Annotated in this window: 58 protein-coding genes and 1 tRNA gene (2 of these 59 cut by a window edge); 16 read left to right on the forward strand and 43 right to left on the reverse strand. The window is 72.5% G+C overall.

Annotation, left to right across the window (positions count from 1 at the left end; all coding sequences use genetic code 11):
- The 4 genes from FB554_RS06370 to FB554_RS06385 form a co-directional block, all read right to left on the reverse strand.
- Positions 1 to 432 carry the 5' portion of a bifunctional 2-methylcitrate synthase/citrate synthase gene (locus FB554_RS06370; protein WP_142005205.1) on the reverse strand. Its footprint begins 753 nt before the window's first position, so the window shows 432 of its 1185 coding nt (coding positions 1-432); the start codon lies at positions 430 to 432; the stop codon falls past the left edge of the window.
- Positions 433 to 442: 10 nt separating this feature from the next.
- Positions 443 to 1342: a methylisocitrate lyase gene (gene prpB, locus FB554_RS06375; protein ID WP_142005206.1), complete on the reverse strand. Its 900-nt coding sequence runs from the start codon at positions 1340 to 1342 to the stop codon at positions 443 to 445.
- Positions 1342 to 2892, reverse strand: coding sequence for an MmgE/PrpD family protein (locus FB554_RS06380; protein WP_142005207.1), 1551 nt, complete (start codon positions 2890 to 2892; stop codon positions 1342 to 1344). The genes prpB and FB554_RS06380 overlap by 1 nt, the downstream gene beginning before the upstream one ends.
- 70 nt (positions 2893 to 2962) lie before the next feature.
- The gene (locus tag FB554_RS06385) at positions 2963 to 3637 is read right to left on the reverse strand and encodes a GntR family transcriptional regulator (RefSeq protein ID WP_142005208.1); all 675 of its coding nucleotides are present in this window, start codon (positions 3635 to 3637) and stop codon (positions 2963 to 2965) included.
- A 205-nt stretch (positions 3638 to 3842) separates the two neighbouring features.
- Between FB554_RS06385 and FB554_RS06390 the strand changes: the two genes are divergently transcribed.
- The 3 genes from FB554_RS06390 (at position 3843) to FB554_RS06400 (ending at position 5715) form a co-directional block, all read left to right on the forward strand.
- Positions 3843 to 4634 (forward strand): DinB family protein, encoded by a 792-nt coding sequence (locus FB554_RS06390; protein WP_142005209.1) that lies wholly within the window; start codon positions 3843 to 3845, stop codon positions 4632 to 4634.
- A gap of 107 nt (positions 4635 to 4741) precedes the next feature.
- A complete protein-coding gene (locus FB554_RS06395) occupies positions 4742 to 5449 on the forward strand; it encodes an HNH endonuclease family protein (protein WP_142005210.1) in 708 nt (235 codons plus the stop codon).
- Positions 5449 to 5715, forward strand: a complete 267-nt coding sequence (locus FB554_RS06400) for a hypothetical protein (RefSeq protein ID WP_142005211.1) — start codon at positions 5449 to 5451, stop codon at positions 5713 to 5715. Before FB554_RS06395 ends, FB554_RS06400 begins: the two co-directional genes overlap by 1 nt.
- Before the next feature lie 36 nt (positions 5716 to 5751).
- Here FB554_RS06400 and FB554_RS06405 read toward each other — a convergent pair whose 3' ends face one another.
- Complete coding sequence (locus FB554_RS06405) at positions 5752 to 6099, reverse strand: hypothetical protein (RefSeq protein ID WP_142005212.1); 348 nt, start codon at positions 6097 to 6099, stop codon at positions 5752 to 5754.
- 145 nt (positions 6100 to 6244) lie between these two features.
- Here FB554_RS06405 and soxR point away from each other — a divergent pair, with 145 nt between their 5' ends.
- Together soxR and FB554_RS06415 are read left to right on the forward strand one after the other, a co-directional pair.
- Complete coding sequence (gene soxR, locus FB554_RS06410; protein WP_142005213.1) at positions 6245 to 6703, forward strand: redox-sensitive transcriptional activator SoxR; 459 nt, start codon at positions 6245 to 6247, stop codon at positions 6701 to 6703.
- A gap of 78 nt (positions 6704 to 6781) precedes the next feature.
- Positions 6782 to 8287, forward strand: a complete 1506-nt coding sequence (locus FB554_RS06415; RefSeq protein WP_142005214.1) for an MFS transporter — start codon at positions 6782 to 6784, stop codon at positions 8285 to 8287.
- Between the two features lie 71 nt (positions 8288 to 8358).
- On the opposite strand, the gene FB554_RS06420 is transcribed toward FB554_RS06415, so the two are convergent.
- The 5 genes from FB554_RS06420 to cmk form a co-directional block, all read right to left on the reverse strand.
- Positions 8359 to 8655 (reverse strand): YrhK family protein, encoded by a 297-nt coding sequence (locus FB554_RS06420; protein WP_142005215.1) that lies wholly within the window; start codon positions 8653 to 8655, stop codon positions 8359 to 8361.
- A 204-nt stretch (positions 8656 to 8859) separates the two neighbouring features.
- Positions 8860 to 8936, reverse strand: a tRNA-Pro gene (locus tag FB554_RS06425).
- Positions 8937 to 9055: 119 nt separating this feature from the next.
- Positions 9056 to 10531, reverse strand: coding sequence for a ribosome biogenesis GTPase Der (gene der / locus FB554_RS06430; RefSeq protein WP_236022307.1), 1476 nt, complete (start codon positions 10529 to 10531; stop codon positions 9056 to 9058).
- A gap of 85 nt (positions 10532 to 10616) precedes the next feature.
- A complete protein-coding gene (locus FB554_RS06435) occupies positions 10617 to 11312 on the reverse strand; it encodes a lysophospholipid acyltransferase family protein (RefSeq protein ID WP_236022308.1) in 696 nt (231 codons plus the stop codon).
- On the reverse strand, positions 11296 to 12030 hold the full coding sequence (gene cmk / locus FB554_RS06440; RefSeq protein ID WP_142005217.1) for a (d)CMP kinase: 735 nt from the start codon (positions 12028 to 12030) through the stop codon (positions 11296 to 11298). Before cmk ends, FB554_RS06435 begins: the two co-directional genes overlap by 17 nt.
- Positions 12031 to 12112: 82 nt before the next feature.
- On the opposite strand from cmk, the gene FB554_RS06445 reads away from it, so the two are divergent.
- Entirely contained in the window at positions 12113 to 12688 is a 576-nt protein-coding gene (locus tag FB554_RS06445; protein ID WP_142005218.1) for a toprim domain-containing protein, read from the forward strand.
- 23 nt (positions 12689 to 12711) lie between these two features.
- On the opposite strand, the gene FB554_RS06450 is transcribed toward FB554_RS06445, so the two are convergent.
- The 6 genes from FB554_RS06450 to xerD form a co-directional block, all read right to left on the reverse strand.
- Positions 12712 to 13794 carry a prephenate dehydrogenase gene (locus FB554_RS06450; protein WP_142005219.1) on the reverse strand — a complete coding sequence of 361 codons (1083 nt, stop codon included), beginning with the start codon at positions 13792 to 13794 and terminating at the stop codon, positions 12712 to 12714.
- Positions 13791 to 14666, reverse strand: a complete 876-nt coding sequence (locus FB554_RS06455) for a pseudouridine synthase (protein ID WP_142005220.1) — start codon at positions 14664 to 14666, stop codon at positions 13791 to 13793. Before FB554_RS06455 ends, FB554_RS06450 begins: the two co-directional genes overlap by 4 nt.
- Positions 14663 to 15334 (reverse strand): SMC-Scp complex subunit ScpB, encoded by a 672-nt coding sequence (scpB, locus tag FB554_RS06460; protein ID WP_420809464.1) that lies wholly within the window; start codon positions 15332 to 15334, stop codon positions 14663 to 14665. The genes FB554_RS06455 and scpB overlap by 4 nt, the downstream gene beginning before the upstream one ends.
- A complete protein-coding gene (locus tag FB554_RS06465; protein ID WP_142005222.1) occupies positions 15312 to 16298 on the reverse strand; it encodes a segregation and condensation protein A in 987 nt (328 codons plus the stop codon). Before FB554_RS06465 ends, scpB begins: the two co-directional genes overlap by 23 nt.
- Before the next feature lie 5 nt (positions 16299 to 16303).
- Positions 16304 to 17212: a ParA family protein gene (locus FB554_RS06470; RefSeq protein WP_392426072.1), complete on the reverse strand. Its 909-nt coding sequence runs from the start codon at positions 17210 to 17212 to the stop codon at positions 16304 to 16306.
- A 124-nt stretch (positions 17213 to 17336) separates the two neighbouring features.
- A complete protein-coding gene (gene xerD, locus FB554_RS06475) occupies positions 17337 to 18263 on the reverse strand; it encodes a site-specific tyrosine recombinase XerD (RefSeq protein ID WP_142005223.1) in 927 nt (308 codons plus the stop codon).
- Positions 18264 to 18351: 88 nt separating this feature from the next.
- Here xerD and FB554_RS06480 point away from each other — a divergent pair, with 88 nt between their 5' ends.
- Positions 18352 to 18984 (forward strand): hypothetical protein, encoded by a 633-nt coding sequence (locus FB554_RS06480; protein WP_142005224.1) that lies wholly within the window; start codon positions 18352 to 18354, stop codon positions 18982 to 18984.
- On the opposite strand, the gene hisS is transcribed toward FB554_RS06480, so the two are convergent.
- Together hisS and FB554_RS06490 are read right to left on the reverse strand one after the other, a co-directional pair.
- Positions 18953 to 20299: a histidine--tRNA ligase gene (hisS, locus tag FB554_RS06485; protein ID WP_142005225.1), complete on the reverse strand. Its 1347-nt coding sequence runs from the start codon at positions 20297 to 20299 to the stop codon at positions 18953 to 18955. The two genes, FB554_RS06480 and hisS, sit on opposite strands and share 32 nt — an antisense overlap.
- A 19-nt stretch (positions 20300 to 20318) precedes the next feature.
- Positions 20319 to 21014 (reverse strand): MBL fold metallo-hydrolase, encoded by a 696-nt coding sequence (locus FB554_RS06490; RefSeq protein WP_142005226.1) that lies wholly within the window; start codon positions 21012 to 21014, stop codon positions 20319 to 20321.
- A 126-nt stretch (positions 21015 to 21140) separates the two neighbouring features.
- Between FB554_RS06490 and FB554_RS06495 the strand changes: the two genes are divergently transcribed.
- The 4 genes from FB554_RS06495 to FB554_RS06510 are packed head-to-tail and all read left to right on the forward strand — an operon-like array spanning position 21141 to position 25403.
- Positions 21141 to 21875, forward strand: a complete 735-nt coding sequence (locus FB554_RS06495) for a peptidylprolyl isomerase (protein ID WP_170206797.1) — start codon at positions 21141 to 21143, stop codon at positions 21873 to 21875.
- Positions 21876 to 21880: 5 nt separating this feature from the next.
- Positions 21881 to 23476 (forward strand): DUF349 domain-containing protein, encoded by a 1596-nt coding sequence (locus tag FB554_RS06500; protein WP_236022310.1) that lies wholly within the window; start codon positions 21881 to 21883, stop codon positions 23474 to 23476.
- A complete protein-coding gene (locus FB554_RS06505) occupies positions 23473 to 24822 on the forward strand; it encodes a M18 family aminopeptidase (RefSeq protein WP_142005227.1) in 1350 nt (449 codons plus the stop codon). The genes FB554_RS06500 and FB554_RS06505 overlap by 4 nt, the downstream gene beginning before the upstream one ends.
- Positions 24819 to 25403, forward strand: a complete 585-nt coding sequence (locus tag FB554_RS06510; RefSeq protein ID WP_142005228.1) for a peroxidase-related enzyme — start codon at positions 24819 to 24821, stop codon at positions 25401 to 25403. The genes FB554_RS06505 and FB554_RS06510 overlap by 4 nt, the downstream gene beginning before the upstream one ends.
- 49 nt (positions 25404 to 25452) lie before the next feature.
- Here the strand turns inward: FB554_RS06510 and FB554_RS06515 are convergent, their stop codons facing one another.
- From FB554_RS06515 to pdxT, 10 genes are all read right to left on the reverse strand, one after another.
- Complete coding sequence (locus FB554_RS06515) at positions 25453 to 27735, reverse strand: RelA/SpoT family protein (RefSeq protein ID WP_142005229.1); 2283 nt, start codon at positions 27733 to 27735, stop codon at positions 25453 to 25455.
- Positions 27736 to 27782: 47 nt separating this feature from the next.
- Entirely contained in the window at positions 27783 to 28313 is a 531-nt protein-coding gene (locus tag FB554_RS06520) for an adenine phosphoribosyltransferase (protein WP_142005230.1), read from the reverse strand.
- Positions 28310 to 29464, reverse strand: a complete 1155-nt coding sequence (gene secF, locus FB554_RS06525) for a protein translocase subunit SecF (protein WP_142005231.1) — start codon at positions 29462 to 29464, stop codon at positions 28310 to 28312. The genes FB554_RS06520 and secF overlap by 4 nt, the downstream gene beginning before the upstream one ends.
- Positions 29464 to 31479 (reverse strand): protein translocase subunit SecD, encoded by a 2016-nt coding sequence (gene secD, locus FB554_RS06530; RefSeq protein ID WP_142005232.1) that lies wholly within the window; start codon positions 31477 to 31479, stop codon positions 29464 to 29466. The genes secF and secD overlap by 1 nt, the downstream gene beginning before the upstream one ends.
- Positions 31480 to 31481: 2 nt before the next feature.
- A complete protein-coding gene (yajC, locus tag FB554_RS06535; RefSeq protein ID WP_142005233.1) occupies positions 31482 to 31934 on the reverse strand; it encodes a preprotein translocase subunit YajC in 453 nt (150 codons plus the stop codon).
- A 142-nt stretch (positions 31935 to 32076) separates the two neighbouring features.
- Complete coding sequence (gene ruvB / locus FB554_RS06540; RefSeq protein WP_142005234.1) at positions 32077 to 33201, reverse strand: Holliday junction branch migration DNA helicase RuvB; 1125 nt, start codon at positions 33199 to 33201, stop codon at positions 32077 to 32079.
- Entirely contained in the window at positions 33198 to 33797 is a 600-nt protein-coding gene (ruvA, locus tag FB554_RS06545; protein WP_142005235.1) for a Holliday junction branch migration protein RuvA, read from the reverse strand. The genes ruvB and ruvA overlap by 4 nt, the downstream gene beginning before the upstream one ends.
- Complete coding sequence (ruvC, locus tag FB554_RS06550; RefSeq protein WP_142005236.1) at positions 33794 to 34327, reverse strand: crossover junction endodeoxyribonuclease RuvC; 534 nt, start codon at positions 34325 to 34327, stop codon at positions 33794 to 33796. The genes ruvA and ruvC overlap by 4 nt, the downstream gene beginning before the upstream one ends.
- A 129-nt stretch (positions 34328 to 34456) precedes the next feature.
- A complete protein-coding gene (locus tag FB554_RS06555) occupies positions 34457 to 35230 on the reverse strand; it encodes a YebC/PmpR family DNA-binding transcriptional regulator (protein WP_142005237.1) in 774 nt (257 codons plus the stop codon).
- 67 nt (positions 35231 to 35297) lie between these two features.
- Positions 35298 to 35894 carry a pyridoxal 5'-phosphate synthase glutaminase subunit PdxT gene (pdxT, locus tag FB554_RS06560; protein ID WP_236022311.1) on the reverse strand — a complete coding sequence of 199 codons (597 nt, stop codon included), beginning with the start codon at positions 35892 to 35894 and terminating at the stop codon, positions 35298 to 35300.
- Positions 35895 to 36042: 148 nt separating this feature from the next.
- On the opposite strand from pdxT, the gene FB554_RS06565 reads away from it, so the two are divergent.
- The 3 genes from FB554_RS06565 to FB554_RS17310 are packed head-to-tail and all read left to right on the forward strand — an operon-like array spanning position 36043 to position 38793.
- Positions 36043 to 37437 (forward strand): OFA family MFS transporter, encoded by a 1395-nt coding sequence (locus FB554_RS06565; protein ID WP_211344542.1) that lies wholly within the window; start codon positions 36043 to 36045, stop codon positions 37435 to 37437.
- Entirely contained in the window at positions 37434 to 37586 is a 153-nt protein-coding gene (locus FB554_RS17075) for an MFS transporter small subunit (RefSeq protein ID WP_170206724.1), read from the forward strand. The genes FB554_RS06565 and FB554_RS17075 overlap by 4 nt, the downstream gene beginning before the upstream one ends.
- Before the next feature lie 58 nt (positions 37587 to 37644).
- The gene (locus FB554_RS17310; RefSeq protein ID WP_236022312.1) at positions 37645 to 38793 is read left to right on the forward strand and encodes a GNAT family N-acetyltransferase; all 1149 of its coding nucleotides are present in this window, start codon (positions 37645 to 37647) and stop codon (positions 38791 to 38793) included.
- 15 nt (positions 38794 to 38808) lie between these two features.
- On the opposite strand, the gene FB554_RS06575 is transcribed toward FB554_RS17310, so the two are convergent.
- The 3 genes from FB554_RS06575 to FB554_RS06585 all read right to left on the reverse strand — a co-directional run bounded on the left by FB554_RS06575 (position 38809) and on the right by FB554_RS06585 (position 41494).
- Positions 38809 to 38979, reverse strand: coding sequence for a PH domain-containing protein (locus tag FB554_RS06575; RefSeq protein WP_236022313.1), 171 nt, complete (start codon positions 38977 to 38979; stop codon positions 38809 to 38811).
- Between the two features lie 168 nt (positions 38980 to 39147).
- Positions 39148 to 40191 carry a zinc-binding dehydrogenase gene (locus FB554_RS06580; RefSeq protein WP_142005239.1) on the reverse strand — a complete coding sequence of 348 codons (1044 nt, stop codon included), beginning with the start codon at positions 40189 to 40191 and terminating at the stop codon, positions 39148 to 39150.
- Positions 40192 to 40240: 49 nt separating this feature from the next.
- Positions 40241 to 41494 (reverse strand): MFS transporter, encoded by a 1254-nt coding sequence (locus FB554_RS06585; protein ID WP_142005240.1) that lies wholly within the window; start codon positions 41492 to 41494, stop codon positions 40241 to 40243.
- 141 nt (positions 41495 to 41635) lie between these two features.
- On the opposite strand from FB554_RS06585, the gene FB554_RS06590 reads away from it, so the two are divergent.
- The gene (locus tag FB554_RS06590; protein ID WP_142005241.1) at positions 41636 to 42529 is read left to right on the forward strand and encodes a helix-turn-helix domain-containing protein; all 894 of its coding nucleotides are present in this window, start codon (positions 41636 to 41638) and stop codon (positions 42527 to 42529) included.
- 32 nt (positions 42530 to 42561) lie between these two features.
- Here FB554_RS06590 and pdxS read toward each other — a convergent pair whose 3' ends face one another.
- The 6 genes from pdxS to FB554_RS06620 all read right to left on the reverse strand — a co-directional run bounded on the left by pdxS (position 42562) and on the right by FB554_RS06620 (position 47439).
- Entirely contained in the window at positions 42562 to 43509 is a 948-nt protein-coding gene (pdxS, locus tag FB554_RS06595) for a pyridoxal 5'-phosphate synthase lyase subunit PdxS (protein WP_236022314.1), read from the reverse strand.
- 86 nt (positions 43510 to 43595) lie between these two features.
- Positions 43596 to 44171, reverse strand: a complete 576-nt coding sequence (locus tag FB554_RS06600; protein WP_142005242.1) for a LemA family protein — start codon at positions 44169 to 44171, stop codon at positions 43596 to 43598.
- On the reverse strand, positions 44171 to 45328 hold the full coding sequence (locus tag FB554_RS06605) for a glycosyltransferase family 4 protein (protein WP_142005243.1): 1158 nt from the start codon (positions 45326 to 45328) through the stop codon (positions 44171 to 44173). Before FB554_RS06605 ends, FB554_RS06600 begins: the two co-directional genes overlap by 1 nt.
- Positions 45325 to 46245, reverse strand: a complete 921-nt coding sequence (locus FB554_RS06610; protein ID WP_142005244.1) for a phosphatidylinositol mannoside acyltransferase — start codon at positions 46243 to 46245, stop codon at positions 45325 to 45327. Before FB554_RS06610 ends, FB554_RS06605 begins: the two co-directional genes overlap by 4 nt.
- Positions 46242 to 46868: a phosphatidylinositol phosphate synthase gene (gene pgsA / locus FB554_RS06615; protein WP_142005245.1), complete on the reverse strand. Its 627-nt coding sequence runs from the start codon at positions 46866 to 46868 to the stop codon at positions 46242 to 46244. The genes FB554_RS06610 and pgsA overlap by 4 nt, the downstream gene beginning before the upstream one ends.
- 28 nt (positions 46869 to 46896) lie before the next feature.
- Entirely contained in the window at positions 46897 to 47439 is a 543-nt protein-coding gene (locus FB554_RS06620; protein WP_420809465.1) for an HIT family protein, read from the reverse strand.
- Positions 47440 to 47526: 87 nt separating this feature from the next.
- On the opposite strand from FB554_RS06620, the gene FB554_RS06625 reads away from it, so the two are divergent.
- Entirely contained in the window at positions 47527 to 47964 is a 438-nt protein-coding gene (locus tag FB554_RS06625) for a nitroreductase family deazaflavin-dependent oxidoreductase (RefSeq protein ID WP_142005246.1), read from the forward strand.
- On the opposite strand, the gene FB554_RS06630 is transcribed toward FB554_RS06625, so the two are convergent.
- From FB554_RS06630 to FB554_RS06655, 6 genes are all read right to left on the reverse strand, one after another.
- Positions 47898 to 48221 (reverse strand): hypothetical protein, encoded by a 324-nt coding sequence (locus FB554_RS06630; RefSeq protein WP_142005247.1) that lies wholly within the window; start codon positions 48219 to 48221, stop codon positions 47898 to 47900. The genes FB554_RS06625 and FB554_RS06630 overlap by 67 nt on opposite strands.
- Positions 48222 to 48223: 2 nt before the next feature.
- Positions 48224 to 50593, reverse strand: a complete 2370-nt coding sequence (locus FB554_RS17795) for an HNH endonuclease signature motif containing protein (RefSeq protein ID WP_142005248.1) — start codon at positions 50591 to 50593, stop codon at positions 48224 to 48226.
- Between the two features lie 316 nt (positions 50594 to 50909).
- On the reverse strand, positions 50910 to 51377 hold the full coding sequence (locus tag FB554_RS06640) for a GNAT family N-acetyltransferase (RefSeq protein WP_170206798.1): 468 nt from the start codon (positions 51375 to 51377) through the stop codon (positions 50910 to 50912).
- A gap of 53 nt (positions 51378 to 51430) precedes the next feature.
- Positions 51431 to 51883, reverse strand: a complete 453-nt coding sequence (locus FB554_RS06645) for a DoxX family protein (protein ID WP_142005250.1) — start codon at positions 51881 to 51883, stop codon at positions 51431 to 51433.
- Between the two features lie 154 nt (positions 51884 to 52037).
- Positions 52038 to 54035 carry a threonine--tRNA ligase gene (gene thrS, locus FB554_RS06650; RefSeq protein WP_142005251.1) on the reverse strand — a complete coding sequence of 666 codons (1998 nt, stop codon included), beginning with the start codon at positions 54033 to 54035 and terminating at the stop codon, positions 52038 to 52040.
- Positions 54036 to 54151: 116 nt separating this feature from the next.
- On the reverse strand, positions 54152 to 55233 hold the 3' portion of the coding sequence (locus FB554_RS06655) for a DUF2254 domain-containing protein (protein ID WP_142005252.1). The gene runs 205 nt beyond the window's last position; the window shows 1082 of its 1287 coding nt (coding positions 206-1287); its start codon lies beyond the right edge, outside the window; it ends in the stop codon at positions 54152 to 54154.

Here is a 55233-nt window from a genome sequence, read left to right on the forward strand (position 1 = left end):
GCGCTGGCCGTACGCCACGATCGCCGGCAGCGCGGCGAACAGCCGGACGCTGCGCTCGAGGTTCTCCTCGGGGGTCCCGACGGCGTCGAGCACGTTGGTGATGCCGGCGGTCTCGGTCGCGCCGATGGCCGACACGGCCGTGCGGACCTCGTCCATCGGGTGCGCGCTGGTCGGCAGCAGGTCGATGGCCTGCTTGACCTCGGGGGTCAGCGCCCGGTGGGCGCGCTCGGTGGCGCGCAGGTCGGCGAGCTGCTGTTCGGTCGGGAGCTCGCCGTTCCACATCAGGTAGGCGACCGCCTCGAACGGCTGCGTCGCGGCCAGCTCCTGGACGGGGTAGCCGCGGTAGAGCAGCGAGTTGGTCTCGGGGTTGACCTTGCTGATGGCGGTGTAGTCGACGACGACACCGGCAAGGCCCTTCTTGATGTCAGCCACAGCGGTTCTCCTACCGGTCGATGGTGAAGTTGAAGACGGAGGTGTCGAACTGGTTGTACGCCTCGTAGTCGACGAGGTCGTAGAGGTCGGCGCGGTGCTGCATCTCGTCGAGCTTGGAGCGCAGGTGCCCGTCCTCGTTCAGCGTGTCGAGCGCGCGGCCAGCAGCGCCCATCGCGATGCGCAGCAGCGACACCGGCCAGATGACGATGTTGACGCCGACGTCGCGCAGCTGGTCGACGCTGAACAGCTCGGACTTCCCGAACTCGGTCATGTTGGCGAGGATCGGCACGTCGACCGCCTCGCGCACGGCGGCGAACTCCTCCAGGGTGCGCATCGCCTCCGGGAAGATCGCGTCGGCGCCGGCGTCGACGAGGGCCTTGGCCCGGTCGATCGCCGACGGCAGACCCTCGACGGCCCGGATGTCGGTGCGCGCCATGATCAGGAAGTTGTCGTCGCGCCGCGCGGCGGCGGCCGCCCGGATGCGCTTGAGCGCGGTGTCCTCGTCGACGACGGCCTTGCCGTCGAGGTGACCGCAGCGCTTGGGGTTCTCCTGGTCCTCGATGTGCGCACCGGCCAGGCCGGCGTCCTCGAGGGTCTGGATCGTGCGGGCGACGTTCATCGGCTCGCCGAAGCCGGTGTCCGCGTCGATGATCGCGGGCAGGTCGGTCATCCGGGCGATCTGCGCCCCGCGCCCGGCCACCTCGGTGAGGGTGGTCAGGCCGATGTCGGGCAGGCCGAGGTCCGCGCTGAGCACCGCGCCGGAGATGTAGACGCCCTCGAACCCCTTGCGCTCGATGAGCCGGGCCGACAGCGGGTTGAACGCCCCCGGGAAGCGCAGCAGCTCACCGCTCGCGAGCCGCTCCCGGAAGAGGCGACGCTTCTCGGCAGGGCTGGTGCCGGCGTACAGCATCAGAAGAGTCCCTTCGGGGCAGGCGCCGACTCCAGCAGCTGCTTCGGCGCGACGATGGACAGCTGGCGGACCTCCTCGGCCGTCAGCGACGGGAGCCGCTCGGCCAGGTCCAGGAAGCGCTCGATCTCCTCGGGCGCGAGCACGCCCTCGGCGAGCATCCGGAACTTCGCGACGTAGTTCTCGCGCACGAACGGGCGGGCGCCGAACGGGTGCGCGTCGGCGATGGCGATCTCCTCGACCACCTGCGAACCGTCGGCGAGGGTGATCTCGACGCGACCGCCGAACGCCTTCTCGCGCGGGTCCTCGGAGTGGTAGCGACGGGTCCACTCGGGGTCCTCGTCGGTGGTGATCTTCTGCCACAGCGCGACCGTGTCGGGCCGGCCGGCGCGCTCGGGGGCGTAGGAGTCGACGTGGTGCCAGCCGCCGTCCTGCAGCGCCACCGCGAAGATGTACGGGATCGAGTGGTCGAGCGTCTCGCGGCTGGCGGTGGGGTCGTACTTCTGCGGGTCGCCGCTGCCCGAGCCGATGACGTAGTGCGTGTGGTGGGAGGTGTGCAGCACGATGCTGGTCACCTGCTCGGGGTCGCGCAGCTCGGGGCGCTCGTTGCCGAGGCGACGGGCCAGGTCGATCCAGGCCTGCGCCTGGTACTCCGCCGAGTGCTCCTTGGTGAAGGTGTCCAGGATCGAGCGCTTGGGCTCGCCCTTGGCCGGCAGCGCCACCTCGTAGGAGGCGTCGGGGCCGTCCAGCAGCCAGGCGATGACGCCGTCCTCGCCTTCGTAGATCGGGTTCGGTGAGGTCTCCCCGCGCATGGCGCGGTCGACCGACTCGATCGCCATCTTGCCGGCGAGGGCCGGGGCGTGCGCCTTCCAGGAGGAGATCTCGCCCTTGCGCGACTGGCGGGTCGCGGTCGTGGTGTGCAGCGCCTGGCCGACGGCCTGGTAGATCACCTCGGTCGGCAGGCCGAGCAGGGTGCCGATGCCGGCCGCGGCCGACGGGCCCAGGTGGGCGACGTGGTCGATCTTGTGCTTGTGCAGGCTGACCGTGCGCACCAGGTCGACCTGGATCTCGTAACCGGTGGCGATGCCGCGCACCAGGGCCGCGCCGTCCTTGCCGGCGTGCTGCGCGACGGCGACGATCGGCGGGATGTTGTCGGCCGGGTGGGAGTACTCCGCGGCGAGGAACGTGTCGTGGTAGTCCAGCTCGCGCACGGCGACACCGTTGGCCCAGGCGGCCCACTCGGGGCTGGTCGTGGTCTCCAGGTCGACGCCGAAGATCGTCGAGCCCGCTCCCCCGCGCGAGACGGGGTGGTCGAGGGCCTGGGCGCGCGCCGAGCTGGGAGCGCTGCGGGTGAGCGACGCGGCGGCGACGGCGGCGTTGTCGATGACCCGGTTGATGATCATGTCGACGACCTCGTCGTCGACCTCGACCGGGTCGGACGCCACCTCGGCGATGCGCCAGGCGAGCTGCTCCTCGCGCGGCAGCTCCTCCTCGCTGCGGTAGGTGCGAACGGTGTGGCGGGTGGCCGGCTCGTGGCTGGCGGTGCTGCTCATGTGCTCCTCGTTCTCGTGCGTCGTTGTCGGCGGATCAGGTTGTGCGGCTTGCAGATTCGGGCACTCGGCGTCAGGAGACGCGCGCGGGAGGGGTGTCGGCCTCGGGGTCGGTCGCGCGGATGTTGCGCAGCGCGTTGCTCAGGTGCACATGGGTCGCGTGGGCGGCGAGCTCGCCGTCGCCGTCGAGGATCGCGCGCACGATGGCCAGGTGCTCCGAGGCGGCCTGGGTGAGCCGCTCGTCGGAGCGGCGGGACAGGCGGCGGGCGCGGGCGACGTGCGAGCGCAGGCCCTGCAGGTCGGTCACGAGGTAGGGGTTGCCGACGGCGCTGTCGATGGCGTCGTCGAACCGCTCGACCAGGTCGTAGTAGCCATGCCGGTCGGCGTCGTCGGAGGCGAGCACGTCGGTGACCCGGGAGAACTCGGTCTCCAGCTCGCGGAAGGTCTGCTCGTCGCGCCGGGCCGCGGCCAGGCGCGCGGCGTGGGTCTCGAGCGCGGTGCGCAGCTCGTAAAGGAGAACGACGTCGTCGAGCGAGACCTGGGTGACGACGAGGCCACGGCCGGCCTGCTGCGCCACGAGCCCGTCGGCGGTCAGCCGGGCCAGCGCCTCGCGGACGGGGGTGCGGGAGACGCCGAGGCGGGCAGCCTGCTCGACCTCGCCGAGCACGGTGCCGGGGGTGAGGTCCCAGCCGACGATCTCGGCCTTGAGCGTGGCGTAGGCGCGGTCACTGGCGCGCTCGACGGCCATCGACTCACTCCTCGTATGTATACATCGGCCGCCGACTTCGGCGGCTGCCAGGCTCGAGTATGGCACGGGCCGGTGATCTGTGTATACACAAGGCGGCGCTTCCGTCAGCCCGCGGGCAGGCGACGCGCAGCGGGATCTGGCCAACGGGCGTACGGCTGTCGGTGGCGTGCGCCACGCTGTCACCGGGCGAACCGAGGAGGACGTGATGGGCGTGGACGGGTCGGCATCCGACAAGGCCGGCAGCGGCCCCGGCGCGCTGCGCGGGGCGCGGATCGAGGGGCGCGACCTCACCGGCGCGCGGTTCGTCGGCTGCGACCTGTCGGGAGTCCGGATGCGCGGCGTCGAGGCTCGTGGCCTCACCATCGACTCGCCGTGGCTGCTCGAGGGCGACGACCCGCTGCTCGTCAACGGGGTCGACGTGCGCCCGTTCGTCGACGCCGAGCTGGACCGGCGCTTCCCGGGCCGGGAGCTGCGCGAGGCGTCCGACCCCGCGGGGCTGCGCGACGCCTGGGCCGCGCTCGAACGCACCTGGGCCGGCACCCTCGACCGGGTGGCGGCGATGCCTCCGGGGACGAGCGACGAACGGGTCGACGGCGAGTGGTCGTTCGCCGAGACTCTGCGGCACCTGGTGATGGCCACCGACACCTGGCTCGGTCGGGCCGTGCTCGAGCGGGGGTTCGAGGAGGCCTACCACCCGATCGGGGTCGCGCACGCCGAGTTCGCGGAGGACGGCTATGACCCGGCGATAGTCGCGGAGTCCGCACCGACGTACGCCCGGGTGCTGGAGGTGCGCGCCGACCGGGTCGCGATGGTGCGCGACTTCCTGGGGTCGGTCACGCCGGCCCAGCTGGCGGAGCAGCGGAGGAACCCGTGGGGGCCCGACTACCCCGAGACCGTGCTCTCCTGCCTGCACACGATCCTCGGCGAGGAGTGGGAGCACCATCGCTACGCCGTGCGCGACCTCGACGTGATCGAGCGGCGCGCCTCGGCCGGTTAGCCCGGCCACCACGGGTTGACCCAACCTTTGCCTGGCGTTGTCCTACGCAGGCGCGCGGTGGGCTGGGCTGGGTGTGGCCCTCCCCTCCAATCCCCCGGAGCCGCACCATGATTCGTCCACGCCGACGTACGTCCGCATCGATCGCCGTCGTCGCGGTCGCCGCTCTCGCCTGGTCGGCGCAGCCCGCGTCGGCCGCGCAGATCGGCACCGTCTCCGGTAGCACCGCAGCCGCCCAGCTGAAGAAGGGCATGACCTCGTCGATGACGCCGAGCGCGGCCCGCAGCGCCCTCGGCGGCCTGACCGTCAAGGCGGCCGGCTCGATGACCGGATACAGCCGCGACCTGTTCCCGCACTGGCGCGACGCGAGCACGTGGGGATGGCCGGTCGCCCCCAACGACGCGTGCAACGCGCGCAACGCCGCGCTCTACCGCGACGGGCAGAACGTCACGATGTCGAGCACCTGCACCAACCTCGCCGGCACCTGGATCGACCCGTACTCCGCGAACAAGTTCAACGCCGCGAGCGACATCGACATCGACCACATCGTGCCGCTGGCCAATGCCTGGCGCTCCGGCGCGGCGGGCTGGTCGACCACCCGCAAAACGCAGTACGCCAACGACCCGCTGGTGCTGGTGTCGTCGTGGGACTCGCTCAACCAGGCCAAGGGCGACAAGGGGCCAGAGGCGTGGAAGCCGCCGCTGACCGCGTCGCACTGCCTCTACGCGACCCGGTGGACCTTCACCAAGCAGAAGTACGGTCTGTCGGTGACCTCGGCCGAGAAGTCGGCCCTGACCAACATGTTGGGACCCTGCTGATGCGACAGAAGATGACCGCCCCGGTCGGCGGCGTGATGACCGACGAGGTCGGCGCGGTGACCGGCGACCTCGAGGTGTGGCTCGAGGACAAGACCGTGCGCACGACGTACGCCGGCTCGACCGACACCTACACGGTCACCGGATCCCCGCTCACCGAGGAGGCGTCGCTGGAGCAGGTGGTCGGCCACCTGCGACGCGACCCCGGCGCCGACGAGTCGGGCAACGCCCGATCGGTGGACGTGCGCGACCTCGGCGTGCAGATCTGAGTTACGCCGCCGCTTCGCCTGCGGACGGCGAGCGGTTCAGCCGAACCGCTCGCCGGTCTGCGGGTCGTAGAGCCGCAGCCCCAGGGGCGACAACGCGTCGATGATGGCGTTCATCTGCTCCCCCTCCGCGCTGTAGCCGGTGATCTCGACCATCTGCTCGCCGACGTAGACGTCGAACGCCGGGTCCTCGTCGACGACCGGGCCTGGCGGGAAGAGGAAGTTGCCCTCCCGACGCCAGTCGGGCAGCGACCCGAGCGCGGTCTCGACGTCGCCCGAGCTGACTTCGTCCACGCCGTCGAGGCGTCGGCCTTCGTTCATGGTCTCGTACGACTGCTGCGGGTCGAGGGCGTCGCCGCCGCTCCAGAACGCCAGGCTGTAGCTCATGACCCCAGCCTGCCCGCGGCGGCTGCCCCGCGCGAGGTCCGGCAGGTGAGCTGTCGGGTGGGCGCGCACTCCATTCGTTGACCTCAACCGTCGTTGAGGTTCTAGCGTCATTCGCGACGTGGCCGGGGACGAGAGGCGGGGGCAGATGCGGCGACCGGAGTGGCACCAGGCCGAGCTCACCGTCGGTGAGGTCGCCACCCGATCTGGCGTCGCCGTGTCCGCGCTGCACTTCTACGAGCGGCAGGGCCTGATCACCAGCACCCGCACGGCCGGCAACCAGCGCCGGTTCCGGCGGGACGTCCTGCGCCGGGTCGCGCTGATCCAGATCGCCCAGCAGCTCGGGATCCCGCTGGCCGACCTGCGCGACCAGCTGGAGACCCTGCCCCCGGACCGTGCACCGACGCGGCAGGACTGGGAGCGGCTGACCGCCGGCTGGCAGTCCGAGCTGGACGCCCGCATCGAACGGCTGCAGCAGCTGCGCAACCGGTTCACCGACTGCGTCGGCTGCGGCTGCCTGTCCATCGACCGCTGCCTGCTCGCGAACCAGAACGACCGCCTCGGCAAGCACGGCAGCGGGCCGCGCCGGCTGCTCGGTGACACGTGATCGCTTGACCTCAACAGAAGTTGAGGTGCTGGAGTCCTGGTGCGGGGCGCGTGCCCCGCTCGTCGAAAGGACTCCGAGATGACCCCATCGTCCGGCACCACAGCAGCAGACCCCGCCACCGACGTACGCTCTCGCGCCCCCGCCCGACTCACGCTGCCCGTCGTCCTGGTCGGGGTCGGTCTCGTGGCGACCTCGATCTCGGGCACGGCGATCGCGCTGCCGGACATCGGCCGCGACCTGAACGCCTCTGGCTCGGCGCTGAGCTGGGTCGTGGCCGGTTACAACCTGGCGTTCGCCGCGATGACCCTCGTGGCCGGAGCCGCGGCCGACCGTGCGGGCCGACGCCGGGTCTTCACCGCCTCGGCGGCGGTGTTCGCCCTCGCCTTCCTGGCATCGGGCGTCGCGCCGTCGATCCTGGTTCTCGACGTCGCCAGGATCGTCTCGGGCGTCGGTGGCGCAGGGATCATGGCTGCGGGCGGCGCACTGCTGGCCTCCGTCTACGACGGCGCGGCCCGCAACCGCGCGTTCGCCTTCATGGGGACCATGGCCGGGGTCGGGATCGCTCTCGGTCCGACCATGACCGGAGCTCTCGTGACGCTGACCGGGTGGCGTGGGAGCTTCGCGGTGTTCGCCGCGGTGGGCGGGCTCGTTGCCCTCGGTGCCCGGCGGCTGGCGGAGTCCCGGGACCCCAGCAGCAGCACGGACTGGGCGGGAAGCGTCTTGTTCGTGGTGGCGCTGACCGCGTTCATGTTCGGCCTGCTCGAGGCCCCCGCGCTCGGCTGGACCCACCCGGCGACACTCGTCGTGCTCCTCCTCGGAGCGGTCGCCGCGACGGCGTTCGGGGTGGTGCAGCGGCGCAGCGAGGCCCCGGTCCTGGCCCCCGAGCTGCTCGCTGATCGCGGCTTCATGGGCTGGTGCCTCGCCACGCTGACGACGTCGGTGGGGTTCCTCGGCGCACTCGTGTTCCTGCCGACGTATCTCCAGGCCGCCGCAGGCCACTCCCCCGCGACCGCGGGGCTGGTGATGCTGCTGCTCACCGCTCCGGTGCTCGTGGCCCCGATCGCAGCAGCCACGCTGGTGAACCGCGGGGTGCCGGCCCGGTGGCTCATCACGATCGCCCTGGTGTGCGTCGTCGCGGGAAACTTCGGTCTGCTGCTCCTGGCCCCCGAGGCGACCATCGCCCGGGTCGCGGCGCCCTTGCTGCTGATCGGGATCGGCATGGGCGCGTCGTTCGGGATCACCGACGGTCAGGCCATGTCGCTTGTCCCGGCCCGCCTCGTCGGCACCGCGGCAGGCTTCCTCAACACCCTGCGCGGGGCGGCCGAGGCGCTCGTGATCGCCGCCTTCAGCGCTGCGCTGCTCGGCCTTCTCACGCGCGAGCTGGGTGCACCGGAGAGGGCTGCGCAGGTCGCGTCCGGCAGGCTCGCCCCGGTCCAGGACCCCGCCCGGGCGGCGGAGCTGGAGGCGTTCACCAGCTCCTGGCACCTCACCCAGATCGGCGTCGGTGTGGTGTGCCTCGTGCTGTCCGTGGTCGTCGTGATGCTCCTCGCGTCCGCCGGTGGCCGCCAGCGGGCGGAGCGGTAACGCGATGTGTCGGAAGGCTCACCGGGAGCACCGGGGCTGCAGCACTGGGCCGGGCGCCTGGCGCGGCTCGCTCAGAAGTCGCGGGCACTCTCGCCGGGCCTCGTGGCGCCGCTGATGCGGCCCAGGTGCACCCGGCGGGTCAGCCGGATCGCCGGCCGAGCGAGGAAAAGGAAGGAGCCGACCACGAAGCACCACGTCGCGGGGTACATCGTCGACTGCCAGAAGAACATGATGCTGCCGACGACGAACAGCAGTCCCGCGAGGAAGTCGTTGGTGATCGATACGACCTCGTAGATGCCGCGGATGCGCAGCTCTTCGTGGCCGACGGTCAGCGTGACGTCGCGCCCGGGTCCGGTGTGGGTCTGCATCGGTGTGCTCTGCTCCTGTCGTCGTGCGTACGACATCGACAACACCACCCGGCGACCGGCGCCCTCCCGCGGTCGCGGGTGTCCTGCGTCACAGCAGGAGTGCCCGCAGAACGCCGCGACGACCAGCCACGAACCCCGAAATGACGAACACCCGGACCCACGCATCCGTGGGTCCGGGTGTCCGCGATGTCCTGAGACATCACATGGTCGGGCTGACAGGATTTGAACCTGCGACCCCTTGACCCCCAGTCAAGTGCGCTACCAAACTGCGCCACAGCCCGATGCCCCGAGTGACGGTCGGGACCGCCGTTCAGGGCGACCTGAACCTTAGCGCAGCGCCTGCCGTCTCAACGAATCGGGGCCGGTCGCGTGGGGCCGCGCCGCGCCCGACGTACGTCCGTCAGCGCCGACGCTTCTCGCGCACCCGCACGGCGAGCTCGATGGGCGTGCCGTCGAACCCGAACTCCTCGCGGAGCCGCCGCTCCAGGAACCGGCGGTAGCCCGCCTCGATGAAGCCGGAGGCGAAGATCACGAACTTCGGCGGCCGGGTCGAGGCCTGCGTCGCGAACAGGATGCGCGGCTGCTTGCCGCCGCGCACCGGGTGCGGGTGCGCCGCGACGATCTCGCCGAAGAAGGCGTTGAGCCTGCCGGTGGGGATGCGCTCGTCCCAGGAGTCCAGCGCGGTCTCCAGGGCCGGCACGAGCCGGTCGACGTGCCGCCCGGTGCGCGCCGAGACGTTGACCCGCGGCGCCCAGGTGACCCGCTCCAGCTCGCGCTCGATCTCGCGCTCGAGGTAGTAGCGGCGCTCCTCGTCGAGCCTGTCCCACTTGTTGAAGGCGATGACCAGCGCGCGCCCGGCGTCGATGACCTGCTGCACGACCCGGATGTCCTGCTCGGCGATCGGCTCCTCGACGTCGATGAGCACGACGGCGACCTCGGCCTTCTCCAGCGCGGCCTGCGTGCGCAGCGAGGCGTAGAAGTCGGCGCCGCGGGTCTGGTGCACGCGCCGGCGGATGCCCGCGGTGTCGACGAAGCGCCAGGTCTTGCCGCCGAGCTCGATCAGCTCGTCGACCGGGTCACGGGTCGTGCCGGCGACGTCGTCGACGACCACCCGGTCGTCGCCGGCGAGCTTGTTCAGCAGCGACGACTTGCCGACGTTGGGCCGGCCGAGCAGCGCGACCCGGCGTGGGCCGCCGCGGGCGTACGCCCCGCCGACCGCGGACTTCTCGGGCAGCACGTCCAGCAGCGCGTCGAGCGCGTCGCCACTGCCCCGGCCGTGCAGCGCGGAGACGGGGTAGGGCTCGCCGAGCCCCAGCGACCACAGCATCGCGGCGTCGGCCTCGGTGCGCTGGTCGTCGACCTTGTTGGCGACCAGGATCACCGGCTTCTTCGAGCGGCGCAGCAGCTTCACGACGGCCTCGTCGGTGTCGGTCGCGCCGACCCGCGCGTCGACGACGAACAGCACGGCATCGGCCAGCTCGACCGCCACCTCGGCCTGCTCGGCGACCCGCAGGTGGATGCCCTGCGCGTCGACCTCCCAGCCGCCGGTGTCGACGAGTGTGAAGTGGCGGCCGGACCACTCGGCGTCGTAGGCCACCCGGTCACGGGTCACCCCGGGCACGTCCTCAACGACCGCCTCGCGACGACCGAGGACGCGGTTGACCAGGGTCGACTTGCCCACGTTGGGCCGTCCGACGACAGCCACGACAGGGCGTACGTCCGCGCCGGCGCCGTCGTCGAGGTCACCGGCGTCGGCGTCGAGCAGCGAACGGTCCTCCTCGCTCAGCTCGAACTCGTCGAGGCCGACGCGCAGGGCGTGCTCGACCGCGGCCTCGTCGGCGTCGGTCGCGGGTGCGGCGGGGTCGTGCTCGGTCACGTCGTTCCTCGAGTCGTGGCGGGCGTGCGGGAAGCCGCCATTGTCGCGCACCGCGACCGTGCGACGGGAATCGGATTCGCCGGCGTCAGCGCAGCGACGGCGGCGGGGTGTCGCCCGGCAGCGCGAGACCGGTGGCGGCGACGGCGGCACGCACGTGCTCGGCCAGCCCGGTGCGCAGCGTCTCGGTCGCGCGGCGCATCCGCTCGCGGCCGGGGCCGCCCAGGTCGTCGTCGATCCGGAACGGCTCGCCGAAGACCACCTCCATCCGGCTGCGCAGCCGCGGCCACGAGTCGCGCCCGCCCCCGGTGGTGCGGGTGCCGAGGCTCGCCACCGGCAGCACCTGCGCCTTGGCCTGCAGCGCGAGGAACGCCGCACCCTGCTCGGCCTGCTCCACCTGCCCGCTGCCGCGGGTGCCCTCGGGGAAGACGCCCACCGCTCCCCCGCGCGCCAGCACGGCCCGCGCGGCGGCCAGCGCCTCGCGGTCGCCGGTGGCCTGCGAGATGGGGATCTGACCGGTGCCGCGCAGCAGCACCCCGAACGGCGTCTCGAAGTAGGAGCGCTTGACCAGGAAGTGCAGCGGCCGCGGGAAGGTGCAGTAGATCAGCGGCCCGTCGAGGAACCCCGAGTGGTTGGACACCACCACGAGCGGGCCGTCCGCAGGGACGCGGTCGACGCCGGAGCGGCGGACGGCGTACAGCGTGGGGGCGAGCACCCGGCCGAGCCGACGCCCGGCGGCGGCGCGACGCTCGCTCGGCGCCGTCACCTCAGCCCGCGCGGACACCGGCCCGCACCACGTCGAGCACCGCCTGGACCGACTGCTCGAAGTCGAGGTCGGAGGTGTCGACCGTGACGACCCCGTCGGCGGCGACCGAGAACTGCGAGACCGTCGAGTCCTTCGCGTCGCGGGCCACGACCTGCTCGCGGGTGCGCTCCAGCGAGGAGTCGTCGTCGCTGCCGTGCAGCTCCTTCGAGCGACGCGCCAGGCGCGCGGCCTCGGACGCGGTGAGCAGGATCCGCACGTCGGCGTCGGGCGCGACGACGGTGGTGATGTCACGGCCCTCGGCCACGACTCCCCCTGTGGCAGAAGCGATCTCGCCGATCAGCACGCGCTGACGCTGCTTCATGTCGGCGCGCACGGCGAGGTTGGTGGCGACGGCCGAGACCGCTTCGGAGATGCGCGTCTCGCGGATGGCGAGGTCGACCGCGGTGCCGTCGACCGTGATCGCGGGCGCCTGCGGGTCGTGGCTCATGACGAGCGGCAGCTCGCGCGACGCGACGGCCACCGCGTCCTGGTCGGACAGGTCGAGACCGCGCTCCAGGCACCACCAGGTGAGCGCGCGATACATCGCGCCGGTGTCGAGGTAGCCCACCTCGAGGCGGGTCGCGACCGCGCGCGAGACCGACGACTTGCCCGACCCGGACGGCCCGTCGATCGCCACCACGACCTGCTCGTCGGCGGTGCGGGAGGCGGCGGCGGGGTCGTCGATCACGGCCGTCATGCTAGCGATCGGCGCCGGGCCGACCGCACCGCATCGGGCGAACTCCGTTGACCTGGTGCGCCGCTCGCCGCAGGATCGAACGGTGCCGCCTGGCGATCCGTCCCAGAGCGTCGTGGTGCTCGTCGAGGGCGAGAGCGACGCGGTGGTCGTACGCCATCTGCTGGCCGCGCAGGACGCGCTCGACGCCGTCGCGGTCCTGCCGATGGGCGGGATCACCAACGTCGACCGCTGGCTGGCCCGCACCGCCGGGCGCGCCGGCGCCGGTCTCTACGACGCGGCCGAGCGCCGGTTCGTCACCCGGGCGCTGCGCCGGCGCGGGGTGCGGCTCGAACCTGGCGCGAGCCTGGTCGAGCACGGCTTCTTCGAGTGCGACGCCGACCTGGAGGACGAGCTGATCCGCGCGCTCGGCCCGGCGCAGGTGGTCGAGGCGCTCGACGCGATCGGCGACGGCGCCCGGTTCGAGACGTTCGTGCACCAACCGCAGTGGCGCGACCGGCCGATCGGCGACCAGCTGCACCGCTTCGCCGGGTCCGGCTCGGGCCGCAAGGCGCTGCTCGCCGAGCAGCTCGCCCGTCGTCTCACCCCCGCGACGACCCCGGCACCGCTCTCCGGCGTTGTCGCCCACGCCCTGGCGCTGGTGGGCGCCCGCACGGCCTGAGGCCGCCCTCGGCCGCGCCGTCTCTAGGAGTGCAGCCGCCAGCCGGCGGCGGTGAGCGCCTCCTGCAGCGGCTCGAGCGCGGCCGGGAGCACCATCAGCTCGGCCAGGCCGACCTGGGCGCCGACGGCGTGCTCGATGCGCAGGTCCTCCAGGTTGATCCCCGCGTCCCCCACGTCGGCGAACAGCTGGGCCAGCTGGCGAGGACGGTCGGGCAGCACGACGATGACCGAGGCGTACGCCGTCGGCGGCGCGCCGTGCTTGCCCGGCAGCCGCGCGTGGCCGGTCTGGCCGTCGGCGATGGTCTGGGCGAGCACCCCGCGCGCCCCCGTCGCGGCGTTCTCCCCCTCGCAGATCGCCCGGACGGCGGAGCGGACCCGGTCGAGGTCGTCGGCCACCGCGTCGAGCACCGGCAGCAGGTTGGCCGCGTTGCCCGCCAGGATCTGGGTCCACAGCAGCGGGTCGGACGCGGCGATGCGGGTCACGTCGCGCACGCCCGGGCCGGCCAGACCGACCGCGTCGTCGGGCAGGTCGCGCAGCCGCGCCGCCACCAGGCTGGCCGCCACCTGGGGCAGGTGCGACACCGCCGCGACCGCCAGGTCGTGCTCCGCCGCAGGCATCGTGACGACGGAAGCCCCTGCGGCGCGGGCGATCTCGTCGATCGAGGCACGCGCTCGGTCGGCCGTCGTCTCGTGCGGGCAGAGCACCCACGTGCGCCCCTCGAACAGGTCGGCGCGCGCGGCGACCGCCCCCGAGCGCTCGCGTCCGGCCATCGGGTGCGACCCGACGTAGCGAGCCAGGGCGTCGCCGCCGACGGCCTCGCGCAGCTCCTCGAGCACCGTCTGCTTCACCGACGCCACGTCGGTGACGACCGCGTCGGGCTGGTCGCGCAGCTGCTGAGCGACCACGCTCGCGGCCACGTCGGGGGGCGTCGCGACGACGACCACGTCCGCCGGGTCGTCGCCCACCTCACCGGCCCCCAGGTCGCGCGCCAGCGCCACCGACGTCGGCGACGTGTCGTGCAGCTGCACGCGAAAACCCTTGGCGGACAAGGCCATTCCGATCGACGTGCCGAGCAGTCCCGTGCCGACGACGCGGACGGTCGTCACAGGCCGGCCGCCTTGTAGAGGCTGTCGATCTCGCGGCTGCTCAGCGGGCGCATCTTGCCCTGGCGCAGCTCGCCGAGGTGCACGGCGCCGACGTCGGTGCGCACCAGCGACTCCACCGGGTGGCCGACCGCCTCGAGCATGCGGCGCACGACGTGCTTGCGCCCCTCGTGCAGCACCACCTGCACCATCGCGTGGCCCGGCTGGGAGTCGACGATCTTGAACGAGTCGACCCGCACCGGCCCGTCCTCCAGCTCGACGCCCGCCCGCAGCTGCTTGCCGAGGTCGCGCGGGATCGGCCCGGGCACGACCGCGAGATACGTCTTGGGCACGCCGTACGACGGGTGCTGGAGCCGGTTGGCCAGCTCGCCGTCGTTGGTGAGCAGGAGCAGGCCGCTGGTGTCGACGTCGAGCCGCCCGACGTGGAACAGCCGGTCCTTGCGCTGCTCGAGGTAGTCACCGACCGAGGGCCGGTCGAGCTCGTCGTGCATCGTCGAGACGACGCCGAGCGGCTTGTTGAACGCCAGGTAGACCTTGGAGTCGTCGAGCTGCACCCGCTCGCCGTCGACGTGCACGACCTGCGTGGTCGGGTCGATGCGCACGCCGAGCTCGGTGACGACCTGACCGTCCACCTGCACGCGACCCTCGGTGATCAGCACCTCGCAGGCCCGCCGCGAGCCGACGCCCGCGGACGCGAGGAGCTTCTGCAGACGTACGCCGTCGGGCTGGTGCACGTCGACGCGCTCGCTGCGCGGGGTGCGCTGCGCAGCCGCCGCGCGCGGGCGCCCGCCGCGCTGCGGACCCTGCCCCGACCGGCCACCGCCGGAGCGCTGCTGCTTGCCTGCGGCCGCCTTGCGGCCTCGTGGAGTGCTCATGCCTGCCCCTGCTCGATCAGCTCGTCGATGACATCGGCGTCGGGCAGGTAGGGCGCCAGCGGAGGCAGCTCCTCCAGCGACCCGAGCCCGATGCGTTGGAGGAACAGCGGCGTGGTGCCGTAGAGCATCGCGCCGCCCTCGGTGTCCTGCCCCAGCTCGTGGATCAGCCCCCGCGTGAGCAGGGTGCGGATCACGCCGTCGACGTTGACGCCGCGCACCGCGCTGACCCGCGACCGCGAGATGGGCTGCCGGTAGGCGATGACCGCCAGCGTCTCCAGCGACGCCTGCGTCAGCCGCGCCTGCTGCCCGTCGAGCAGGAACTTCTCGACCACCGGTGCGAAGTCGGAGCGGCTGTAGACGCGCCACCCGTCGTTGATGCTGCGGATCGCGAATCCCCGCTGCTGCTCGTCGTACTCGCGCTCCAGGTCGCTGAGGTGGGTGCGCACGTCCTCCACGGACAGCTCCAGCGCGCTCGCCAGCTCGTCGGCGGTCACCGGCTGGTCGACCACCATGAGCACGGCCTCGATGGCGCTGCGTGCGCCGCCCGGGAAGTCGCTGACGTCGAAGGCGATCTGCTCCGGCTCGGCCTCGGCCGCCTCAGCCGCCTCGGGCACGACGTCGGGCTGCGGCGGTTCGGGCTGGGGTTCAGTCTGCGGGTCGTCGCTCACGCGCGTCCTCCTCATCGGGGGTTCCCTCGTCCGGGATGTCCTGGTCGGGGATGTCCTGGTCCGGGATGTCCTCGTCGAACTCGTCGGTGATCTCGACCTGGCCGGCCTCGTCGCCGGTCCAGCGCACGGTCAGCTCCCCGAGCGCCTCCGGCTGGTTGAAGCCGATCGCCGCCTCCTTGAACAGCTCGAGCAGCGCGAGGAATCGGGCGACGATGACCAGGGTGGAGTCGGCGTCGGCGACCAGGTCGCGGAACGAGGCGGTGCGCCGCTCGCGCAGCCGTTCGACGACCAGCGCCGCCTGCTCGCGCACGCTGACCTGGGCGGCGTGCAGGTGCGCGAGGCCGACGGTCGGTTCGGGCCGCGGCGTCATGGCCCGCGCCGCGATCATCGCGAGCTGCTCGGGCGTGACGTTGATGATCAGCTCGGGCAGCAGCCCGGCGAACTGCTCCTCGAGCCCGGCCTGCCGGGCGGTCATCCGCCCGTGCGTGGCCATCCGCTCGCCGATCCAGGCCGCCGACTCCTTGAACGCGCGGTACTGCAGGAGCCGCGCGAACAGCAGGTCGCGCGCCTCGATGAGCTCCAGGTCGTCCTCGTCGTCGGGGCCGGAGGTCGGCAGCAGCCGGTGCGCCTTCAGCTCCAGCAGCGTCGAGGCGACGAGCAGGAACTCCGAGGCCTGCCCGAGGTCCCAGTCGCTGTGCTGCTCCTGCGCCTCGCGGATGTGCGCGATGAACTCGTCGGTGACCTTGGCCAGCGCGATCTCGGTGACGTCGAGCTTGTGCTTGGAGATCAGCCCGAGCAGCAGGTCGAACGGGCCGGAGAAGACGTCCAGGTGCACCTCGAACGGCGCGTCCGCGGCGCGCCGGGTCAGCACGCCGCCGGGAGCCTCGGGCTGCGCGGACGCCGGCGCAGCGTCGGCGCCCGGCGCCGACGCCTCGGGGGCGACGACGGCCTCGTCGGCGCTCATCGCCGTCAGGCCGCCCCACCGCGCGAGATGAGCTCGCGCGCGAGCTGGCGATAGGCCTCGGCCGCGCCGTGCGTCGAGGCGTACGTCGTGATGGGCTCGGCCGCGAGGGTCGCGTCGGGGAACTTCACCGTGCGCGTGATCACCGTGTGGAACACGGTGTCGCCGAAGTGGTCGACCACGCTGCGCACGACGTCGCGACTGTGCAGGGTGCGCCCGTCGTACATCGTCGCGAGGATGCCGTCCATCTGCAGGCGGGGGTTGAGCCGGTCGGTGACCTTCTCGATGGTCTCGACCAGCAGGGCGACGCCGCGCATCGCGAAGAACTCGCACTCCAGCGGGATGATCACGCCGTGCGAGGCGGTCAGCGCGTTGACCGTGAGCAGGCCGAGCGAGGGCTGGCAGTCGATGAGGACGACGTCGTAGTCGTCGAGCACCGGGCGCAGCACCCGGGACAGCACCATCTCGCGGGCGACCTCGCCGACGAGCTGGACCTCGGCCGCGGACAGGTCGATGTTGGCCGGCAGCACGTCCAGGCCCGGGGTGGCCGTGGGGCGGATGACGTCCTTGATGTCGTGCGAGCGCTCGACGAGCAGGTTGTAGACGGTGACGTCGAGCTCGTGCGCCTTGACGCCGAGGCCCACCGACAGCGCGCCCTGCGGGTCGAAGTCGACCAGTAGCACCTTGCGGCCGTACTCGGCCAGGGCCGCACCCAGGTTGATCGTGCTGGTGGTCTTGCCGACCCCGCCCTTCTGGTTGCACATCGAGATGACCCGGGCCGGGCCGTGCGAGGCGAGTGCGGGGGGAGGCGGGAAGGCGGGCAGCGGTCGCCCCGTGGGGCCGAGCTGTCCCTTGCCTGCGGACTCGGTGCCGGGCAGTCGCTGGTGCGACTCGCCCGCAGATGCCTGCGATGTCACGCGTTTCACTCCCGCCTGCCGACGTTCGGCGTCTCGCCGATCGCGGCCCAACCTAACGCACGTCACCGAGCGCGCGGAGGGGCGGGCGCACCTGCGCGCGCGGGCAGCGCGGCCGGCCCCGGCGTCACCGCGCGCGCGGATGAGCGGCGGCGAACACCTCGCGCAGCTGGTGGACCGAGACCATCGTGTAGATCTGCGTCGTGGTCACCGACGCGTGGCCGAGCAGCTCCTGCACCACCCGCACGTCCGCCCCGCCGTCGAGCAGGTGCGTCGCGAACGAGTGGCGCAGTGTGTGCGGGCTGACGTGCCCCGCGAGGTCGGCCCGGTCGGCGGCGTGCTGGATCACCGTCCAGGCGCTCTGCCGGGAGAGCCGGCCGCCGCGTTGGTTGAGGAACAGCGCCGGTGTGCCCTTCCCCGCCGCGGCCAGGGCCGGCCGCCCCCGCACGAGGTAGGCGGTCACCGCCTCGGCCGCGTAGCTGCCGAGCGGCAGCACCCGCTCCTTGTCGCCCTTGCCGAGCACGCGCACCGACCGCTCCCCCAGGTCGACGTCGTCCACGTCGAGGCCGACGGCCTCGCTCACCCGGGCGCCGATGCCGTACAGCACCTCCAGCAGGGCGCGGTCGCGCAGCGACGCGGGGGTGTCGCCGACGCTCGCCGCCGACAGCAGCCGCTCGACCTGGTCCAGCGGGATCGCCTTGGGGAGCCGGCGCGGCGGCGTCGGCGGTTGTACGGCCCCGGCCACGTCGGCGGTCACGTCACCCTCGAGCGCGAGGAACCGGTGCCAGCCGCGCACGGCGACCACGGCCCGGGCCGCGGAGCTGGCCGCGAGCGGTGGGTGCTCCTCGTCGCCCTCGCGCAGCCAGGCCAGGAAGCCGGTGACGTGCGCCTCGGTGACGTCGGCCGGCTCGCGCACGCCGGCCCGGTCGAGATAGGTGAGGTATCGCCGGGCGTCGCGCTCGTAGGCCCGCAGCGTGTGCGGCGACATGCCCCGCTCGACCCGCAGGTGGTCCAGCCACCCGCGGACGGCGCGCTCGAGAGGGGTCGTCGGCATCCCGCCATTGTGACCGGCCCGGGGCCGGCTCCCCACAGCTGTGCCGGTTCCGCTGGCGGCGCCACCCCGGCGCTGACAGCCTTTGCCCATGCTCGGAGGTCTCACGTTCTACGCCGACCAGCCCGCGCGGCGAACCCGCCAGGTCGTCGGCGACCTGCTCGTCCCGGTCTGGGTCGCGCTGTGGGTCTGGGTCGGCACGACGGTGCACGCCCGGTCGGCCGCGGCCGGTCAGGGCGCCGCCAAGCTGGAGACCGCCGGCGGCGACTTCGCCGGCAGCATGACCGACGCCGGCTCGCGGCTGCAGCGGGTGCCGGTGGTCGGCGAGGAGCTGCGCCCACCGTTCGACCGGGCGGCCACGGCGGGCTCCACCGTGCAGCAGGCCGGCCGCGACATCCAGACCGGCACCGACCAGCTCGGCCAGCTGCTCGGGCTGCTGACCGCCGCGCTGCCGATCCTGCTCGTCCTGTCGTTCTGGGCGCTGGCTCGCTGGCGCTACGCCCAGCGGGTGCGGCTCGCCCGGGCGATCGAGGCGTACGACGGGCCGGACGTCGCGCCCATCAAGGCCGTCGCGGGTCTGGACCTGGCCTCGCTGGGGCTCAACCCGCGCGTGGCGGGGCCGGTCGATCAGCCTCCGGTGGATCAGCCTCCGGTCGAGCCGCAGCCGCCGGCGGACCCGCCGACGGGCGGGTTCACGCCTCCGGCGTCACCAGAGCCGCGGTGAGGTCCTCGGCGGGCGGGGACCAGACGTCGCGGTCGGCGTCGACCTGCTCGCCGGACCGGATGTCCTTGACCGCGTCGCCGCCGGCCTCGCCCGCGCCGGGGAACCACACGTAAGGGATACCGCGGCGGTCGGCGAACCGGATCTGCTTGCCGAACTTGGCAGCCTTCGGCGAGACCAGGGTCGGGACGCCGCGACGCCGCAGGGCGGCGGCGATGCGCATCGACTCGGCGCGCGAGTCCTCGTCGTTCACCGCGACGAGCACCGCGACCGGGGTCTCGCGGTCGGCGACCAACCCCTGCTCCCCCACGAGGAGTCCGAGCAGGCGGGAGATGCCGATCGAGATGCCGACCCCGGGGAAGGTGCGCTTGCCGTCGGAGGCGAGGGCGTCGTACCGCCCGCCGCCGCCGATCGAGGGGGTGCCCTCGGGGGCGTCGACGAGGCGGATCTCGTAGACCGTGCCGGTGTAGTAGTCCAGGCCGCGGGCGATCATCAGGTCGGCGAGCAGCAGGCCGGGCGCGTGCTCGGCCGCGGCGGCCATCACCTGCGCCAGCTGGTCGAGCCCCTCGTCGAGCGTGGGGTGGCTGACGCCGAGCGCCCGCACCTGGTCGACGAAACCGGTGTCGTCCGTACGCACGGTCGCGAGGGCGAGGCACTGGTCGGCCTGCTCGGCGGTGAGCCCGGCGTCGGCGAGCAGCCGCTCGCGCACGGCCTCCGGGGGCAGCTTGTCGAGCTTGTCGACGATGCGCAGCACGGTGGTGACGTCGTCGATCCCGAGCCCGCGGTAGAACCCCTCGGGGATCTTGCGGTTGTTCACGTGGATGCGGAACTCCCCGACCGGGAGCCGGGAGAAGGCGTCGGCGACGACGAGCGGGATCTCGACCTCGTAGTGGAACGGCAGGTCGCCGCTGTCCACGATGTCGATGTCGGCCTGCACGAACTCGCGGTAGCGCAGCCGCTGGGGTCGCTCGCCCCGCCACGCGGGCTGGATCTGGTAGCGCCGGAACGGGAAGGTCAGGTGCCCGGCGTTCTCGAGCACGTAGCGCGCGAACGGGACGGTGAGGTCGAAGTGCAGCCCCATGCCGGGCTCGCCGTCCTCGTCGGTGGCGGCCAGCCGGCGTACGCCGTAGATCTCCTTGTCGGCGTCCTCACCCTGCCCGCCGAGCCGGTCGACGGGCTCGACCGCCCGGGTGCGGATCGAGGCGAAGCCGTGCAGCTCGAACACCTCGCGCAGGGTGTCGGTGAAGCGCTGCTCGACGATCCGCTGCGCGGGCAGCCACTCCTGGAAGCCGCTCAGCGGGGTGACCTTGCTGGCCATCGTGTCTGGTGTTCCTTCGTCAGAGATCTTGCAGGTAGGGGTTGGTGGTGCGCTCCTGGCGCATCGTGGTGGCCGGGCCGTGGCCGGGCAGCACCAGCGTGGGGTCGGGCAGCGGCAGCACCACGTCGCGCAGCGACCGCTGCATCGCGGCATGGTCGCCGCCGGGCAGGTCGGTGCGGCCGATCGACCCGGCGAACAGCACGTCGCCGCTCAGCACGGTCGAGGTCACCTCGGCCTGGTCCTCGACGCCGTCGGGCACCTGATCGAGCCCGAACAGCACCGAGCCCTCCGTGTGGCCGGGGGCGTGCTGCACCGACAGCGTGAGCCCGGCCAGGTCGAGCGTGGTGCCGTCGCTGATCTCGCGCACGTCGCTCGGCTCGGTCCAGGTCGCGGCGCGGCCGAACTGCTGCTCGAACATGCCGAGCAGCGCCGGGTCCAGCGACGCGAGCGGGTCGCGCAGCCGGTGTCGGTCGTCGGCGTGGATGTACGCCCCCAGCTGGCCCCCGCACACGGGCGTCACCGAGTAGACGTGGTCGATGTGACCGTGCGTCAGCAGCACGGCGGCGGGCTTGAGCCGCAGCTCGGTGAGCACCTCGCGCAGCTGCTCCTCGATGCCGATGCCGGGGTCGACGACCAGGCACTCCTCACCGCGGCCGGTGGCCAGCACGTAGCAGTTCGTCCCGAACGCGGCGGCGGGGAAGGCGGCGGTCAGCACACGGGCAGCCTACGGGGCGGCGGGTCACCGACTGTCATCACCTCGTGACCACAACCCGGGTGACACCGGCGTGCCGGTCCTTAGACTGACCAGCACCCCGGTCGTCTCACCGTCAGGAGCTGCTGCGTGCTGCCCCGAAAGCGTCCGCACCGCGCGGCGTCCCTCGCTGCCCTCGTGCTGCTCGCCGTGACCGGGTGCGCCACCGGCGACGCGCCGCAGAGCACCGACTCGGCCTCGTCCCCCGCTTCGCCGGCGGCCACGGCGCCGGGCAGCGCGGTGTCGTGCCAGGATCCGCCGGCCACGCCGTCGTCGGCGCGCAGCTTCGACCAGGTCCCCTCGGCCGACGCGGCCCGCGGCAAGACGTTCACCGCGACGATCCGCACGAGCTGCGGCGACCTGGTGCTCGAGCTCGACGGGGCCAAGGCGCCGCAGACGGTCGCCTCGTTCATGCACCTGGCCCGCGCGGGCTACTGGAAGGACAGCCCCTGCCACCGGCTGACCGCGGGCGGCGGCTCGCTGTCGGTGCTGCAGTGCGGCGACCCGACCGGCACGGGCACCGGCAACCCGGGTTACGGCTTCGGCATCGAGAACGCCCCGTCCGACGGGTCCTACCCCGCCGGCACGGTCGCGATGGCCCGCAGCAACGACCCCAACAGCAACGGCGGACAGTTCTTCCTGACCTACGCCGACAGCACCATCCCCCCTGAGTACGGCGGCTACACGATCTTCGGCAAGGTCGTCGAGGGGATGCCGGTGCTGCGCAGCATCGCGCAGCAGGGCACCTCCTCCGGTGAGCCGGACGGCGCCCCCAAGCAGCCGGTGAGCATCCTGACGGTGACCGTCACTGAGAAGAAGGCCTGAGCACGATGTCAGACCCCACCACGCCCGACGAGCAGCCCACGACCCCCGAGTCGCCGACGCCCGCGGACGCCCCCCAGCCCAGCGAGCCGGCCACGGCGCCGGAGGCAGCCCAGCCGAGCGAGCCGGCCACGCCGGCGGAGGCAGCCCAGCCGAGCGAGCCGGCCACGGCGCCGGAGGCACCCGAGGCGAGCAGCGCACCCGAGGCGGGCGCGGCTCCCAAGCCCGGCCCGGTGCCGAGCCCGGCCTCCATCCACCCGGCACCGCGCCCGCCGGCCGGCCCCGCGGCCTCCGCTGCCGCCTCTGCGGCGGCCGAGGCGACGCCGGCCCCGGCGGCACCTGCCCCGAGCAGCAGCGACGCCTCCTCCTTCGGGCGGGTGGCCGACGACGGCACCGTCTTCGTGCGCACCCCCGACGGCGAGCGCGAGGTCGGCTCCTACCCGGGCTCGACCCCCGAGGAGGCGCTGGCGTACTTCGCCCGCAAGTACGACGAGCTGTTCGCCAGTGCCTCGCTGCTGCTGCAGCGGGTGACCCAGACCGACCTGAGCACGCACGACGGGCAGGAGTCGCTGAAGGCGCTGCGCGCCCAGGTGGGCGACGCCCACGTCGTCGGCGACCTGGCCCGGCTGGACGCCACGGTGGAGCAGATCTCCACCGCGCTGCGCGCCAAGAGCCAGGTCGAGGGCGAGCAGCGGGCCGCCGCACGCCAGGCCGCGCTGGCCAAGCGCGAGACCGTCGTGGCCGAGGCCGAGAAGATCGCCGCCCAGCCGGTCGAGAAGGTGCAGTGGAAGCAGAGCACCGGCCGCATGCGTGAGCTGCTCGACGAGTGGAAGGCGCTGCAGCGGGGCGAGGCCCGGCTGGACAAGACCACCGAGAACGCCCTGTGGCAGCGCTTCTCCGCGGCGCGCAACGGGTTCGACAAGACGCGCCGGGCGCACTTCGCCCAGCTCGACGAGCAGCACGCCTCCGCCAAGGCCGAGAAGCAGCGGCTGGTGGCCGAGGCCGAGAAGCTCGCGACGAGCAAGGACTGGGGACCGACCGCGTCGGCGTTCAAGCGGCTCATGGGCGAGTGGCGCCAGGCCGGTCGCGCCTCGCGCGCCGACGACGACGCGCTGTGGCAGAAGTTCAAGACCGCCCAGGACACCTTCTTCCACGCCAAGGACGAGGTGGTGGCCGCCGAGAACGTCGAGTTCGAGGCCAACCTCAAGGTCAAGGAGGGTCTGCTCACCGAGGCCCAGGCGCTGCTGCCGGTCAAGGACCTCGCGGCCACCAAGTCCAAGCTGCGCACCATCCAGGACAAGTGGGACGCCGCCGGCAAGGTGCCGCGCAAGGACATGGACCGCATCGAGCGGGCCATGCGCAAGGTCGAGCAGACCGTGCGCGACGCCGAGCAGACCCGCTGGAAGAAGACCGACCCCGAGCTGGAGGCCCGCGCCCGCTCGATGGTCGACCAGCTGGAGTCGGCCGTCGCCGGGCTCAAGGACGACCTGGCCAAGGCCGAGTCCGGTGGCGACGAGCGCAAGATCCGTGAGGCCCGCGAGGCCCTGCAGGCGCGCGAGGCCTGGTTGCAGCAGGCCCGCGGCGGCCTCAGCGAGTTCCGGTGAGCGCCGCCACCAGCGGCTCGGGCGCGCTGGCCTTCACGGTCGACGAGGTGGCCGACGGGCTGTGCGCGTACGTCGACGCGAGCCCCTCCCCGTTCCACGCGGTCGAGACGACCGCGGCGATGCTCGAGGAGGCCGGCTTCGTCCGCCTCGAGGAGACCGAGCCGTGGCCGCAGGAGAAGGGCCGCTTCTGCACCGTGCGCGGCGGTTCCCTCGTGGCCTGGTCGACCGAGCACGCGGCCGGCGCGGACAGCCCGATGCGGGTGGTCGGCGCGCACACCGACTCCCCCAACCTGCGCATCAAGCCGCGGCCCGACCTGGCGCGGGCCGGGTGGCAGCTGCTGGGCGTCGAGGTCTACGGCGGGGCGCTGGTCAACTCCTGGCTCGACCGCGACCTGGGCCTGTCCGGCCGGGTGACGGTGCGCTCGGGTGACGCGCTCGAGCCGCGCCTGCTGCGCGTCGACGAGCCGATCCTGCGCGTCTCGCAGCTGGCCATCCACCTCGACCGCGCCATCAACGACGAGGGGCTGCGGCTCAACAGGCAGCAGCACCTCGCGCCCCACTGGGGGCTCGGCGACGCGCCCGGCGACTTCCAGACGTACGTCGCCGAGCAGCTGGACGTCTCGCGCGACGACGTCCTGGGCTGGGACCTGATGACCCACGACCTGACCCCGGCGCGACGCATCGGCCGGGAGCGCGAGCTGGTCGCCGCCGCACGGCTGGACAACCTCGCCACGAGCCACGCCGGCACCCGCGCGCTGGTCGCGGCCGTCGAGCAGGCGCCGGTCGAGCCCACCACCCAGGTGCTGGTGCTGTTCGACCACGAGGAGGTCGGCAGCATGAGCGAGCGGGGGGCGTTCTCGCAGCTGTTCCCGACGGTCGTCGAGCGCATCGTCGGTCAGCTGGGCGGCGGACGCGACGAGCTGCACCGGGCGCTCGCGGCAACGGTGATCGCCAGCGGCGACATGGCCCACGCCACCCACCCCAACTACGCCGACCGGCACGAGCCGCAGCACACCATCGCCATGAACGGCGGGCCGGTGCTGAAGATCAACACCAACCTGCGCTACGCCACCGACTCCCTCGGCGCCGCCGCGTTCCGCGCCGCCGGCGACCAGGCGGGCGTGCCCGTGCAGGAGTTCGTCACCCGCTCCGACCTGCCCTGCGGCAGCACCGTCGGCCCGATGACCGCGGCGTCGACGGGCGCCACGACCGTCGACTTCGGCGCCCCCACGCTGTCCATGCACTCGACGCGCGAGCTCGCGGGCGCGCCCGACCAGGCGATGTACGCCGCCTGCCTGGCCGCGTTCCTGTCGCCGGCCGTGCCGCTGCGCAGGGTGCCGGCGTGAGCGGGCCGGCGCGGATCAGCCGCTTCCCCGTGCCGGAGGTCGCCGACCTGCCGGAGGACCTGCGCGAGCGGATCCTCGCCGTGCAGGAGAAGTCCGGCTTCGTGCCCAACGTGTTCCTGGCGCTGGCGCACCGACCGGCGCAGCTGCGGCTGTTCATGGACTACCACGACGAGCTCATGAACGCCGACGAGCCGCTCACCAAGGCCGAGCGCGAGATGATCGTGGTCGCCACCAGCGCCGAGCGCGACTGCCTCTACTGCGTCGTGGCGCACGGAGCGATCCTGCGGATCCGGGCCAAGGACCCGCTGGTCGCCGACTACCTCGCGACGAGCTACCGCCAGGCCGACCTCACCGACAGGCAGCGGGCGATGCTGGACTACTGCGTGCTGCTGTCGGTCCGGCCCGAGGACGTCGACGACGCCGACCACGACGCGCTGCGCGCCGCCGGCTGGAGCGACGACGCCGTCTGGGACATGAGCGCGATCACGGCGTTCTTCTCGATGTCCAACCGCCTCGCCCACGCCTTCGGGATCATGCCCAACCCGGAGTTCCACCTGATGGGTCGAGTCCCGAGGGACTGACGCCCTCCCCGCCGCGGCGTCCGCCGAAAACCGGTGCGCCGCAACGAGATCAGACGCCCGTGATGCGGTGGACGTCGAAGACCCCGTCCACCCGGCGTACGGCCTTCATCACGTGGTCGAGGTGGCTCGGGTCGCCCATCTCGAAGGTGAACTTCGAGATCGCCACGCGGTCGCGGCTGGTGCTCACGCTGGCCGACAGGATGTTGACGTGCTGCTCGGACAGCACCTTGGTGACGTCGGTGAGCAGGCCGTTGCGGTCCAGCGCCTCGACCTGCAGCTGCACCAGGAACACGCTGTCGGCCGACGGCGCCCACGCGACCTCGATGAGCCGCTCGGGCTGGGACAGCAGCTGCGCGGCGTTGGTGCAGTCGCGCCGGTGCACCGAGACGCCCTTGCCGGTGGTGACGAAGCCGATGATGTCGTCGCCCGGCACCGGGGTGCAGCAGCGGGCGAGCTTGATCCACACGTCGTCGGTGCCGACGACGGTGACGCCGGGGTCGCCGGCGCGGCTGCGGCGCATGGCGCCGGGCGTGGCGATGGCGGCCTCGGCCAGGTCCTCGGTGGCGCCGTCCTCTCCGCCGAGGTTGGCGACCAGCTGCTTGACCACGTGCTCGGGCGAGACGTGGTTGTCGCCCACGGCGGCGTACAGCGCGTCGATGTCGGTGTAGCGCAGCTGGGTCGCGACGTGGGTGAGCATGTCGTGCGACATGAGCCGCTGGATGCCGAGGCCCTGCTTGCGGATCGTCTTGGCCAGGTGGTCCTTGCCGGACTCGATGGCCTCCTCGCGGCGCTCCTTGGAGAACCACTGCTTGATCTTGCTGCGCGCCCGCGGGCTCTTGACGAACGTCAGCCAGTCGCGGCTCGGCCCGGCGCCGTCGGCCTTGGAGGTGAGCACCTCGACGACGTCACCGTTGTCGAGCTGGCTCTCCAGCGGCACGAGCCGGCCGTTGACCCGGGCGCCGATGCAGTGGTGGCCCACCTCGGTGTGCACGGCGTATGCGAAGTCCACCGGCGTCGAGCCCGCGGGCAGCGGCATGACCTCGCCCTTGGGCGTGAAGACGTAGACCTCGCGGCTGCCGACGTCGAACCGCAGCGACTCCAGGAACTCCCCCGGGTCGGCCGTCTCGCGCTGCCACTCCAGCAGCTGGCGCAGCCAGGCCATGTCGTTGATCGGGCCGGTGTCGGTCTTGCCACCGCCGGCGGGCTCGAGCGCCTTGGCGTCGTCCTTGTACTTCCAGTGCGCGGCGACGCCGTATTCGGCGCGGCGGTGCATCTGGTGGGTGCGGATCTGGATCTCGACCGGCTTGCCCTCGGGCCCGATGACCGTGGTGTGCAAGGACTGGTACATGTTGAACTTCGGCATCGCGATGTAGTCCTTGAACCGCCCGGGGATCGGGCTCCATCGCGCATGGATCGTGCCGAGCACGGCGTAGCAGTCGCGCACCGACTCCACCAGGACGCGCATCGCGACGAGGTCGTAGATGTCCTCGAAGTCGCGGCCGCGCACGATCATCTTCTGGTAGACGCTGTAGTAGTGCTTGGGTCGGCCGGTGACGGTGCCCTTGATCTTGGCGGCCCGCAGGTCGGCGGTTACCTGCTCGCGCACGCCGCGCAGGTATTCCTCGCGGGCGGGGGCGCGGTCGGCCACCAGGCGCACGATCTCGTCGTAGACCTTGGGGTAGAGCGTCGCGAACGACAGGTCCTCCAGCTCCCACTTGATGGTGTTCATGCCGAGCCGGTGCGCCAGCGGGGCGTAGATCTCCAGGGTCTCGGTGGCCTTGCGCTGGGCCGACGCCGCCGACACGTAGCGCCAGGTGCGGGCGTTGTGCAGCCGGTCGGCGAGCTTGATGACCAGCACCCGGATGTCCTTGGCCATCGCGATGACCATCTTGCGCACGGTCTCGGACTGGGCGGCCTCGCCGTACTTGACCTTGTCGAGCTTGGTGACGCCGTCGACGAGCATCGCGATCTCGTCGCCGAACTCGGCGCGCAGCTGCTCCAGGGAGTACTCGGTGTCCTCGACCGTGTCGTGCAGCAGCGCGGCCGCGAGGGTGGGCGGGGTCATGCCCAGCTCGGCGAGGATCGTGGCGACGGCCAGCGGGTGGGTGATGTAGGGGTCGCCGCTCTTGCGCATCTGGCCGGCGTGCGCCCGCTCGGCGACGTCGTACGCCCGCTCGATCACTCCGAGGTCGGCGCGCGGGTGGGTGGTGCGCACCGTGCGCAGCAGCGGCTCCAGGACCCGGTGGCCGGTCGGCTTGGGCCCGCCGAAGCGCACCAGACGCGCGCGCACGCGGGACGCCGCGTGCCCGGTCTGCCGTGCCTCCTCAGCCATGCACGGAGTCTAGTGCTGGCCGGTCAGGCTCTCGGACGCGCGTGCGCTCACACGCCGGCGACGGCGTGGGTGGGGAGCCCGTCGAGCCTGGCCCGCCCGTCGAGGGCGGTCAGCTCCAGCAGCGCCTCGAACCCGACGACCTGCGCCCCGGCCCGACGCAGCAGCGCGGCCGCGGCCCGGGCGGTGCCGCCGGTGGCGAGCACGTCGTCGATCAGCAGCACCCGCGGGCCGTCGGTGAACGGCTCGGGGTGCACCTCGATCGTGGCGGTGCCGTACTCCAGCTCGTAGGTCTCCGCCAGCGTGGGGCCGGGCAGCTTGCCGGCCTTGCGCACCGGCACGAACCCGGCGTCGAGCCCGAGCGCGACCGGGGCGCCGACGACGAAGCCGCGCGCCTCGATGCCGCAGACCAGGTCGACGCTGCCGCGCCGGCGCTGCACGACGTCGGCGATCACGGCGCGGAACGCCTCGTGGTCGGCGTACAGCGGGCTGAGGTCCTTGAACTGGATCCCCGGCTTCGGGAAGTCGGCGACGTCGGTGGTGTGCGCCAGCACCGTCTGGGCGGCCGAGGCGGTGCTCATCGGTCGCGGTCGACGCGGGCCATCGGGTGCACGTCGCGCTTCTTGGTGCGGGTGGCCCGGGCCGCCGCGGCGGCGGCGGCGCGCTCCGGCTCGACGACGCCGGAGGCGCTCTCCCCCGGCGTGGCCCGCGGCGTGTCGGCCTCGGCCATGGCCGCGCGCTGCGACAGCTGGTACGTCCGCGCCCGCTTCGCGAGCTCGCGCATCGCCGGCTCGCCCCGGCGCAGGTCGGTCAGCAGCGGGGTCGCGATGAAGATCGAGGAGAACGTGCCGACCGCGATGCCGATGAACAGCACGATCGCGAGGTCGAGCAGGGTGCCCGGTCCGATGAGGGTGAACCCGAAGGCCACGACGACCGCGATCGGCAGCAGCGCCACGATCGAGGTGTTGATCGAGCGCACCAGCGTCTGGTTGATGGCGTAGTTGGCCGCCTGGTCGAAGTTGCGCTGCCCGGTGGCCTGCGCCTCGTGGACGTTCTCGCGCACCTTGTCGAACACGACGACCGTGTCGTAGATCGAGTAGCCGAGGATCGTCAGGAAGCCGATCATCGTGGCCGGGCTGACCTCGAAGCCGGTGAGGGCGTAGATGCCGACGGTGAGGAAGACGTCGTGCAGCAGCGCGACGAGCGCGGCCAGCGCCATCTTCCAGGTGCGGAAGTACAGCGCCAGCACCACGCTCAGCAGCGCGAGGAACCAGATGAGCGCCTTGATCGCCTGGCGGGTGACGGTCTCGCCCCACGAGGGGCCGATGAACGTCGAGGTGACGTTGCGCTCGGAGACGCCGAACTCCTCGGCCAGCGCGGCGCGGGTGCTGGCCGTCGCGGCGGGCGAGCCGTCGCCGAGCCGCTCGGTCTGCACCCGGACCTCGTTGTCGCCGATCTGGGTGACGATGACGCTGCTGTCGCTGCCGGTGACCTCGCGCACGACGTCCTTGGCGCGGGTGTCGTAGTTCGCCATCGACGTCACGCCGGGCACACGCACCTCGGAGCCGCCGCGGAACTCCAGCGAGAAGTTGAGCCCCTTGCCGAAGACGCCGACGGCGGCGACGACCAGCAGGACGACGCTCGCGATGTACCAGACCTTGCGCTTGCCGACGAAGTCGATCTGGCGCTTGCCGGTGTAGAGGTCGTTGCCGAACTGGGCGAAGCTGGCCATCAGACGGTCCCTTCCTGGGCTGCTCGCCGGTCGGCGATGGTCACCCGGCCGCGCCCGGCGTACGTCACGCCGCGGGCCCCGAGCCGGTCGGGGTCGAGCCCGGAGAGCCGGTGACCCTGCCCGAAGAACTTGGTGCGGGCCAGCAGCGTGAGCATCGGGTGGGTGAACAGCATGACGACGATCAGGTCGATCACCGTGCTGAGGCCCAGGGTGAAGGCGAACGCCTTCACGTTGGACTCCGACAGCAGGTAGAGGATCGTCGCGGCCATGAAGTTCACGACGTCGGAGATGATGATGGTGCGCCGCGCACGGCCCCACCCGGTCTCGACGGCGGCGCGCAACGGGCGGCCCGATCTGACCTCGTCGCGCACGCGTTCGAAGTAGACGATGAAGCTGTCGGCGGTGACACCGATGGCGACGATCAGACCCGTCACACCGGCCATGGTGAGCCGGAAGTTCGCGGCGTAGCCGAGCAGCGTCACGGCCAGGTAGGTCAGCAGACCCGCGATCGCCAGCGAGGCGACGGTCACCAGGCCGAGCGCGCGGTACTGGAAGAGGGAGTAGACGACGACCAGCGCCAGACCGATCGCACCGGCGATCAGCCCCTTGGTCAGCTGGTCGCGACCGAGCTGCGGGCTGATCTGGTCGTTGGTGAGCTCCTCGAAGGAGAACGGCAGCGCACCGAACTTCAGCTGGTCGGCCAGCGTCTTGCCGCTCTCGGCGGTGAACTGGCCGGTGATGCGGGCCTCGCCGGTGGTGATCGCCTCGGTGGTGCCGAGCGCCTCGAGCACCTGGCCGTCGACGATGATCGCCGACTGGTTCTGCGGGGTGCCGTTCTGGAAGCCGGCGAGCCGGCGGGTCATGTTGCCGAAGGCGGTCTTGCCCTGCTCGTCGAACGTCAGGTTGATCTGGGTGCCGCCGGTCTGGACGCCCTGCTGGTTGGTCTCCGGGCCGGAGGTCGCGTCGCTGACCATCGAGCCGTTGACCTCGGTCGGCCCCATCAGGAACTTGGTGGTCCCCTCCTGGTCGCACATGACGACCGGCTGCTTGGGGTCGGCGACCGCCGCGAGCTGGCGGTGCTCCTGGTTGGAGCAGTCGTACGCCGCGAGCAGCTCGGCGTAGGTCGCGCCGCGCTCGACGACACCGGCGGAGACCCAGGCCTGGGAGACCGGGCGCTGCGCCCACTGGGTGTCGCTCGGGCTGGACGGGCCGGCCGGCCGGCTCGGCGACGGAGAGGGTGCGGGCGTGCTGGGGGCCGGGGTGCTCGCGCGCGGGCTGGCGGGGGTCGTGGCCGGCGCGGACGAGGCGGGCGCGCTGCTGGGCGCGCTCGGGCTCGGCGTGCTGGTTTCGTCGGCCGCGGGGAACGCCTGCGGGTAGGCGCCGTTGGCACCGGTCGCGCTCGGGGTGGGCGACGACGCGGGGGCCGAGGGGCGCGGGGTGCTGGTGGCGGGCGCGCTGGTGTTGGGCGCGACCGAGGCACCGCCGGACGTCGGGCTCGCCGACGGGTTCGCGCCGGCCGACGGGCTGGCGCTGGGCGACGGGGCCGCGGGAGCCGGGGTGGGCGGCTGCGGCAGGGTGATCTGCGGCGGCTGGTTGGGCTGGCTTTGGATGACCGCGCGGAACGACAGCTGCGAGGAGCGGGCCAGCGAGCTCAGCATCTCTTCGCTGGGCTCACCCGGGATGGACACCACGATGTTGCGCTCACCGAGGGTGGTGACCTCGGCCTCGGCCACACCGCTGCCGTCGACGCGCTGGCGGATGATGTTGACGGCCTGCTGCACCTGTGGCGCGGAGATCTCGGCCGACTCCCCCACGACCGGCTCGAGCACGATCTGGCGGCCGCCCTCGAGGTCCAGACCCAGCTTGGGGGTCCACTGACCCTCGGGGTTGCCCCAGACGGTGGAGGCGGCGATGCCGCCGAGGAGCGCCACGACCAGCGCGAGCAGCAGGGCGAGGGTGCCCTTGGGCCGCTGCTGCTTGCGGGTCTGGCGGCGGTTGCGGGTGGGAGAGCTCATCGTCAGCCTTCACGCCCGTCGACGTCGCGGCGAGGGTCGGCAGGACGGTCGGTCGGCTGCCCGGGGGTCTGGTCCGGGTGCTGCTGGGGCGCCTGGCCGGGGGTCTGGTCGACCTGCCCGGGCGCCTGCTCGGCCTCCCGGTCCGCCGGTCGGTCGGCCGTCGCCTGGACCACGCTCGAGGGGACCACGGCACGCCGGTCGAACCGCAGACGTACGCCCGGGGCGGCCTCGATCTCGGCGGTGTCGTCGTCGAGGCCGACGAGCGTGCCGAGCAGGCCCGAGGTGGTCGCGACGTCCTGGCCGACCCGCAGCTCGGCCTGCGCCTGCTGGAACTGCTTGGCGCGGCGCCGCTGCGACCAGATCAGGAAGCCGAAGAGCAGCAGGGGCAGGAGCAGCAGCAGGACGCCACCGAAGGCGTTGCTGTTCTGCTCGCTGGCGGTGGCCAGTGACGGCATACGAGTCATTCCTCTGGTTTCGGTGGACGACCACGGCAAGGCCGCTGAGGTGGACCGGGGCCGCGGTGCCCGGAACCAACGGCAGAGTCTAGGTGAGCGACCCCGGTGCCCCAACCCGGGGCGACCGGGACGCCTCCCGCCCTCAGGGTGAGAAGCGTCCTTCCTGCTCGAACGGAAGCGGAGCCGTGGTGGTTCCGGCGGAGTCGGGCGGGGTCAGGCCGAGGTGCTGCCAGGCCAGCGGGGCCGCGGCCCGGCCGCGCGGGGTGCGGATCAGGTAGCCCTCGCGCACGAGGTAGGGCTCGCTCACCGTCTCGACGGTGTCGGGCTCCTCGCCCACCGCGACCGCCAGCGTGGACAGGCCCACCGGTCCCCCGCCGAAGCGTCGGCACAGGGCCTCGAGCACGGCCCGGTCGAGGCGGTCCAGGCCGCGGTCGTCGACGTCGAACAGCTCGAGGGCGGCGCGGGCCGACGGCAGGTCGACGACGGCCGAGCCGTGCACCTGGGCGTAGTCGCGCACCCGGCGCAGCAGCCGGTTGGCGATGCGGGGGGTGCCCCGGGAGCGGCCCGCCACCTCGCGGATGCCCTCGGGGGTCGCCTCGACCCCGAGCAGCCCGGCGCTGCGGGTGAGGATGGCCGAGAGATCGTCGGCGGAGTAGTAGTCGAGGTGGCCGGTGAACCCGAACCGGTCGCGCAGCGGGGCCGGCAGCAGCCCCGCGCGGGTCGTGGCTCCCACCACCGTGAACGGCGGCAGCTCCAGCGGGATCGCGGTGGCGCCCGGACCCTTGCCGACGATCACGTCGACGCGGAAGTCCTCCATCGCGAGGTAGAGCATCTCCTCGGCGGGCCGGGCCATCCGGTGGATCTCGTCGAGGAAGAGCACCTCGCCCTCGGCGAGCGAGGACAGGATCGCCGCGAGGTCGCCGGCGTGCTGGATCGCCGGGCCGCTGGTGATCCGGATCGGCTGCTCCAGCTCGGCGGCGACGATCATCGCCAGCGACGTCTTGCCGAGGCCGGGCGGGCCGGACAGCAAGATGTGGTCGGGCGGCGCCCCGCGGCGGCGGGCGGCCTCGAGCACGAGCGCGAGCTGGTCGCTGACCCGCGGCTGACCCGGGAACTCGGCGAGCCGCCGCGGACGCAGCGCCGCCTCGATGCGCCGCTCCTCGGCGTCGCCGCCCGGGTCGACGATCCGGGCCGAGGCGTCGTAGGAGTCGTCGGCGTACGGGTCGTGCCCGTGGGAGTCGTCGGAGTGGTGGCCCTGCTGGCTCATCGGCCGAGCTCCCGCAGGGCCAGGCGCAGCAGCTGCGAGACGTCGGTGCTGGCGGGTTCGGCCGCGGTGACCCGCTCGACGGCGTCGTCGGCCTGCTTGGCGCTCCACCCGAGCCCGACCAGCGCCTCGCTGACCTGCTGCAGGTGCTGGTCGGCCGGGGCTGCGGGCGCGGTGGACGAGCCGCCCGGGCCGGCGGCGACGCCGACCTTGTCGCGCAGCTCGAGCACGATCCGCTCGGCGCTCTTCTTGCCGATGCCGGGGATCTTGGTGAGCGCCACGAGGTCGCCGTCGCCGATCGCCGCGCGCAGCGCGTCGGGGTCGTGGACCGACAGCATGGCCAGCGCCAGCCGCGGCCCCACGCCGGAGACGGTCTGCACCTGCTCGAACAGGTCGCGCTCGGAGGAGTCGCTGAAGCCGTAGAGGGTGAGCGACTCCTCACGCACCACCAGCGAGGTGGCGAGCGTGGCCTCCTGGCCGGGTCGGTTCGCGGCCGCCACGGCGGGCGTGGTGTGGACGAGCATGCCGACGCCGCCGACCTCGACGACCAGGTGGTCGAGCCCGGTGGTGAGCGTGGTGCCGCGCAACGAGGCGATCATCGGCGCGCTCCCGCCCGCGCCTGCTGGGCCGCCACGGCCTGGGCGATGCGGTCGTGGGCGCCGCCGCGCCACACGTGACAGATCGCGAGGGCCAGCGCGTCGGCGGCGTCGGCCGGGCGCGGGGCGACCTGCAGGCGCAGGATGCGGGTGACCATCGAGGTGACCTGGGCCTTGTCGGCGCGACCGTTGCCGGTGACGGCCGCCTTGACCTCGGACGGGGTGTGCAGCGCGAGCGGCAGCCCGCGGCGGGCGGCCGCGAGCATCGGGACGGCGGAGGCCTGCGCGGTGCCCATGATCCCCTTGATGTTGGCCTTGGCGAAGACCCGCTCGACGGCCACGGCGTCGGGCTCGTGCGCGTGCATCCAGTCGTCGATCTCGGTCTGCAGGCTGAGCAGCCGCTCGGCCGGGTCGTCGCCCGGCGGCGTGCGCACGACCCCCACCGCGACCATCCGCAGCGGTTGTCCGATGCCCCCCTCGACGACCCCGAGACCGCAGCGGGTCAGTCCGGGGTCGACTCCGAGCACTCGCACCAGGCTGCTCCGTTCGATCGCGCGGCCGCGCCGACGTACGCCCTGCCGACCCGGGCCGAACAGGTGTTCGGCGGCTCCGACCCTAACCGCGCTCACCCGCGCGGCCGGGGAGGCTGCCGGGCGAGTCGGTCAGTCCTCGGCGCCGAGCTGCACGAGGACGTCGTCGGGGACGTCGCCGTTGGCGAAAACGTTCTGCACGTCGTCGCTGTCCTCGAGCGCCTCGATGATCCGGAACATCTTCTTGGCGCCGTCCTTGTCGAGCGGGACCTCGACGTTGGGCAGCCACGACGCCTCGGCGGAGTCGTAGTCCAGACCCGCGCCCTGCAGCGACTCGCGCACCGCGACGACGTCGCCGGCCTCGGAGACGACCTCGAAGGACTCGCCGAGGTCGTTGACCTCCTCGGCGCCGGCGTCGAGGACCACCTCGAGCAGGTCGTCCTCGGTGGTCTCGCCCTTGCCGTCCTGCTGCTTGGGCACGATGACGACGCCCTTGCGGTTGAAGATGTAGGCGACCGAGCCGGACTCGGCCATGCTGCCGCCGTTCTTGTTCAGCGCGGTGCGCACCTCGGCGACGGCCCGGTTCTTGTTGTCGGTCAGCACCTCGATGAGCAGCGCCACCCCGCCCGGGGCGTAGCCCTCGTAGGTCAGCGCCTGGTAGTCGGCGCCGCCGGCCTCGGCACCCGAGCCGCGCTTGACCGCGCGGTCGATGTTGTCGTTGGGGACCGAGGACTTCTTGGCCTTCTGGATCGCGTCGAAGAGCGTGGGGTTGCCGGTGGGGTCGCCACCGCCCTGCCGCGCCGCCACCTCGATGTTCTTGATGAGCTTGGCGAACAGCTTGCCGCGCTTGGCGTCGATCGCAGCCTTCTTGTGCTTGGTCGTCGCCCACTTGGAGTGACCGCTCATGTCTCCCTCGTACCCGTCCGTCGTGCCGATCTCGCTCGCCGGTCCTGGCCCGCGAGCCTGGTCGATCCTACCCAGCGAGCGAATCGACGAACGCGGCGTGCACCCGGTGGTCACCGGTCACCTCGGGATGGAAGGACGTCGCGAGGAGGTGACCCTGGCGTACGGCCACGACCCGGCCCGCGGCCGGGCCGGACGGAACGGTCGCCAGCACCTCGACCTCGGGGCCGCTCGCCTCGACCCACGGCGCGCGGATGAACACAGCGTGCACCGGGCCGCCCGCCACGCCCGTGAGCTCGAGGTCGGTCTCGAACGAGTCGACCTGCCGGCCGAAGGCGTTGCGCCGCACGATCACGTCCAGACCGCCGACGGTCTCCTGGTCGGGCTGACCGTCGAGCACCTGGTCGGCGAGCAGGATCATGCCCGCGCACGAGCCGTACGCCGGCAGCCCGTCCGCGATCCGCTCGCGGAGCGGGGCGAGCAGGTCGAACGTCCGCAGCAGCCGGATCATCGTGGTCGACTCCCCGCCGGGCAGCACCAGCCCGTCGACCCGTTCCAGCTCCTCGGGCCGGCGCACGGGCACGGCCTCCGCCCCGCTCTCGCGCAGGGCGACCAGGTGCTCGCGCACGTCGCCCTGGACGGCCAGGACTCCCACGGTCTTGCTCACGACGGCGAGCGTAGGTCGCGCGGCCCGCGCGGGGTCGGACGGTCTCGAACCTGACCCCTCGGGGTGACGCAGGACAGGCCTTCGCATCACTAGGTTGAAACCTGCACTACGACCAGTGCACCGTCACCTGCATCACGGAGGCTTTGCCTTGGCGTTCCTCGACAAGCAGTCATCGGTGGCCGGGAGCGGCTACAGCCGCTGGCTGATCCCGCCCGCCGCGTTGGCCGTCCACATGTCCATCGGGCAGGTCTACGCCTTCTCGGTGTTCAAGACCTCGCTCGTCGAGCGGTTCGGCTCCTCGCAGACCGCCGTGGCGTGGGTGTTCTCCATCGCCATCGTCTTCCTCGGGCTCGCGGCGGCGTTCGGCGGTCGCTGGGTCGAGCGCAACGGGCCACGGCGGGCGATGCTCGTGTCGGCGGTCTTCTGGTCGGTCGGGTTCCTCGTGGGCGCGCTCGGCATCGCGACCGGCCAGCTGTGGCTGCTCTACCTCGGGTACGGCGTGCTGGGCGGCATCGGGCTCGGCATCGGCTACATCTCCCCCGTCTCCACGCTGATCAAGTGGTTCCCCGACCGGCCCGGCCTCGCCACCGGCATGGCGATCATGGGCTTCGGCGGCGGCGCCCTGGTGGCCGCTCCCCTGTCGAACCAGCTGCTGCGCTGGTTCGACAGCGACTTCGACCCCAACGCGCGCGGCGCGGTCGCCTCGACCGAGGCGCTCACCAGCACCTTCGTCACGCTGGGCCTGATCTACGCGGTCTTCATGATGATCGGCGTCGCCCTGATCCGGCTCCCTCCGGGATACGGCGGCCACGACGACGAGGTCGCCCACCAGCCGGGTTACGGCGGGGCGCTCGTGCGGGCCACCGAGGCCATGCGCACCCGGCAGTTCTGGTTCCTGTGGGTCGTGCTGTTCTGCAACGTGACGGCCGGCATCGGCATCCTCGAGCAGGCCGCGCCGATGATCCAGGACTTCTTCCGCGAGAACGGCGCGTCGACCGTATCCGCAGCAGTGGCAGCCGGATTCGTCGGAATGCTCAGCGTGGCGAACATGCTCGGCCGGTTCGCGTGGTCGACGACGTCGGACATCATCGGCCGGCGACGGACGTACATGATGTATCTGGGCGTCGGGGCCGTGATGTACGCCCTGCTCGCGACCGTCGGCAACTCCGCCACCGGCATCTTCGTGGTGCTGGCGCTGGTGATCATCTCGTTCTACGGCGGCGGGTTCGCCACCGTGCCGGCCTACCTGAAGGACCTGTTCGGCACGCTCGAGGTCGGGGCGATCCACGGCCGGCTGCTCACCGCGTGGTCCGCGGCCGGTGTTGTCGGCCCGCTGATCGTCAACGGGTTCCTCGACGCCGCAGGGCATCCCGGCAACCTGGTGGCGTCGGACTACCGCCCGGCGCTGCTCACGATGGTGGCGATCCTGGTGGTCGGCTTCGTCGCGAACCTGCTGATCCGGCCGGTCGACGAGAAGCACTTCGACCCGCTGGCGCACGCTGCGCGTGACGCCGAGCCCGTGACCGATGGAGGTGTGCGATGAACGACCGCGGAAACGACGAGCTCGAGGTCCCGGGCGGGTCCGACAGCAGCATGGCCCTGGTGGTGGCCGCGTGGGTGGTCGTCGCCATCCCGCTCCTGTACGGCGTGTGGCAGGCGATCCTGAAGGCGCTGCAGCTGTTCGGTGGCTGAGCGCTGAGCGCTGAGCGGTCGGGCCGACAGGTCGGGGCCTGGCCCTAGGCTCGGCCGGGTGACCGCTCCCGCACCGGTGACCGTCCGACCGCGCCGCGACGACGACCTGCCTCGGCTGGTCGAGGTCCTCGCCGCGCAGCAGCCGACGTCGCGCTACCCGCTGCGCTGGCCGCTCCCGTTCCCGCCGGAGCACTTCGTGCGGCGCGCGACCGAGCGCTCCACGTGGGTGGCCGAGGTCGACGGCACCGTGGTGGGTCACGTGTCGTTGACACAGGTCCTTCCCGACGACCCGTTCGCCGAGCAGTGGTCCCGCGGCGCGGACCGGCCGGTCGCCGAGCTGCTTTGCGTGTCAGTGCTTTTCGTGGCTCACGACGTCGTCGGGAGCGGTGTCGGCGGGCGGTTGCTGGACGTGGCGGTGAGCGCCGCGCGAGGCGAGGGCGCCGCGCCGGTCCTCAATGTCGTACAGCGGCACTCGCGGGCGGCCGCCGTCTATCGGCACCGCGGCTGGGTCGAGGTCGGCACCGGCCGGCCGGACTGGCTGGGCAACGAAGAGCCCGACGTGCTGCTGATGGTGCTTCCGGACGGCGTGGCCGGCGACGACGCGCCGGCGAACGATCGATCCGCCTGGCTGACCACCACGCACCGCTGGAGCAACGACGTCGACGGCGAGCATCTGGCGCAGGTGCGCGAGCGGCTGAGCCGCCCTGGGGTCGCCGGCGGGCGACGCCACCTGATCCTCGAGGTGCTCGCGTACGCCGACGACGAGGCTGCCCGGCTGGGGCGCGTCGGGACGGCCGTGGTGACGACCCATCCCGACGGGACGGTCACGATCAGCGACGACGGCCGGGGCACCGACACCCGCCGTGACGGGCAGGGCCGCGTCGTGCGCAAACCGGTGATGGCGACGCCGGACGTCCGTTTCCAGGACGAGGCCGCCGCTCCCCTGCTCCCCGACGGGCTCCCGCGGCGCGGCATGTCGAGCGTTGCTGCGCTCAGCAGCGTGCTCGTGCACGAGAACCGTCGCGCGGACGGGTCGTGGTCACAGACCTATCGGCACGGCCTCCCCGACCGCGAGCTCGCCCCGGTCGCGGGTGGCGGGCGGCCCGGGACGAGCGTGTCGTTCCGGGCCGACCTGGACGGACCGGTCGACCTGACCCCGGAGGACCTGCACGCCTTCCGCTGGCTGCGGGTCGAGCTGGGCACCTGACACGACGCACAGTGCTCAGCGATCGGCGGCGTTGATTCGGTGGTTCGTGATGCAGAAGCCGTCACGCAGCATCTTGTACGCGCTCTGGACCTGCTCCCCTTCCAGCAACCATGGGCCGTACTCGGCCGCCGCCTGCTGCTGGTCGATCTGCTGCATGTTTCCTGCGAGCCCGTGAAGAATCCCCATGCGCAGATCCTGCCTGCGCATGGGGATTCCAGGGGCCGTTTCGTCGAACCGGCCAGCCGGCTGACTACTTCGAGGTAAACGTCACGTCTGCGCGCTCGAAGTTGTCGTTGTTGAGCACGGTCACACCGAACATCACATGCTTGACGTCCTCGGTTATCGCTCGGCTGGTCACAGTCGCACCAGCACCTTCAGGCTGCGCCGCTCGTCCATGTCCCGGTAGCCACCGGGCACTCCGGCGAGGTCGGTCTCGACGTCGAACACCTTCCCGGGCTCGATCGTCCCGTCGAGGATGTCGGGCAGCAGCTCCTCGATGTACGCCCGCACCGGCGCAGGCCCGCCGGCCAGCCGGACGTTGTGCCGGAACAGGCTGCCGAACCCGATCGGCGCCTCCTCGTACTGCGGGACTCCGACCCGGCTGATCACCCCGCCCGGGCGGACGACGCCGAAGGCCTGCTCGTAGGCCGGCAGGTGCCCGACCGCCTCGAGCACCGCGTGCGTCCCCTGGCCGCCGGTCAGCTCGCGCACCCGGGCGACGCCCTCCTCGCCGCGCTCGGCGACGACGTCGGTCGCGCCGAGCTCGCGCCCGAGGTCGGTGCGCGCCGGGTGCCGCCCCATCAGGATGATCTGCTCGGCGCCGAGCCGCTTCGCCGACAGGACCGCGAGCAGTCCCACCGCGCCGTCGCCGATCACGGTCACCCGGTGGCCGGGTCGGACGCCAGCCATCTTCGCGGCGTGGTAGCCCGTCCCGAGCACGTCGGCCAGCGTCAGCAGCGACGGGACCAGCGCCGAGTCGGCGGCCACCGGCAGCTTCACGAGCGTGCCGTCGGCGAGCGGCACGCGCACGGCCTCGGCCTGCCCGCCCTCGTCGTCGATGCCGTCCCAGAAGCTCGCCTCGTGGTGGGCGCAGGAGGTGTGCAGCCCCTCGCGGCAGAACGCGCAGGTGCTGTCCGAGATCGCGAACGGCGCGACGACCAGGTCGCCCGGTCGCAGCGTCACCACCTCGGGGCCGACGTCCTCGACGACGCCGATGAGCTCGTGCCCCATCCGCGCCGGGCCGCTCCCGGGCGCCATCGAGCGATAGGGGTGCAGGTCGGACCCGCAGACGCAGGACGCGGTGATCCGCACCAGAGCATCCGTGGGGTTCTTGATCCGCGAGTCGGGGACGTCCTCGATCCGGACGTCGCCGGCGGAGTGCATGAGGGTTGCGCGCATCGTTGAATCTCTTTCTGTGACAGCGTGATTGGTGTACGTATGGCGCAGGTCAGCGCGACCCGGCCGGGGAGCCCGCGGCCCGGCCCGATCGGCGAGCCAGGAGAGCGAGCACGCCGACCGGGATCAGCGTGAGCGCGACGAATGCGGCGCCGACCAGGGTGGGTCCGGTCAGCCCGAGCGGGGTCGCGATGACCGCCCCGGCAACCGCGGTGCCGATCGCGGTCCCGACGTTGAAGGCCGCGACGCTGAGCGCCGAACCGAGGGTCGCCGCGCGTCCCGCGAACCCGACGGCGAGGTGGATGAGCACGCTGTTGGCGCTGAGCCCGAACAGACCGAGCACCACCAGCAGGGCGACCGTGGCTCCGGTCGAGCCGGTGAGCAGCGCCATCGCGAGCAGGACGAGCGTGGTCACCGCGGGCGTCACGACCGTCACCAGGTGCGGGTGCGCGTCGCCGAGACGGCCGCCGACGATCGTGCCGACGAACGACCCGACGCCGAACCCGGTGAGGACGAGCGGCACGAGCGACGCGGACAGGCCCGCCCGCTCGACGAGCACCGGAGCGACGAAGGAGTAGGCCGCCAGCACCCCGCCCGTGGTCGTCACGCACGCGGCGAGCACGAGCCACAGCCGCCCGGAGCGCAGGTCGACGAGCTCGGACAGCATCGTCGCCGACGGCGCGTGCGGCTCGTCGCGTGGGACGAGCCGCTCGACGAGGACCACGGCCAGCGCGGCCGCAGCCGCCAGCGCCCAGAAGGTGCCTCGCCATCCGACCTGCTGAGCGACGTACGCCCCCAGGGGCACTCCGAGGACGGTCGCCAGCGAACCGCCCGCAGCGACGATCCCCACGGCGCGCGAGCCGAGCGCGGGTCCGGCGGCGCGGGAGGCCACGACGGCCGCGACCGCCCAGAAGGCGCCGGTGGCGAGGGCGGTGACGAACCGCGCCACGAGCAGGGCGGAGAGGCTCGAGCCCAGCGCGACGAAGACGTGCCCTGCGACGAAGACCACCAGCGCCAGGAGCAGCGTGAGCTTCTGCGAGATGCGCATCGTGGCCAGGGTCATCACCGGAGCCCCGATGATCATGCCGACCGCGAAGACGGTGATGAGCGAGCCGGCCTGGCCCCACGAGATGCCGAGGTCGCCGGCGATCTCGGGGAGGATCCCCGCGACGACGAACTCGGTGGTGAGCATGAGGAACGTGCCGAGCGCGAGCACGTGCACGACGAGCGGGAGGCGCCGGTCGGGCGTGGCCGCGTCGGGGGTGCGCGGGCCGCCGGCCGGGGCCAGGGTGGATGTGTCTGACATGGAAGAACTACCTCAGCGGGTGCGGACGTGGATCGGTCGTGATCCATCGGACCGCCGTTCCCGCGGGTGGGGAAGGTCGGAGTTATGGGGGCAGAATCTCGACCCCTCTCCGGGCGGCGGGTGCGCGTAGCGTCGTCGGTCATGGACAACCGCGCCGACATCCGCGACTTCCTCGCCACCAGGCGGGCGAGGCTCACCCCCGACCAGGTCGGCCTGCCCACGAGCGCCCGGCGCAGGGTGCCCGGGCTGCGCCGCGAGGAGGTCGCCGTGCTCGCCGGCGTGAGCACCGAGTGGTACACCCGGCTGGAGAAGGGGCACATCGCCGAGGTGTCGGCCGAGGTGCTCGACGCGGTGGCGGCGGCGCTACGCCTCGACGACGACGAGCGCACCTACCTGCACGACATGGCCCGCGCCGCCAAGCCCGCGCACCGCCGGGCGGACCGCCGGCGCCGCGACGCCACGGTCGCCCCGCAGGTGCAGTGGATGCTCGACTCGGTGACGATGTCGGCCGCGTTCGTGCGCAACGGCCACCTCGACGTCCTCGGGTCGAACGCGCTGGGGCGGGCCCTGCACGCGCCGATGTTCGCCAGCCCGACGACGACGGCGGCGGGCGTCCCGAACTTCGCGAGATACCACTTCCTCGACGAGTCCTCGAAGGACTTCTTCGTCGAATGGGCCGACGGCGCGGCCGCCACCGTGGCGCTGCTGCGCGCCGAGGCCGGCCGCGAGCCGTACGACAAGGCGCTGCGTGAGCTGATCGGCGAGCTGTCCACGGCCAGCGAGGAGTTCGCCTCCTTCTGGGCCGCGCACGACATCCGGATCCGGCACGAGGGGATCAAGCGGTTGCGGCACCCGGCCGTCGGCGAGATCGAGCTCACCTATCAGTCCGTGACGCTTCCCACCGGGCAGCGCGCCTGGCACGACCTGTCGTTCTACACCGCCGAGCCGGGGTCGGCGCACGAGCAGCAGCTGCAGCTCCTGGCGAGCTGGGCGGCGCCGGCCGGTCCGGAGACGAGCCCGCGCACCGTGGGCTGACGTCCGGTCGGCAGCTCAGGCTGCGGCCGGGGTCACAAGCCGCGGTCGGCCAGCCGGGTGAACTCCGTGGCGTGCTCGGTGCCGCCCGACTTCGACCACGGGACGTTGATGCCGACCATCGCGTCGCCGAGGCCGCGCGACACCTTGGCGATCACGTCGGGGTCGTCGAAGAAGGTGGTCGCCTTGACGATCGCCGCGGCGCGCTCGGCGGGGTTGCCGGACTTGAAGATGCCCGAGCCCACGAACACGCCCTCGGCGCCGAGCTGCATCATCATCGCGGCGTCGGCGGGGGTCGCGATGCCGCCGGCGGTGAACAGCACGACCGGCAGCTTGCCCTGCTCGGCCACCTCGCGGACGAGGTCGTGCGGCGCCTGGAGCTCCTTCGCGGCGACGTACAGCTCGTCGGGGGCCATGCTGCGCAGCCGGTTGATCTCGGCCCGGAGCGTGCGCATGTGCGTGGTCGCGTTGGACACGTCACCGGTGCCGGCCTCCCCCTTGGACCGGATCATCGCCGCGCCCTCGGTGATGCGGCGCAGCGCCTCGCCCAGGTTGGTCGCGCCGCACACGAACGGCACGGTGAACTCCCACTTGTCGATGTGGTGGGCGTAGTCGGCGGGGGTCAGCACCTCGGACTCGTCGATGTAGTCCACGCCCAGGCTCTGCAGCACCTGCGCCTCGACGAAGTGGCCGATGCGCGCCTTGGCCATCACCGGGATCGAGACCGCCTCGACGATGCCCTCGATCATGTCGGGATCGCTCATCCGCGAGACGCCGCCCTCGGCGCGGATGTCGGCCGGCACCCGCTCGAGCGCCATGACCGCGACGGCGCCGGAGTCCTCGGCGATCTTGGCCTGCTCGGCGGTGACGACGTCCATGATCACGCCGCCCTTGAGCATCTCGGCCATGCCGCGCTTGACCCGGGCGGTGCCGGTCTCGCGGGTGGTGTCGGGCGCGGTGGTGCTGGGGAGCGTGGCAGTCATGCGGCCAGCGTACGACCACGCGGAGGCAGCAAACGGCCATCGCGGCTCTCGTGGCACCTAGAGGCCACGGCCGGTTGGGGCAGTGACTACAGCGTCGCCGGCAGCGAGTCGTCGAAGTCGATCGACTGCGGCAGGGCCGTGCGGCCGGCGAGCCGGAACCAGCGCACCAGTCGCTTGGCCCGCACCCGGCGTACGTCCCGCACGGCGTCGTTGTAGAACCGCCGCGACAGCTGCACCCGCTTGCCCGCGCTCGCGATGAGCGCGACCCCCTCGGCGCCCGCTCCCCCGCGCTCGCGCAGGTCGGCGACCACCTCCGGCGTGAGCACCTCCGCCAGCGCCTCGGTGAGCGCGTTCTCGGCGGCCTCCCGGTCGGGGCGGATGCCCTGCTCGCGCACCTCGCTGGTGACCTCTTCGTGGTCGGCCATCTCCAGCGAGGCCGTCGCGGCCGCGCCCAGGAACAGGGACGACACCTGGTCCAGCCCACCGGACCGGGCCAGCTCCAGGCTCGCCTCGGCGCGCCGCACCAGCTGGGCGTCCAGCGCCGACACGGTGCCCTCGACACGCCCGTGCAGCCGGTCGAGCCGGGCCGCCGTGTAGGTCAGCCGCCACGCGATCAACGACACCAGGGTCACGACCAGCGCGACCCACGCGACGATCTCCATCAGCCGCTCCCCCAGCGCCGCAGGGTCCGGCCCGAGGCCGGCGGGGCGTAGCCGGCGATGGCCGTCTCGTAGACCGCGAGGATCTCGTGCGTCACGACCGACCAGTCGAACTGCCGCGCCCGCGCGAGCCCGTCGGCGCGCAGCCGTGCGCGCCGGGTCTCGTCGCGCAGGAGCGAGATCGCTTCTGCCGCAAGGCTTTCGGGGTCCTCGTTGCGGAAGTGCGCACCGACGCGGCCGTCGTCGAGCACCCGCCGGAAGGCTCCCAGGTCGCTCGCCAGCACCGGCGCGCCGGCGCTCATCGCCTCGATGAGGATGATCCCGAAGCTCTCGCCGCCGGTGTTGGGCGCGCAGTAGACGTCGGCCGACGCGAGCAGGCGTGGCTTGTCGGCGTCGCTCACCGCGCCGAGCATCTCGCAGGCCGCCACGACCTCGCGCGGCTGGCCCGCCAGCGCCTCCTTGGCGTCGCCGGGACCGGCGACCAGCAGGCGCAGCCCGGGGATCTCGCGCAGCATGCGGGGCATCGCCCGCAGCAGCACCGGCAGCCCCTTGCGCGGCTCGTTGATGCGACCGAGGAAGGCGATCGTCGGCCGCTCGGGCGTCCCCTGCCACTCCGGACGGGGCGTCGCTCCGGCGAACCGGTCGACGAACACGCCGTTGGGGATGATCACGGCGTCGCCGCCCAGGTGCGTGGTCACGGTGCGGCGGGCGTCCTCGGAGACGGCGATGCGCGCGCTGAGCTTCTCCAGGCTCGGCTGCAGGAAGCCGCCGAGGGTGACCAGCAGGCGCGATCGCAGCTGGGAGGTGTGGAACGTGGCGACCACCGGACCCTCGACGGCGAACATCGCGAGCATGGACACGCTGGTGGTGATGGGCTCGTGCACGTGGATGACGTCGAATCCGCCGCGCTCGATCCAGCGGCTGACCCGGGCGGCGGTGACCGGCCCGAACGTCAGGCGGGAGACCGACCCGTTGTACGGCACGGGCACCGCCTTGCCCGCCGACGTCACGAAGTCCGGCACGGGGGTGCCGTCGTCGGCCGGCGCGAGCACGCTCACCTCGTGCCCGAGGCCGATCAGGCTCTCGGCGAGGTCCTGCACGTGCAGGTTGACCCCGCCCGGCACGTCGAAGGAGTACGGGCTGACGATCCCGATCCTCATCCGGGCCTCCGCCGCGGGAGGTCGTCGGTGAAGACCCGCTGCATCACGTGCCAGTCCTCGGTGTGCTCGCGGATGATCACCGACAGGTCGTCGACGCACCGCTGGGTCAGCGCCGCGATCTGGGCGTCCCGGGCGAGCCCCTCGGGCGGGTCGTACGGCCCGCCGAACGTGCCGACGACGTCGTACCTGCCGTCCGGGCGTCGTTCGTAGTGCACCCCGAGGCTGAACAGCGGCGCCCCGGAGGCCACGGCCAGCGCGGCGGGCCCGGCGGCGGCACTGGCGGCGTGGCCGCAGAGGGTGACCGGGATCCCGCTGGTCGTGAGGTCGCGGTCGGCGAGCAGCGGGATGAGGGCGCCGTCGCGGGCGGCGCGCAGCAGCTGGCCGAACGCGCTCTGCCCACCGGTGAGCGGCAGGATCGTCATGCCGAGCGCCTCGCGGAAGGACAGGAACTCCTCGAACAGCTCCTCGGGCTCGAGCCGCTCGGCGACGGTCGTCACGGGGGCCAGCTGGGTGGTGGCCCAGGCTCCGAGCATGTCCCAGTTGCCGAGGTGCCCGAGGAACAGCACCCCCGGGCCGCCGGAGTCGAGCTGGGCCCGCAGCGCCTCGATGCCGGGCAGGCGCACCCGGTCGACGAGCTCGTCGATCGTCATGTCGGGCAACCGGAAGGCCTCGCACCAGTACCTCATGTACGACCGCAGCCCGGCGAGCACCAGCGCGTCCAGCTCCGCGGGCCCCAGCTCGGGGCGGACCCGTGCGTAGTTGGCCCGCAACCGGTCCACGCCCTTGCCGCCGCGCCGGTGCATGACGCGGGCGATCCCGTCGAAGGCGGCGTACGCAGCCCGCTCGGGCATCCGGCGTACGGCCGCCCAGCCCAGGCGATAGGCAGCCAGCGTCGCCCGGTCGGCGAAGCGGCTCATGACTCCGGGGTGGCGGCCGGGCCGAGCGCCTGCCGGCGGACGGTCAGGATGCGCTGCAGCACGGTGACGAGGCTGGCGACGGCGAGCAGCGCGAGCACGACGGTCAGCACGACCTCGGGCAGCCCCAGGCCCACCAGCCCGGTGGTGACGAGCACGGCGACCAGCCGGTCGGCGCGCTCGGCGATGCCGACGTTGGCGGTCATGCCGAGGCCCTCGGCGCGCGCCTTGGCGTAGCTCACGACGCTGCCGAGGATGAGGCAGGCCAGGGCCAGGGCGGCCATCAGCGTGTTGGCGCCGTCGCCGGCGTAGTACATGACCAGCGCGCCGAAGATCGCGGCGTCGCCGACCCGGTCGAGGGTGGAGTCGAGATAGGCACCCCACTTGCTGGAGCGCCCCGACATGCGCGCCATGACCCCGTCGATCGTGTCGGAGAAGACGAAGAGCGTGATGATCAGCGTCCCGAGGAAGAACTCGCCGCGGGGGTAGAAGGCCAGCGCCCCGAGGCTCACGCCGAGGGTGCCGACCAGGGTGACGACGTCCGGACTGATGCCGAGACGCAGGAAGAGCCGGGCCAGCGGGGTGAACAGCTTGGTGAACAGCGCCCGCGCGAATCGGTTCAGCATGGTGCGCTCAGCGTACTGACCGCGCAGCTCAGGACGGCCACGCCTCGACCAGGGCCTGTCGCGTGTCTTCCAGCAGCACTGGCAGGGCCTTGGTCTGGCCGACGATCGGGAGGAAGTTGGAGTCGCCTCCCCAGCGCGGCACGACGTGCTGGTGCAGGTGCGCGGCCACCCCGGCTCCGGCGATCTCGCCCTGGTTCATCCCGAGGTTGAACCCCATCGGCGCCGACGCGCGCTGCAGCGCGCGCACGGTCGCCTTGGTGAGCGCGGTGAACTCCAGCGTCTCCTCGTCGGTGAGCCCGACGTACGCCGGTTCGTGGCGGTAGGGACAGATCAGCGCGTGCCCGGGGTTGTAGGGGAACAGGTTGAGCACGACGTAGCAGGTCTCGCCGCGGTGGACGATGAGTCCGTCGGCGTCGGACTTGTGCGGCGCGGCGCAGAACGGGCAGCCTTCCCCCGGCTCGTCGGCCGGCTTCTCCCCCTGGATGTACGCCATCCGGTGCGGGGTCCACAGCCGCTGGAAGCCGTCCGGCACCCGCGCGAAGTCGGTCTCGGGCTCGGTGGCGTCGGTCACGGGCACGATCCTAGGCGGAGCCGGAATCGAGTCCGGACCCGCGATGTTGTCGCGATGGACGCCTGTCCCCAGACGAGAGGAACACCGATGCCCCTTCACGGAGAGCTCGCCGAGGAGAAGACCCCCTGGGTCGCCGAGCAGCTGGCCGCCATCGACGCCGCCGGGACCACCGAGGTCGCCGACGTGCAGGGCATGAGCGTGGCCGTGTTCACGATCCGCGGCCGCAAGTCGGGCAAGCTGCGCCGCGTGCCGCTGATGCGGGTCGAGCACGACGGGGCGTACGCCCTCGTCGCCTCCAAGGGCGGCGCGCCCGAGCACCCGACCTGGTACCTCAACGTGACGGCTCACCCTGAGGTCGAGGTGCAGGACGGCACGCAGCGGTTCGACGGGGTCGTGCGTGAGCTCAGCGGCGACGAGCGCGAGCAGTGGTGGGAGCGCGCGGTCGCGGCCTACCCGCCCTACGCGGAGTACCAGACGAAGACCGACCGGCAGATCCCCGTGCTGGTGGTGGAGCGCACCGCCTGAGCGGGGCGACGCCGCCGGTCACTCCGGCCGCGGTCATCCGTGAGGGCGGCGAGCTGGTCGAGAACGACGGCGAGCGGCTGCCCGTGATGTGGCGGGATCTCCGGCGCGACGCCGGGGATCGCGACGCCGGGGATCCCGCCGAGCGGGGCGCTGGCGACGGTGGCGAGGCCGGCGGACTCCCTGGTGCTGTGCGAACCGTGCTTGCGCTCTATCCGGAAGCCGTCCTGCCGCTGCTGCGCGGCGCCGCCCGGGCGCACGGTCAGAAGGGTGGCGGGTCGTGGTCGGGGTAGGTGATGAGGGTGTGGCCGGCGAGGTTGGTCCAGGTCATGACGCCGTCGGGGCTGATGGTCACGGTCCAGGCGCCGGAGTGCTTGGCGAGGTGGTGGCTGCGGCACAGGCGCGCGAGGTTGGTCGGGGTGGTCTTGCCGTGGCGCGGCCGGCCGTAGGGGTCGACGTGGTCGTTGTCGGCGTACTCGGCCGGGCGGGTGCAGCCGGGGAAGCGGCAGGTTCGGTCGCGGAGGCCGACGAAGGCGGCGATGCCTGCGGTGGGCCGGTAGGCGTGGGTGGTGTGCTCGCGCAGGGTGCCGGTGGTCTCGGACAGCAGGGCCCGGCCGGCGGTGTGGCCGACGGCGTCGAGCAGGCCGGGGACCAGGTCGGCCGGGATGACGCCGACGCCGTCGACGGTGATGTCTCCGGGGTGGCCGGGTGCCCAGGGGTGTCCCGGCCCGCCGCGAGGGTTGCCGGCGGTGTCACCACTGCTGTCGTCCGCGGCGCCGTCCAGGGCGGGGCGGCCGGGGCGTAGCAGGTGGTTGAGCAGGCTCAGGTTGTCGATGGTGCCGGTGACGGCTTCGAGCCAGGGGTCGGGCCGCACCCGCCGCCCGGGCGGCACCCACGGCGGCAGGGCGTCGCTGCTGTCCAGCGCGCCGGACCCGTCGGCCTCGCTCGACCCGTTGCCTACGTGGGCTGCACCGGTCGCGACCGTGGCAGCCTGGGCATCGCGGGCAGCCTGGAGCAGGGGTCCGAGGTCGGCGGGTGTGCCGTCGGGCCCCGCGGGCCAGTCCGGCGGGATCTCGATCACGAGGGGTTCGTCCTCGGGCGCCACGATGTCGTCCTCGTGCGGCGCCTCGAGGTCGTGATCGGGCGGCCGAGTCTCGAGGTCGCAACAAGTCGGCCGAGCCTCGAAGGGTTCGAGGTGCCCCGCCCTGTCCTCGTCCTGATCGCGACGTTCGGGGTCAGGGTGGTCCGGGGGCGGAGGGTGGTGCTCGAGCCAGGTGGTGAAGCTGTCGGGGTCGATGATGACTTCTTGCGTGGGTCGCAGCGCCAGGCTCATGCCGGTGGCTTGCATGGCCGGGCCGAGGTCTTCCCAGGCGCGTAGCGCGGCGTGGTCCTCAGGGGCGCGGACCGGGATCAGGAAGGTGCAGTCGGCCTGCACCTGGGCGTTGGCCAGCAGCAGGTCGCTCAGGGCCTGGGTGCGGCACTGCGCCAGGCTCGGCGCCTGCCGCTGCGCCCCCTCACGGGCCTGATGGGCGGCCTGGTCGACCACCCCGACCGGCTGCTCCTCACCCGGCTGCTCCTCGCGGGGCTGCTCCTCACCCGGCCGCTCTTCGCGGGGCTGCGCCTGGCCCAGCTGCTCCTGGTCGAGGCGTTCCGTGCCGGCCTGGTCCGGCACGGCCCGGGCGAGCTGGCGCTCTTCCTCGGGGGTGCCGTCGGCGGGCTGCTGCTGGTGTTGGGTGCGGTAGGCCCAGGCGAGCTTTTCGATCGCGGTCTTGATCTGCGCGGCTTGTTCGGTGCGCAGGGTGGCTTTGAGGTCGGTGGTGCCACGGACCTTGCCGGGGGCGAACCAGACGCCTTCGGCCTGCCGGATCCGCCGTTCCCGGGACCGGGCGGTGACACCGGCGTCGATCTCGGCGACCGCAGCGGCGGCGCGTTTGCGGGTGGTGGTCGCGGTCCAGGACCCGATCCCACCGCGGGCACCGGTCAGCATCGCGTGCTCCAGCTGGGCCCCGGCCCAGGCCTGGTCGGGCTCGGCCACATCGATCAGCGCATCGGTGACCGCGGCCACGCGGGCCCGGTCGATGGTGCCGTCGGCGAGCTCGTCGACCAGGACCGGTGTCAGGCACACCGCATCCACGGCCTCGCGCATCCGTCGTGCCGCGGTGCGCGGCCCCCACTGCAGCAGCGCAGCGACGTCGCTGACCGCGCGGTCTGTCAGGTCACCCAGCCGCCCCCGAGCGGCCCGGTGCCCCGCCGCGGGGCGCCCGTCGCCCAGCGGCAGCATCGCGCCCAGCCGGCCCTGCTCTTGGAGCGCCTCGACATCCGCGCCCGCCGCGACGTCACCGCCGGGGTCCGTGCTGCCGGTGGTGACGCCACCGTCGGTGTGCGGGTCGTAGTGGGTGATGGTGCCGGCGTGCTGGGCCAGGCGGTGGGTCTGGATCGCTTCGGTCAGGTCGATCAGCGTCTGGGTGTCGCGGATCTGGGCCAGGACCTCCCCCGGCCCGGGGGCGGGTTCGGTGCTGTTGCGGATCTGGGCGTAGGCCGCTTCCAGGGCGTCGCGTGCGGTGGCCAGGTGGGCAGCGACCGGCCCGTTGCCGGGGTGCCCGGCGTGGGTGGCGGGGTGTGCGCTGCTCATGCCCCTATCGTACACGTGTTCGAACAGTGTGCAAGCGGTTCGAACGGATGAATTTTGCTGCGGGACAAGGCTTTTCGCTGCTCAGGGTCGTTCTGTGGGGCAGGTGCAATCGCGGCCGGGCGACCAGGCCGTGGCGTCGGTGTGTCGACGTGGCCCAGGTCTAGCAGCAGGCACCGACAACGACCTGTCGGCAGCGTCGAGAGGGTCTCGATACGCGCTCCTTCGTCGCGCTACTCGACCAGCGTGGACGTGCCACTCGACCAGCGTGGGTGCTACTCGACCAGCATGGACGTGCTACTCGACCAGCGTGGGAGCGCTACGGACGTGGCGGGACGCGCAGCTCCATCAGCCGCTCACCGGGCGCGGTGAAGCCGACCCGCTCGTACAGCGTCCGAGCCTTCGGCTCCGCGTTGAGCTGGAAGCGCTCGACGCCCTGCGCCACTCCCCACTCGACCGCGTCGCGCAGCATCCGCTCGGCGATACCTCTCCCCCGGTGCGTCGGGCGCACGAACACCAGCGCCACGTGCATCCAGGCCGTCGTGGGGCGCCGCAGCGACGGCAGCTTGCGCACCATCGCGGTCTGCACCAGGCCGACCGGGTTGCCGTCGGACTCCTCGGCCAGCCACGTCGGCCGGCGGTCGACGTCGAGGAGCCAGGCGTCGGCGTACTCGGTGAGGAAGCCGGGCCGGGCGTCGGCGCCGTCCTCGCGGTCCATGGCCAGGACGAGGGCTGCGACGCCCAGCGCGTCGTCTCGCTCGGCCTGCCGCACCTGAATCGGGTCCACGGCGGCAGTGAAGCACAGCCGCCGTGGACCCATCGATGGTCAGTCGTACGAGATCAGGCGGCGGCCGTTGCCGGCTGGCTCACCCGGGAGCGCCCGAGGACGACCTGGTCGACGCTGAAGCGCCCCGCCCCGGTCGCAGCGAGCAGGAGGCCCAGCGCGCCGATGACGGCGACGAGCTCCCAGCCGCCGTCGGTCACGAACACGCCGGCCTCGCGGTGGGCGAACCAGAAGGCGCCGAACATGTTGATCGCCACGAGCACCCCGACCAGCGGCATCAGGGCGCCGACGATCAGCAGGATGCCCCCGCCGAACTCGACCAGCGCGGCGAACCACGCGGCCGCCTGGGGCACCGGGATGCCCATCTGGCCGAATCCGTCTGCGGTTGCGGCGATTCCGTTGTCGAACAGTTTCTGCGCCCCGTGGGCCACGAGCACTACTCCCAGGATGACCCGGGCGATCAGCAGGGCGGTATCGGTGAGAACGGGCGGCTGCGACAGTCGCTTCATGCGGCCAGAGCGTAAGCGAATCGACGCTTATCAAACACCTTCAGCCTGTGTATGAAAGTTCACGCGCGACAAGGGAACTCGCGCCCTGACAGCGAGTCTCTCGACAGGCTGTGACGCACCTGTGACTTCACGCGGACCGCCACGAACGAGCCGGTCACTCCGGCGAGGTCGTCACCTGCTCCTTGCCCTCGACCGCGGCCAGGATCTCCTCGATCGCCTGGTCGACAGGCACCCCGTTGCGCTGCGACCCGTCGCGGTAGCGGAACGACACCGCACCGGCGTCGCGGTCCTCACCGCCGGCGATGAGGACGTACGGCACCTTCGCCTTGCTCGCGTTGCGGATCTTCTTGGGGAAGCGGTCGTCGCTGTCGTCGAGCTCGACGCGAATCCCCTTGGCGCGCATGCGATCCAGCACCTCGCTCAGGTACGGGGCGAACTCCTCGGCCACCGGCACCCCGAGCACCTGGACCGGCGAGAGCCAGACCGGGAACGCTCCGGCGTAGTGCTCGACCAGCACGCCCAGGAAGCGCTCGATCGAGCCGAACTTCGCCGAGTGGATCATCACCGGACGCTGGCGGCTGCCGTCGGACGCGGTGTAGGTGAGGTCGAACCGCTCGGGCTGGTTGAAGTCGTACTGGATCGTCGACATCTGCCAGGTGCGGCCGATGGCGTCGCGCGCCTGCACCGAGATCTTCGGGCCGTAGTACGCGGCGCCGCCCGGGTCGGGCACCAGCTCCAGGCCGGAGCGCGTCGCGACGTCCTCGAGAACCCTTGTGGCTTCTTCCCATTCGGCGTCAGAGCCGATGAACTTGTCCTTCTTGTCGCCCTCGGTCTCGCGGGTCGACAGCTCGAGGTAGAAGTCGTCGAGGCCGAAGTCGCGCAGCAGCGACAGCACGAAGTCCAGCAGGTGCTGGATCTCCTCGGCCGCCTGCTCGCGCGTGACGTAGGAGTGGCTGTCGTCCTGGGCGAAGCCGCGCACCCGGGTGAGCCCGTGCACGACGCCGGACTTCTCGGCGCGGTAGACGTGCCCGAACTCGAAGAGCCGCAGGGGCAGCTCGCGGTAGGACCGGCCGCGCGAGCGGAAGATCAGGTTGTGCATCGGGCAGTTCATCGCCTTGAGCCGGTAGTCGGTCTCGTCGACCTTGAACGGCGCGAACATGCTCTCGGCGTAGTACGGCAGGTGGCCGGAGGTGTGGAAGAGCGCTTCCTTGGAGATGTGCGGGGTTCCGACGTACTCGAAGCCCTCGTCGATGTGCCGCTGGCGGACGTAGTCCTCCATCTGCCGCTTGATGACGCCGCCGCGGGGGTGGAAGACCGGCAGGCCGGAGCCGAGCTCCTCGGGGAAGGAGAACAGGTCCAGCTCCGCGCCGAGCTTGCGGTGGTCGCGCTTCTCGGCCTCGGCGAGCCGGTCGAGATAGGTCTTCAGCTCCTCCTTGGTCGGCCAGGCGGTGCCGTAGATCCGCTGCAGCTGCGGGTTCTTCTCCGACCCGCGCCAGTAGGCACCGCCCGAGCGCAGCAGCTTGAACGCGTTGCCGAGCACCTTGGTCGTCGGCACGTGCGGCCCGCGGCACAGGTCGCCCCACGCGCGCGAGCCGTCGCGCCGCAGGTTGTCGTAGATCGTCAGCTCGCCGGCGCCGACCTCGGCGTCGGCCCCCTCTGCCGCGTCGGCGGCGCCGCCCTTGAGGCCGATCAGCTCGATCTTGTACGGCTCGCCGGCCAGCTCGGTGCGCGCCTCGTCGTCGCCGACGACGCGCCGGGCGAAGGTCTGCCCCTCGTTGACGATCTTCTGCATCGCCTTCTCGAGAGCCTTGAGGTCCTCGGGCTGGAAGGGCTCGGCGACGTCGAAGTCGTAGTAGAAGCCGTCCGTGACGGGCGGGCCGATGCCGAGCTTCGCGTCGGGGTTGACCTGCTGCACGGCCTGGGCGAGCACGTGCGCGGCGGAGTGCCGCATGATCGCAAGACCCGCCTCGGAGTCGACGGTGATCGGCTCGACCGCCGCGCCGTCGGCCAGCTCGCGGAACAGGTCCTGCTGCTCACCGTCGACGAGCATCGCGACGACCGCGCGGTCGTCGCCGAACAGGTCGGTGCCCGTCGTGCCCTGCTCGACCGATCGCTCGTCTCCGGAGACGGTCAGGGTGAGCTGCGCGGGCATGGGTACTCCTGGCTGATCGAGGTGATCGGTGTGGGGCGTACGGCCGGTCAGGCGGGCGTACGTCGGTCCAGGCTAGCGATCCGCGCCGGCCGGCGGCGCACCGACCGTGGGACCGGTCAGGCCTCCACCTCGAGCTGGTCGGCCATCCGACGCGCCACCCGCTCCCACCGGTCCAGGGCGGGGACGTGCTCGGGAAGGGCTGCCGGGCGCACGGCACGGCAGATGCTCAGGACCCGACGCGGGATCTGTGGCGACTCCTCGCCGTAGTGCAGCACCTCTTCCAGCGCGAGGTCGACGAGCTCGGCGACCCGCTGCGGCCGGTGGACCAGGCGGACCGTGCCGTCGCGCTCGACGACGTCGGGCAGGTCGCGGCGGGCGACCAGGGCGCGCAGGATGCGGTGCAGCTCGTCGAGCACCTCGCTGGCCGTCGTCGGGTCGTTGATCCCGGGGCTGAGGGCCCGCTCGGCGATGTCGACCAGCTTGCGCACGCCGAAGCCGGGGTCCTGGTGCATGACCCGGTCCTGCTCGACCACCACCGTCCGGCGCAGCTCGTCGGCCTCGTCCTCCGGGGGCGCCGGCCAGATGCGCAGCGCGGGCGAGCCCTCGGTGACGAAGCGGCCGACGGGCAGCAGCACCTGCACGACGGCGTCGTGCTCGACGGCCCAGTCGAGCAGCCGGCGCAGCGCGATCTCGGCGATGTAGCCGTGCTCGACCGCGTCGATCTGGTGCGGGGCGGACGTCGGCGGCTCCCACTCCGGCTGCTGCGGTGCGCCGCGGTCGCCCGGCGGGAAGTAGCGCCCGATGACGTCCATCGTGTCCTCGCCCAGGTGCGACACGATCGAGGAGACCTTGATGGCGGTGGTGATGTGGTGGATGAAGGCGAGGAACATCACGACGCTGCCGAGCACGAGCAGGAACGCCAGGGTGATCGACAGCTGGGGCACGAACGACTCGGTGTCGGACGTCCCCTCGACCGAGCGCAGCACGGTCAGCGCGTAGACGAACGTCGCGGTGAAGACGCCGAGGGTGGCCTGCGTGACCCGGCTGGAGAGGAAGTCGCCCAGCACGCGCGGACTGAACTGGCTGCTGGCGAGCTGCACCACGACCATCGTGATGGAGAAGACCAGGCCGGTGACCGAGATCATCGCCCCCGCGATGGTGCCGAGCACGCTGCGCGCCCCGTCGGCCCCGCCCTGGA

This window comes from Barrientosiimonas humi, assembly GCF_006716095.1.
Taxonomy (GTDB): domain Bacteria; phylum Actinomycetota; class Actinomycetes; order Actinomycetales; family Dermatophilaceae; genus Barrientosiimonas; species Barrientosiimonas humi.

Coding starts and splice junctions, on each gene's coding strand:
- FB554_RS06515 (WP_142005229.1), bottom strand. CDS start 27,735: ATGGCTGAGGAGGCACGGCAGACCGGGCACGCGGCGTCCCGCGTGCGC.
- FB554_RS17795 (WP_142005248.1), bottom strand. CDS start 50,593: ATGAGCAGCGCACACCCCGCCACCCACGCCGGGCACCCCGGCAACGGG.
- FB554_RS06610 (WP_142005244.1), bottom strand. CDS start 46,245: ATGAGCCGCTTCGCCGACCGGGCGACGCTGGCTGCCTATCGCCTGGGC.
- FB554_RS06575 (WP_236022313.1), bottom strand. CDS start 38,979: ATGGGGATTCTTCACGGGCTCGCAGGAAACATGCAGCAGATCGACCAG.
- pgsA (WP_142005245.1), bottom strand. CDS start 46,868: ATGCTGAACCGATTCGCGCGGGCGCTGTTCACCAAGCTGTTCACCCCG.
- FB554_RS06405 (WP_142005212.1), bottom strand. CDS start 6,099: ATGAGCTACAGCCTGGCGTTCTGGAGCGGCGGCGACGCCCTCGACCCG.
- FB554_RS17075 (WP_170206724.1), top strand. CDS start 37,434: ATGAACGACCGCGGAAACGACGAGCTCGAGGTCCCGGGCGGGTCCGAC.
- FB554_RS06625 (WP_142005246.1), top strand. CDS start 47,527: ATGCCCCTTCACGGAGAGCTCGCCGAGGAGAAGACCCCCTGGGTCGCC.
- FB554_RS06480 (WP_142005224.1), top strand. CDS start 18,352: ATGCTCGGAGGTCTCACGTTCTACGCCGACCAGCCCGCGCGGCGAACC.
- hisS (WP_142005225.1), bottom strand. CDS start 20,299: ATGGCCAGCAAGGTCACCCCGCTGAGCGGCTTCCAGGAGTGGCTGCCC.
- FB554_RS06500 (WP_236022310.1), top strand. CDS start 21,881: ATGTCAGACCCCACCACGCCCGACGAGCAGCCCACGACCCCCGAGTCG.
- pdxS (WP_236022314.1), bottom strand. CDS start 43,509: ATGACTGCCACGCTCCCCAGCACCACCGCGCCCGACACCACCCGCGAG.
- FB554_RS06590 (WP_142005241.1), top strand. CDS start 41,636: ATGGACAACCGCGCCGACATCCGCGACTTCCTCGCCACCAGGCGGGCG.
- FB554_RS06585 (WP_142005240.1), bottom strand. CDS start 41,494: ATGTCAGACACATCCACCCTGGCCCCGGCCGGCGGCCCGCGCACCCCC.
- yajC (WP_142005233.1), bottom strand. CDS start 31,934: ATGCCGTCACTGGCCACCGCCAGCGAGCAGAACAGCAACGCCTTCGGT.
- FB554_RS06555 (WP_142005237.1), bottom strand. CDS start 35,230: ATGAGCGGTCACTCCAAGTGGGCGACGACCAAGCACAAGAAGGCTGCG.
- FB554_RS06645 (WP_142005250.1), bottom strand. CDS start 51,883: ATGAAGCGACTGTCGCAGCCGCCCGTTCTCACCGATACCGCCCTGCTG.
- FB554_RS06580 (WP_142005239.1), bottom strand. CDS start 40,191: ATGCGCGCAACCCTCATGCACTCCGCCGGCGACGTCCGGATCGAGGAC.
- prpB (WP_142005206.1), bottom strand. CDS start 1,342: ATGCTGTACGCCGGCACCAGCCCTGCCGAGAAGCGTCGCCTCTTCCGG.
- FB554_RS06465 (WP_142005222.1), bottom strand. CDS start 16,298: ATGAGCGCCGACGAGGCCGTCGTCGCCCCCGAGGCGTCGGCGCCGGGC.
- FB554_RS06400 (WP_142005211.1), top strand. CDS start 5,449: ATGCGACAGAAGATGACCGCCCCGGTCGGCGGCGTGATGACCGACGAG.
- ruvB (WP_142005234.1), bottom strand. CDS start 33,201: ATGAGCCAGCAGGGCCACCACTCCGACGACTCCCACGGGCACGACCCG.
- cmk (WP_142005217.1), bottom strand. CDS start 12,030: ATGACGGCCGTGATCGACGACCCCGCCGCCGCCTCCCGCACCGCCGAC.
- FB554_RS06385 (WP_142005208.1), bottom strand. CDS start 3,637: ATGGCCGTCGAGCGCGCCAGTGACCGCGCCTACGCCACGCTCAAGGCC.
- secF (WP_142005231.1), bottom strand. CDS start 29,464: ATGGCCAGCTTCGCCCAGTTCGGCAACGACCTCTACACCGGCAAGCGC.
- FB554_RS06415 (WP_142005214.1), top strand. CDS start 6,782: ATGACCCCATCGTCCGGCACCACAGCAGCAGACCCCGCCACCGACGTA.
- FB554_RS06390 (WP_142005209.1), top strand. CDS start 3,843: ATGGGCGTGGACGGGTCGGCATCCGACAAGGCCGGCAGCGGCCCCGGC.
- FB554_RS06420 (WP_142005215.1), bottom strand. CDS start 8,655: ATGCAGACCCACACCGGACCCGGGCGCGACGTCACGCTGACCGTCGGC.
- soxR (WP_142005213.1), top strand. CDS start 6,245: ATGCGGCGACCGGAGTGGCACCAGGCCGAGCTCACCGTCGGTGAGGTC.
- thrS (WP_142005251.1), bottom strand. CDS start 54,035: ATGCCCGCGCAGCTCACCCTGACCGTCTCCGGAGACGAGCGATCGGTC.
- FB554_RS06395 (WP_142005210.1), top strand. CDS start 4,742: ATGATTCGTCCACGCCGACGTACGTCCGCATCGATCGCCGTCGTCGCG.
- FB554_RS06455 (WP_142005220.1), bottom strand. CDS start 14,666: ATGAGCACTCCACGAGGCCGCAAGGCGGCCGCAGGCAAGCAGCAGCGC.
- FB554_RS06380 (WP_142005207.1), bottom strand. CDS start 2,892: ATGAGCAGCACCGCCAGCCACGAGCCGGCCACCCGCCACACCGTTCGC.
- xerD (WP_142005223.1), bottom strand. CDS start 18,263: ATGCCGACGACCCCTCTCGAGCGCGCCGTCCGCGGGTGGCTGGACCAC.
- FB554_RS06600 (WP_142005242.1), bottom strand. CDS start 44,171: ATGGAGATCGTCGCGTGGGTCGCGCTGGTCGTGACCCTGGTGTCGTTG.
- FB554_RS06605 (WP_142005243.1), bottom strand. CDS start 45,328: ATGAGGATCGGGATCGTCAGCCCGTACTCCTTCGACGTGCCGGGCGGG.
- ruvA (WP_142005235.1), bottom strand. CDS start 33,797: ATGATCGCCTCGTTGCGCGGCACCACGCTCACCACCGGGCTCGACCAC.
- FB554_RS06520 (WP_142005230.1), bottom strand. CDS start 28,313: ATGAGCACCGCCTCGGCCGCCCAGACGGTGCTGGCGCACACCACCGAC.
- secD (WP_142005232.1), bottom strand. CDS start 31,479: ATGAGCTCTCCCACCCGCAACCGCCGCCAGACCCGCAAGCAGCAGCGG.